This window comes from Bacillus pfraonensis, assembly GCF_050768835.1.
Taxonomy (GTDB): domain Bacteria; phylum Bacillota; class Bacilli; order Bacillales; family Bacillaceae_G; genus Bacillus_A; species Bacillus_A pfraonensis.
Window position 1 is genome coordinate 1 of sequence record NZ_JAHCDO010000036.1, and the last position, 57,671, is coordinate 57,671.

50 protein-coding genes and 17 pseudogenes are annotated in these 57,671 nt (G+C 34.4%); 29 read left to right on the forward strand and 38 right to left on the reverse strand.

Annotated features, from left to right (window positions below; all coding sequences use genetic code 11):
* Positions 1-14: 14 nt before the first annotated feature.
* Complete coding sequence (locus KFD70_RS24305; RefSeq protein ID WP_431613448.1) at positions 15-107, forward strand: IS3 family transposase; 93 nt, start codon at positions 15-17, stop codon at positions 105-107.
* Positions 108-231: 124 nt separating this feature from the next.
* On the opposite strand, the gene KFD70_RS24310 is transcribed toward KFD70_RS24305, so the two are convergent.
* From KFD70_RS24310 to KFD70_RS24325, 4 genes and pseudogenes are all read right to left on the reverse strand, one after another.
* On the reverse strand, positions 232-828 hold the full coding sequence (locus KFD70_RS24310) for a hypothetical protein (protein ID WP_336454334.1): 597 nt from the start codon (positions 826-828) through the stop codon (positions 232-234).
* 189 nt (positions 829-1,017) lie between these two features.
* Entirely contained in the window at positions 1,018-1,617 is a 600-nt protein-coding gene (locus KFD70_RS24315; RefSeq protein WP_336454333.1) for a hypothetical protein, read from the reverse strand.
* A 169-nt stretch (positions 1,618-1,786) separates the two neighbouring features.
* Positions 1,787-2,085: pseudogene (locus KFD70_RS24320) on the reverse strand (IS4 family transposase); the annotation flags it as partial.
* A gap of 363 nt (positions 2,086-2,448) precedes the next feature.
* A complete protein-coding gene (locus tag KFD70_RS24325; protein WP_336454332.1) occupies positions 2,449-3,609 on the reverse strand; it encodes a serine hydrolase domain-containing protein in 1,161 nt (386 codons plus the stop codon).
* A gap of 575 nt (positions 3,610-4,184) precedes the next feature.
* Here KFD70_RS24325 and KFD70_RS24330 point away from each other — a divergent pair.
* The gene (locus KFD70_RS24330) at positions 4,185-6,197 is read left to right on the forward strand and encodes a serine hydrolase domain-containing protein (RefSeq protein WP_336454331.1); all 2,013 of its coding nucleotides are present in this window, start codon (positions 4,185-4,187) and stop codon (positions 6,195-6,197) included.
* A 366-nt stretch (positions 6,198-6,563) separates the two neighbouring features.
* Here KFD70_RS24330 and KFD70_RS24335 read toward each other — a convergent pair whose 3' ends face one another.
* The 3 genes from KFD70_RS24335 to KFD70_RS24345 form a co-directional block, all read right to left on the reverse strand.
* Positions 6,564-7,541, reverse strand: a complete 978-nt coding sequence (locus KFD70_RS24335) for a DUF4179 domain-containing protein (protein WP_336454330.1) — start codon at positions 7,539-7,541, stop codon at positions 6,564-6,566.
* 3 nt (positions 7,542-7,544) lie between these two features.
* Entirely contained in the window at positions 7,545-8,075 is a 531-nt protein-coding gene (locus KFD70_RS24340; RefSeq protein ID WP_336454329.1) for an RNA polymerase sigma factor SigX, read from the reverse strand.
* A 462-nt stretch (positions 8,076-8,537) separates the two neighbouring features.
* A complete protein-coding gene (locus KFD70_RS24345) occupies positions 8,538-10,700 on the reverse strand; it encodes a serine hydrolase domain-containing protein (protein WP_336454328.1) in 2,163 nt (720 codons plus the stop codon).
* Positions 10,701-10,990: 290 nt separating this feature from the next.
* On the opposite strand from KFD70_RS24345, the gene KFD70_RS24350 reads away from it, so the two are divergent.
* Together KFD70_RS24350 and KFD70_RS24355 are read left to right on the forward strand one after the other, a co-directional pair.
* Entirely contained in the window at positions 10,991-12,784 is a 1,794-nt protein-coding gene (locus KFD70_RS24350; RefSeq protein ID WP_336454327.1) for a hybrid sensor histidine kinase/response regulator transcription factor, read from the forward strand.
* A 218-nt stretch (positions 12,785-13,002) separates the two neighbouring features.
* Positions 13,003-13,635 carry a type 1 glutamine amidotransferase family protein gene (locus KFD70_RS24355; RefSeq protein WP_336454326.1) on the forward strand — a complete coding sequence of 211 codons (633 nt, stop codon included), beginning with the start codon at positions 13,003-13,005 and terminating at the stop codon, positions 13,633-13,635.
* 154 nt (positions 13,636-13,789) lie between these two features.
* Here KFD70_RS24355 and KFD70_RS24360 read toward each other — a convergent pair whose 3' ends face one another.
* Complete coding sequence (locus tag KFD70_RS24360; protein WP_336454325.1) at positions 13,790-14,965, reverse strand: tyrosine-type recombinase/integrase; 1,176 nt, start codon at positions 14,963-14,965, stop codon at positions 13,790-13,792.
* Positions 14,966-15,368: 403 nt separating this feature from the next.
* On the opposite strand from KFD70_RS24360, the gene KFD70_RS24365 reads away from it, so the two are divergent.
* Together KFD70_RS24365 and KFD70_RS24370 are read left to right on the forward strand one after the other, a co-directional pair.
* Positions 15,369-16,367 (forward strand): helix-turn-helix domain-containing protein, encoded by a 999-nt coding sequence (locus KFD70_RS24365; RefSeq protein WP_336454324.1) that lies wholly within the window; start codon positions 15,369-15,371, stop codon positions 16,365-16,367.
* A gap of 288 nt (positions 16,368-16,655) precedes the next feature.
* Positions 16,656-17,216 carry an NAD(P)H-dependent oxidoreductase gene (locus KFD70_RS24370; RefSeq protein WP_336454323.1) on the forward strand — a complete coding sequence of 187 codons (561 nt, stop codon included), beginning with the start codon at positions 16,656-16,658 and terminating at the stop codon, positions 17,214-17,216.
* Positions 17,217-17,296: 80 nt separating this feature from the next.
* On the opposite strand, the gene KFD70_RS24375 is transcribed toward KFD70_RS24370, so the two are convergent.
* From KFD70_RS24375 to KFD70_RS24385, 3 genes are all read right to left on the reverse strand, one after another.
* A complete protein-coding gene (locus KFD70_RS24375; protein WP_336454322.1) occupies positions 17,297-17,656 on the reverse strand; it encodes a winged helix-turn-helix transcriptional regulator in 360 nt (119 codons plus the stop codon).
* A gap of 513 nt (positions 17,657-18,169) precedes the next feature.
* Entirely contained in the window at positions 18,170-18,685 is a 516-nt protein-coding gene (locus KFD70_RS24380) for a MerR family DNA-binding transcriptional regulator (protein WP_336454321.1), read from the reverse strand.
* A gap of 30 nt (positions 18,686-18,715) precedes the next feature.
* On the reverse strand, positions 18,716-18,865 hold the full coding sequence (locus tag KFD70_RS24385; RefSeq protein WP_420792386.1) for a MerR family DNA-binding transcriptional regulator: 150 nt from the start codon (positions 18,863-18,865) through the stop codon (positions 18,716-18,718).
* Positions 18,866-19,013: 148 nt separating this feature from the next.
* Between KFD70_RS24385 and KFD70_RS24390 the strand changes: the two genes are divergently transcribed.
* The 3 genes from KFD70_RS24390 (at position 19,014) to tnpB (ending at position 21,933) form a co-directional block, all read left to right on the forward strand.
* Positions 19,014-19,508 (forward strand): DUF6022 family protein, encoded by a 495-nt coding sequence (locus tag KFD70_RS24390; RefSeq protein WP_336454320.1) that lies wholly within the window; start codon positions 19,014-19,016, stop codon positions 19,506-19,508.
* Positions 19,509-19,705: 197 nt separating this feature from the next.
* A complete protein-coding gene (locus KFD70_RS24395; RefSeq protein ID WP_336454319.1) occupies positions 19,706-20,173 on the forward strand; it encodes a hypothetical protein in 468 nt (155 codons plus the stop codon).
* Between the two features lie 632 nt (positions 20,174-20,805).
* On the forward strand, positions 20,806-21,933 hold the full coding sequence (gene tnpB / locus KFD70_RS24400) for an IS200/IS605 family element RNA-guided endonuclease TnpB (RefSeq protein ID WP_431613440.1): 1,128 nt from the start codon (positions 20,806-20,808) through the stop codon (positions 21,931-21,933).
* A gap of 544 nt (positions 21,934-22,477) precedes the next feature.
* Here the strand turns inward: tnpB and KFD70_RS24405 are convergent.
* The 3 genes and pseudogenes from KFD70_RS24405 to KFD70_RS24415 form a co-directional block, all read right to left on the reverse strand.
* Positions 22,478-23,763 (reverse strand): annotated as a pseudogene (locus tag KFD70_RS24405) (IS4 family transposase).
* Positions 23,764-23,897: 134 nt separating this feature from the next.
* Complete coding sequence (locus KFD70_RS24410; RefSeq protein WP_336454508.1) at positions 23,898-24,062, reverse strand: DUF2197 domain-containing protein; 165 nt, start codon at positions 24,060-24,062, stop codon at positions 23,898-23,900.
* A 28-nt stretch (positions 24,063-24,090) separates the two neighbouring features.
* Positions 24,091-24,720 carry a TetR/AcrR family transcriptional regulator gene (locus KFD70_RS24415; RefSeq protein WP_336454507.1) on the reverse strand — a complete coding sequence of 210 codons (630 nt, stop codon included), beginning with the start codon at positions 24,718-24,720 and terminating at the stop codon, positions 24,091-24,093.
* 392 nt (positions 24,721-25,112) lie between these two features.
* Between KFD70_RS24415 and KFD70_RS24420 the strand changes: the two genes are divergently transcribed.
* Genes KFD70_RS24420 through KFD70_RS24430 form a run of 3 tightly spaced genes read left to right on the forward strand, consistent with a single transcriptional unit; the run spans position 25,113 to position 26,453 of the window.
* Positions 25,113-25,454, forward strand: a complete 342-nt coding sequence (locus KFD70_RS24420; RefSeq protein ID WP_336454506.1) for a PadR family transcriptional regulator — start codon at positions 25,113-25,115, stop codon at positions 25,452-25,454.
* Entirely contained in the window at positions 25,447-25,929 is a 483-nt protein-coding gene (locus tag KFD70_RS24425) for a hypothetical protein (RefSeq protein ID WP_336454505.1), read from the forward strand. The genes KFD70_RS24420 and KFD70_RS24425 overlap by 8 nt, the downstream gene beginning before the upstream one ends.
* Complete coding sequence (locus KFD70_RS24430) at positions 25,926-26,453, forward strand: permease (RefSeq protein WP_336454504.1); 528 nt, start codon at positions 25,926-25,928, stop codon at positions 26,451-26,453. The genes KFD70_RS24425 and KFD70_RS24430 overlap by 4 nt, the downstream gene beginning before the upstream one ends.
* A gap of 423 nt (positions 26,454-26,876) precedes the next feature.
* Here KFD70_RS24430 and KFD70_RS24435 read toward each other — a convergent pair whose 3' ends face one another.
* From KFD70_RS24435 to KFD70_RS24445, 3 genes and pseudogenes are all read right to left on the reverse strand, one after another.
* Positions 26,877-27,434, reverse strand: a complete 558-nt coding sequence (locus tag KFD70_RS24435; RefSeq protein ID WP_336454503.1) for a hypothetical protein — start codon at positions 27,432-27,434, stop codon at positions 26,877-26,879.
* A 79-nt stretch (positions 27,435-27,513) separates the two neighbouring features.
* Positions 27,514-27,939, reverse strand: coding sequence for a hypothetical protein (locus KFD70_RS24440; RefSeq protein ID WP_336454502.1), 426 nt, complete (start codon positions 27,937-27,939; stop codon positions 27,514-27,516).
* A 415-nt stretch (positions 27,940-28,354) separates the two neighbouring features.
* Positions 28,355-28,459, reverse strand: a pseudogene (locus KFD70_RS24445) (IS6 family transposase); the annotation flags it as partial.
* Between the two features lie 267 nt (positions 28,460-28,726).
* Here KFD70_RS24445 and KFD70_RS24450 point away from each other — a divergent pair.
* Positions 28,727-29,254, forward strand: coding sequence for an NAD(P)H-dependent oxidoreductase (locus KFD70_RS24450; RefSeq protein WP_336454501.1), 528 nt, complete (start codon positions 28,727-28,729; stop codon positions 29,252-29,254).
* 71 nt (positions 29,255-29,325) lie between these two features.
* Here the strand turns inward: KFD70_RS24450 and KFD70_RS24455 are convergent, their stop codons facing one another.
* Both KFD70_RS24455 and KFD70_RS24460 read right to left on the reverse strand, forming a co-directional pair.
* Positions 29,326-29,685, reverse strand: coding sequence for a winged helix-turn-helix transcriptional regulator (locus KFD70_RS24455; RefSeq protein WP_017154591.1), 360 nt, complete (start codon positions 29,683-29,685; stop codon positions 29,326-29,328).
* A 440-nt stretch (positions 29,686-30,125) separates the two neighbouring features.
* Positions 30,126-30,209: pseudogene (locus KFD70_RS24460) on the reverse strand (IS6 family transposase); the annotation flags it as partial.
* A gap of 103 nt (positions 30,210-30,312) precedes the next feature.
* On the opposite strand from KFD70_RS24460, the gene KFD70_RS24465 reads away from it, so the two are divergent.
* On the forward strand, positions 30,313-30,480 hold the full coding sequence (locus KFD70_RS24465) for a hypothetical protein (RefSeq protein ID WP_336454499.1): 168 nt from the start codon (positions 30,313-30,315) through the stop codon (positions 30,478-30,480).
* Between the two features lie 66 nt (positions 30,481-30,546).
* On the opposite strand, the gene KFD70_RS24470 is transcribed toward KFD70_RS24465, so the two are convergent.
* Positions 30,547-31,401, reverse strand: a complete 855-nt coding sequence (locus tag KFD70_RS24470) for an Rpn family recombination-promoting nuclease/putative transposase (RefSeq protein WP_431613441.1) — start codon at positions 31,399-31,401, stop codon at positions 30,547-30,549.
* 340 nt (positions 31,402-31,741) lie between these two features.
* On the opposite strand from KFD70_RS24470, the gene KFD70_RS24475 reads away from it, so the two are divergent.
* Positions 31,742-32,407, forward strand: coding sequence for an IS6 family transposase (locus KFD70_RS24475; RefSeq protein ID WP_431613442.1), 666 nt, complete (start codon positions 31,742-31,744; stop codon positions 32,405-32,407).
* Between the two features lie 203 nt (positions 32,408-32,610).
* Here the strand turns inward: KFD70_RS24475 and KFD70_RS24480 are convergent, their stop codons facing one another.
* The 4 genes from KFD70_RS24480 to mntA all read right to left on the reverse strand — a co-directional run bounded on the left by KFD70_RS24480 (position 32,611) and on the right by mntA (position 35,089).
* Positions 32,611-33,156 carry a GNAT family N-acetyltransferase gene (locus tag KFD70_RS24480; RefSeq protein ID WP_336454366.1) on the reverse strand — a complete coding sequence of 182 codons (546 nt, stop codon included), beginning with the start codon at positions 33,154-33,156 and terminating at the stop codon, positions 32,611-32,613.
* A 236-nt stretch (positions 33,157-33,392) separates the two neighbouring features.
* Positions 33,393-33,659, reverse strand: coding sequence for a hypothetical protein (locus KFD70_RS24485; RefSeq protein ID WP_336454365.1), 267 nt, complete (start codon positions 33,657-33,659; stop codon positions 33,393-33,395).
* Positions 33,660-34,278: 619 nt separating this feature from the next.
* The gene (gene hepT / locus KFD70_RS24490; protein ID WP_336454364.1) at positions 34,279-34,692 is read right to left on the reverse strand and encodes a type VII toxin-antitoxin system HepT family RNase toxin; all 414 of its coding nucleotides are present in this window, start codon (positions 34,690-34,692) and stop codon (positions 34,279-34,281) included.
* Positions 34,682-35,089 (reverse strand): type VII toxin-antitoxin system MntA family adenylyltransferase antitoxin, encoded by a 408-nt coding sequence (mntA, locus tag KFD70_RS24495; RefSeq protein WP_241818962.1) that lies wholly within the window; start codon positions 35,087-35,089, stop codon positions 34,682-34,684. Before mntA ends, hepT begins: the two co-directional genes overlap by 11 nt.
* A 262-nt stretch (positions 35,090-35,351) precedes the next feature.
* On the opposite strand from mntA, the gene KFD70_RS24500 reads away from it, so the two are divergent.
* On the forward strand, positions 35,352-35,510 hold the full coding sequence (locus KFD70_RS24500) for a hypothetical protein (protein WP_336454363.1): 159 nt from the start codon (positions 35,352-35,354) through the stop codon (positions 35,508-35,510).
* Between the two features lie 82 nt (positions 35,511-35,592).
* Entirely contained in the window at positions 35,593-36,231 is a 639-nt protein-coding gene (locus tag KFD70_RS24505; protein WP_336454362.1) for an IS6 family transposase, read from the forward strand.
* 76 nt (positions 36,232-36,307) lie between these two features.
* Here KFD70_RS24505 and KFD70_RS24510 read toward each other — a convergent pair.
* Positions 36,308-37,453 (reverse strand): annotated as a pseudogene (locus tag KFD70_RS24510) (IS3 family transposase).
* A 238-nt stretch (positions 37,454-37,691) separates the two neighbouring features.
* Here KFD70_RS24510 and KFD70_RS24515 point away from each other — a divergent pair.
* The 3 genes and pseudogenes from KFD70_RS24515 to KFD70_RS24525 all read left to right on the forward strand — a co-directional run.
* Positions 37,692-37,745 (forward strand): annotated as a pseudogene (locus KFD70_RS24515) (hypothetical protein); the annotation flags it as partial.
* Positions 37,746-37,784: 39 nt separating this feature from the next.
* Positions 37,785-37,958 (forward strand): GntR family transcriptional regulator, encoded by a 174-nt coding sequence (locus KFD70_RS24520; protein WP_431613443.1) that lies wholly within the window; start codon positions 37,785-37,787, stop codon positions 37,956-37,958.
* Positions 37,955-38,161, forward strand: a pseudogene (locus KFD70_RS24525) (ATP-binding cassette domain-containing protein); the annotation flags it as partial. The gene KFD70_RS24520 and the pseudogene KFD70_RS24525, both read left to right, overlap by 4 nt.
* Positions 38,162-38,790: 629 nt before the next feature.
* Here the strand turns inward: KFD70_RS24525 and KFD70_RS24530 are convergent.
* A complete protein-coding gene (locus tag KFD70_RS24530; protein ID WP_336454361.1) occupies positions 38,791-39,117 on the reverse strand; it encodes a hypothetical protein in 327 nt (108 codons plus the stop codon).
* A gap of 258 nt (positions 39,118-39,375) precedes the next feature.
* Positions 39,376-40,079 (reverse strand): annotated as a pseudogene (locus tag KFD70_RS24535) (IS6 family transposase).
* Between the two features lie 363 nt (positions 40,080-40,442).
* Between KFD70_RS24535 and tnpA (KFD70_RS24540) the strand changes: the two are divergent.
* From tnpA (KFD70_RS24540) to KFD70_RS24550, 3 genes and pseudogenes are all read left to right on the forward strand, one after another.
* Positions 40,443-40,810: pseudogene (tnpA, locus tag KFD70_RS24540) on the forward strand (IS200/IS605 family transposase).
* Positions 40,811-40,821: 11 nt separating this feature from the next.
* Positions 40,822-41,928: an RNA-guided endonuclease TnpB family protein gene (locus tag KFD70_RS24545; RefSeq protein ID WP_336454360.1), complete on the forward strand. Its 1,107-nt coding sequence runs from the start codon at positions 40,822-40,824 to the stop codon at positions 41,926-41,928.
* Positions 41,929-42,241: 313 nt separating this feature from the next.
* Positions 42,242-42,343, forward strand: a pseudogene (locus KFD70_RS24550) (GNAT family N-acetyltransferase); the annotation flags it as partial.
* A gap of 466 nt (positions 42,344-42,809) precedes the next feature.
* Here the strand turns inward: KFD70_RS24550 and KFD70_RS24555 are convergent.
* Genes KFD70_RS24555 through KFD70_RS24565 form a run of 3 tightly spaced genes read right to left on the reverse strand, consistent with a single transcriptional unit; the run spans position 42,810 to position 45,794 of the window.
* On the reverse strand, positions 42,810-43,718 hold the full coding sequence (locus tag KFD70_RS24555) for an iron-hydroxamate ABC transporter substrate-binding protein (protein ID WP_336454359.1): 909 nt from the start codon (positions 43,716-43,718) through the stop codon (positions 42,810-42,812).
* Between the two features lie 21 nt (positions 43,719-43,739).
* Entirely contained in the window at positions 43,740-44,756 is a 1,017-nt protein-coding gene (locus KFD70_RS24560) for a FecCD family ABC transporter permease (RefSeq protein WP_336454358.1), read from the reverse strand.
* Complete coding sequence (locus KFD70_RS24565; RefSeq protein ID WP_431613444.1) at positions 44,757-45,794, reverse strand: FecCD family ABC transporter permease; 1,038 nt, start codon at positions 45,792-45,794, stop codon at positions 44,757-44,759.
* Between the two features lie 220 nt (positions 45,795-46,014).
* Between KFD70_RS24565 and KFD70_RS24570 the strand changes: the two are divergent.
* From KFD70_RS24570 to KFD70_RS24590, 5 genes and pseudogenes are all read left to right on the forward strand, one after another.
* Positions 46,015-46,678 (forward strand): annotated as a pseudogene (locus KFD70_RS24570) (IS6 family transposase).
* A 348-nt stretch (positions 46,679-47,026) separates the two neighbouring features.
* Positions 47,027-47,390: pseudogene (tnpA, locus tag KFD70_RS24575) on the forward strand (IS200/IS605 family transposase).
* An 11-nt stretch (positions 47,391-47,401) separates the two neighbouring features.
* A pseudogene (locus KFD70_RS24580) lies at positions 47,402-48,508 on the forward strand (RNA-guided endonuclease TnpB family protein).
* Positions 48,509-48,664: 156 nt separating this feature from the next.
* A complete protein-coding gene (locus tag KFD70_RS24585) occupies positions 48,665-49,351 on the forward strand; it encodes an IS6 family transposase (protein WP_431613445.1) in 687 nt (228 codons plus the stop codon).
* Positions 49,352-49,408: 57 nt separating this feature from the next.
* Positions 49,409-49,639 (forward strand): annotated as a pseudogene (locus tag KFD70_RS24590) (NUDIX hydrolase); the annotation flags it as partial.
* 77 nt (positions 49,640-49,716) lie between these two features.
* Here the strand turns inward: KFD70_RS24590 and KFD70_RS24595 are convergent.
* The 8 genes and pseudogenes from KFD70_RS24595 to KFD70_RS24630 form a co-directional block, all read right to left on the reverse strand.
* Positions 49,717-49,869 (reverse strand): annotated as a pseudogene (locus KFD70_RS24595) (transposase); the annotation flags it as partial.
* A 181-nt stretch (positions 49,870-50,050) separates the two neighbouring features.
* The gene (locus KFD70_RS24600; protein WP_336454665.1) at positions 50,051-50,329 is read right to left on the reverse strand and encodes an AbrB/MazE/SpoVT family DNA-binding domain-containing protein; all 279 of its coding nucleotides are present in this window, start codon (positions 50,327-50,329) and stop codon (positions 50,051-50,053) included.
* Between the two features lie 184 nt (positions 50,330-50,513).
* Complete coding sequence (locus KFD70_RS24605; protein WP_431613449.1) at positions 50,514-51,266, reverse strand: MerR family transcriptional regulator; 753 nt, start codon at positions 51,264-51,266, stop codon at positions 50,514-50,516.
* Positions 51,267-51,829: 563 nt separating this feature from the next.
* Complete coding sequence (locus KFD70_RS24610) at positions 51,830-52,696, reverse strand: CPBP family glutamic-type intramembrane protease (protein ID WP_336454161.1); 867 nt, start codon at positions 52,694-52,696, stop codon at positions 51,830-51,832.
* 611 nt (positions 52,697-53,307) lie between these two features.
* The gene (locus tag KFD70_RS24615) at positions 53,308-54,486 is read right to left on the reverse strand and encodes a macrolide family glycosyltransferase (protein ID WP_336454160.1); all 1,179 of its coding nucleotides are present in this window, start codon (positions 54,484-54,486) and stop codon (positions 53,308-53,310) included.
* Between the two features lie 290 nt (positions 54,487-54,776).
* Positions 54,777-55,229 (reverse strand): annotated as a pseudogene (locus tag KFD70_RS24620) (NUDIX hydrolase).
* 547 nt (positions 55,230-55,776) lie between these two features.
* Positions 55,777-56,667, reverse strand: coding sequence for an Rpn family recombination-promoting nuclease/putative transposase (locus tag KFD70_RS24625; protein WP_336454159.1), 891 nt, complete (start codon positions 56,665-56,667; stop codon positions 55,777-55,779).
* 131 nt (positions 56,668-56,798) lie between these two features.
* Positions 56,799-56,882 (reverse strand): annotated as a pseudogene (locus tag KFD70_RS24630) (recombinase family protein); the annotation flags it as partial.
* 192 nt (positions 56,883-57,074) lie between these two features.
* On the opposite strand from KFD70_RS24630, the gene KFD70_RS24635 reads away from it, so the two are divergent.
* On the forward strand, positions 57,075-57,521 hold the full coding sequence (locus KFD70_RS24635; RefSeq protein ID WP_336454158.1) for a GNAT family N-acetyltransferase: 447 nt from the start codon (positions 57,075-57,077) through the stop codon (positions 57,519-57,521).
* Positions 57,522-57,671: the final 150 nt, after the last annotated feature.

Here is a 57,671-nt window from a genome sequence, read left to right on the forward strand (position 1 = left end):
GTATAATACAAACTGTGGAGGAATACATCCACTACTATAATAATGAACGGATTCAGAGAAAATTAGATAATATGTCACCTATAGCTTATAGGAAACATGTTGTCTAGGTGTTTTTTCTTTGTCTCACCAAATGGGGTCAGACCACTGTATATTTCTACAAAAAGAATAGCGTTTTTTGTTTATGTGGATACAAATTTAACCTAACTGGATAGAGATTAGTCTGTACCACTATTATTTGATTTCAATTGCTGAAGTTGTATCGTCAGCCAAATTTGCTGTTATACCATACCAATCAGAGTGTCTAAATACGACTCCTTTGCCATATCCTTGAGTTGAAGTATGTTCCCACAGTGTCGTTGAATAACTTGCAGAAGGTGAAGCTGTACTTACAGAAGAAAGTCTGTCATTCCAGCTAGAAGGTAAGTTTTTAAACCCATAACTCCAAGAAAAATACTGTCCACCTTTATTTTTATGCTCATAGAAATCGGTACTACCAGGTCCGCTACCTCCACTACCTAGGGGCTTTATTTCATTTTTTCGTCTTTGTTTATCTTTTGCAATAAAAGCATCCAAGCTTTCTCTACTCGTAAAACCATAAGCCAACCAATCTCCATTTGTATTTTGTTTAGGTAGAACCATAGTTACTTTTACGTCTTCGTTGGATTTGTTATTTAATTTGTCACGAGAATCCAAACTCTTTCCATCCACAGTTACATAGTCGAACGATTTAATCGTATAATCTTTTTCTGTACTTGCTGATACCGTTCCTATTCCTCCAGTTAATACAAAGCCAGTCGTTAACGCTCCTACAACTAACTTCTTGAACATACAAACATCTCCTTTGTACTAAAATTTTTTTGTACAACTAAAATGCATGTTACTTTTATATTTTCGTGAATATTCAGGAATAATCACTCTGTTTCTCTACATAAAAAAATCACTATTCTCCCATTTTTCTAAATCCATGAAAGAATAGTGATTTTAAAACTTCTTCACCTAATCAATTGAAGTTCTTCGTTACTTTTTGATTTCAATTGCTGAAGTTATATCATTCCAATCCGCAGCCAAATTAGCAGTTTTACCATACCAATCAGAGTGTCTAAATAAGACCCCTTTGCCATATCCTTGAGTTGAAGTATGTTGCCACAGTGTCGTCGAATAACTTGCAGAAGGTGAAGCTGTACTTACAGAAGAAATTCTGTCATTCCAGCTAGAAGGCAAGTTTTTAAAACCACTGCTCCAATAAATATACTGTCCACCTTTATTTTTATGCTCATAGAAATCGGTACTACCAGCACCACTACCCAGGGTCGTTACTGGGCTTTGAAATCTTTGTTTATCTTTTTTGATAAAAGCCTCTAAGCTTTCTCTACTCGTAAAACCATAAGCCAACCAATCTCCATTTGTATTTTGTTTAGGTAGAACCATAGTTATTTTTACGTCTTCGTTGGATTTGTTATTCAATTTTGCCAGAGAATCCACATTCTTTCCATCCACAGTTACATAGTCGAACGATTTAATCGTATAATCTTTTTCTGCACTTGCTGATATCGTTCCCAGTCCTCCAGTTAATACAAAACCAGTTGCTAACGCTCCTACAATTAATTTCTTGAACATACAAACATCCCCTTTTGTTAAGATTTTTTTGGTACAACTAAAATGTATGTTATTTTTATAATTGTGTAAATATTTATAAAATTTAGAAATAAAAAACAGAAAATTTGCTTTTTTTTGTAGCAATTAAGTTGCTTTTTATCGTTTGGGGTGGTTATTAAGACGAATCATTTAGTTTACTTTTGATTAAAAGAGAAAATACACGCTGCAGAAATAAAACAGAGCATCGGTTAAAACGTTGATTAAGACCTTCTGGACTCATGATTGTAGCTGTACTTGCATAAAGTTGACTACATAATTGAGTAAGAGAATCGCTTGCTACGTGTTGACTAATCCAGATACATAAAGCAACCAAATCTCATGCGCCATACTTGCTTTTACGTTTTACAAAACCTGTCTCTTGTGCAAGCTGTTGAAGAATATGTGGAGTTCAGCGAACAAATGAAACTCATCCTGAATCGATAGATTCATACAAAAACGTCATCCTTTCTAATGATCTAGTTTGTTTAGAAAGAGTAACGTTTTTTTACAATCAGGGGGTAATTGATACTCTTAAGTTGATGGGCATCTATGGTGACCCCATGTCCATCAACTTAAGAATTTTTTTAACCCCAAGTTTAAAAATACGCCATCCTTTTCTATGATTCTACAGAAAGAATAGCGTATTTTTTTTATTTTAGGGAGTATTTTGTTTTATTAGCTTAATAACATTGGCTTGCCTCCGTAATTCCAAAATCCCCCAAAATTATTTTTTAGAATAAGTTTTTTTGAACCAGAAAGGTTTATTTTTAACTATAAAAACTATGACAAAATTTATCCAGTTTTCCTTTTTGCCTACTTGCTAAATTCAGCAAGTAAAATATTTTTAAAAGGATTAGAACCATTATTTTTATGGCTATTTAAATTGATGGCTAATGTATGCTTACCTCCAAGTGTGCCTCCAGCAAGAGTAGAAAACCCTGGAACACCGCCTGCATGCCCCCATATAGAAACGTGATTTGGAAGCTTAATTTCATAGATTCCAAGACCATATCCATCCATTCCTTCTATTCCTGTAGGAACTGTAGTAAGCATTTGTTTTAGTTGCTGTTCCTTCAGTAATTTGCCACTGAGTAAGTAAGAGAAGAATTTGTTTAAGTCGTCAGCAGTAGAAATCATATCTCCATCCGAGCTACCTGGGTAAGAATAAGTAACGTCTTTTAGCTCACTTGCTCCGTCATATTCTTCATATCCACGGGCATGCTTGGTGCCTGGAATCACGCTTGAATTGCCAGGTAGAAATGTATTCGACAATTCAAGCGGTTCAATAATCCGATTTTCAACCTCTTCCGCATAGCTGTTTCCAGTTACTTTTTCAATAAGAATACCCAGTAATACGTATCCTGTGTTTGAATAAGACCAGCCCTTTCCAGGAGCAAAGTCTGGGGGAAGAGAAATCCCCATCTTAACTAATTCTTCAGCTGTATACGATTTTTTTGTATCTATAATATCAAAGTCTTTTGACTTTATGTAGTCAGCGATACCACTTGTATGATTCAATATCTGCCGGATAGTAATCTGTTTACTATCATATCCGTTTCCTTGAATGACACCAGGAAGCCACTTTTCGATGGAGTCGTCTAGATTCAAGCGTTTCTCTCCAGCTAATTGAAGTAGCACTGTTGCAATGAATGTCTTCGTCACACTGCCAATTCGAAAGCGAAAATCTGTTTTCATCGGTTTCTTGGTTCTCAGATCCGCTATCCCAGTGGCATAACTCCATGTTTTTCCATCCTTGTAAATTTTATAAAGTATCCCAGGATATCCAAGTTCTAGTGTATCCCGCATTGCTTGCTGAACAGAAGTACGATCTCGTTGGGTACTTGTATGTAACGAACTAGATACACTTTGATTGGGCTCTGCTTTTACAATTGAGGTTGGTGTTGTATATAGCAGGGAACTTCCAGCTATTAAAAGGGTTAAACTTGCACATGTAATTTGCCTACTTGTTTTCATAAGGTCATCCCTCTCCTCTATTCATATTGTGTAGATGGTTGACGGCTGTTTCATACTAACCACACAGCTATCATTTCTACCAAAAGTTCACTATTGAATTTGTAATTATCTTACTAATTATTTTTTCACAAACGCCATTGTATCCTAATAAACGGTAAATTCCTCTTTTTCCACATGTATGTTAATCCTAGAAATTACTTCTTTTCTTTGAAACACTCTTGTTACTGGTTTGTTTTTCATAAATAGGTCATATCTGTTTCTCCTTTCACACCTCTTTATATTTTTAACATACACAATGAAAATCTCCCCTCCTCATTTATTGTTAATGCGTTAAAAACTGCTCCTTGATTCTAAGTATTTTTCTGTCACATACGGTAGTGTCAAAATGTCATGATATTTATGACATAACTATCAATACAGCCTTATCCACTCAATTTTTGTTGTTCTTTATAAATATGACAGAAGTTCACTATCGACTATGACTCGCCGCTTGCTACACTCTGTTCATACGCTAACGAGCCGCTAACTCGTTGCGCTAACAAAAAAATTCCAACCAAATAAAGGAGCGTACAAAAATGAAACAAGCAATTAACAAACTGGGGATCGTTACAATTCTTCTTTCTTCTTCAACCATGATTTCTGCATGTTCCCAACAATCATTAGAAGCAGAAAAATCAAAACCATCGGCATCCACGACTAATATCCAAATGACGAAAGGACCCAATAATAAAAAAGAAATAGAATCTTTTGCTGATCCGTTATTTGAAGAAGAAATGAAGAAGCATAATGTGAATGGTTCTAGTTTTGTCGTCGTTCATGATGGAAAGGTCGTTGTCAATAAAGGGTATGGATATGCCGATAAGGAAAAGAAAATCCCCGTCACTAAGGACACGGTCTTTCAAATCGCTTCAGTCTCGAAAACTTTTACTGCTTTGGCTGTGATGCAACAAGTCGATAAAGGAAAGCTTAAACTAGATCAAGACGTACAAAAATATCTTGGTGGATTAAAAATACCTAATCAAACAGGAAAACCTCTTACCTTGTTTGATATGCTCACTTATACCAGCGGGGTAGATTTTCCCGATCTCCCAACGATAACTGGACCTAAATACGTTCATAATAGTATACCAATGAAGGAATTTTTCTCTAAACATATGCCAACGGTGGTACGACCACCAGGGGAAGTTTATACGTATGACAACGTCTCATTTGCGCTCGCAGGGTTAGCAGTAGAGAATGTTACTAACACCCCTTTCTCAAAATATATGGAAAAGAATATTTTTAAACCATTAGATATGAAATCTACAAGTATGAGCTTTACGTCTGATCTTCTTGAAAGAATGGCTACACCTTATGGTCCCACCGGCGATCCAATCCCAACAAGTGGGCACGGTCTAATGGATGCACCACAAGGAGGCATTTTATCTACTGCGGAAGACATGTCAAAATACATGATTATGCAACTACAGAAAGGAAAATTTAAAGACAAAGAAATTATAAGTAAAAAAAGCATGGATATGATGCATGCCTATCAAGTTTTTGATGATAAAACGATTCCTGTTGCGACAATTGGATTTGAAACGCCTTTCAATAAATTTGCTAACGGTCAACACGTTGTAATAAAAGGGGGAAGTATGCCTGGACATCAATCACTGATGATTTTAGTGCCTGAACAAAAAACAGCATTCTTCATGTCTTACAATAATGATTCAACTATGAGTATAGACATATATGAAGCTCTCATGGATCACTATTTCCCTGCTAAGAAGAATGCGGCAAAAACAAGTTATCTCCCATTAGAGGAAAAGGAAGCTCATAAATACCTGGGCTTATTCCAAAACACGCGTTTCGCTGCAATTCGCACCCACTTTACCTATGAAGATGGGAATTTGGTCATGGAAGGGGGATTATCCGGAAAACAAGTTCTCAAAATGATTCATCCGTTGTTATTTGAAGATTCGGAAGGCAACAAAGTTGCTTTCAAAAAAAATGCAGCTGGAGAAATCACATATTTTCACTATAGCTCTCCTAAAAGCCTAGATTTTATGGCTGATGCACAAAAAATTAACAACAAACCGTCCTTAGCGGATGTCCCGCAAATGAGTAACTATAGAAGCCATATCGATAATCTTTATGCTTTAAACATCATGGATGCTAAAAAAGGTAATTTATTCGATCCGATGGGTACTATGACACAAGGAGAATTTGCTGATTCCTTGTTACGTGCACATGGGTGGAGTAGTTTTCCAGATGAATCCAAAGAGGCTAAAGAGAAATTTATAATAGGTATTCCTGGATTTGACCGTACAGCTCCAATTACCCGACAGATCGCAGCAACCATGATTCAAAACTTAAAGCAGATTCAACCTGATCAAGCTAATAAAGTTAAATTGCTTGATGCGGCGGATGACTGGGCAGTCCAATCTATTCAAGCACTTGCCTCCCAAGGAATTCTAGACCCTGATACTTCCATCAATGCTGACGGATCCTTTATCTTCCGTCCGAAGGATTTGTTACTGCGTCAAGAAGCAAGTGCCTTGCTGGATTTAGCTTTTAACTATTATGCACTGCCTATCAAACGACAGTAGATATTCATCCTAAATTGAATCATAACAAAATTGGATGATGGTATCTCATCAGCATCAAGCTAAAATATAACAAGAAATTCAACTTTATAAGATTTTTATGGAAACGGAAACGATTCGAAGCATAACCCGATGCATTTGAAGTTTTTGCATTTAAAGAAGGAACCATGGGACACTCTGAAACACCATTATGCCAGACTTATAGAAGCATCCCAATAGAGTGCACTCTATTGGGATGTTTTTGTGATTATTTAATTAAAAGAGATAGAGTGAAAAGCAAGTATGAAATACATGTAAGTAACACCAGAAAGAATATAAGCTTAGTATTAAATACATATCGTTCTATTCTTTTTCTCATTTCAATTTGTTTTACTTTTTCAACTTGGAAGGGTCAATTTGAATTTGCCCCTTCCAAGATCCAGCTACCTTTCCAATTTTATTTATATTTACATCTAATGTAAGTGGTTGCTTGAAGGAATTTTCCCCTTCAGGACCTTCTACAAATGTAAGGACACTTTCTGGTCGATCTTTATCACGAATACCTACATGCTCTAATTCTTGCCCAGCTGCTTTTAGCTTGAGTGGTAAGCCATTTTCCCCTTGAACAAATGGTAATTGTGAGAAGCTTCCATCTTTCTCATAATACTCTGGATTCTCTTCTTGTTGTCCATTTTTCTTGCCTTCACTTTTAAGGTTTAACCCCGTTGTATCAAATTCATACGGTACTAAACTTCCATCCGCTTTCTCAATTCTATAATGAACAGATATACGTGAATCTGCAATATATAATTCTTTAAAATGTACCGTAATACCTTGATCTGTGATTTTCTCATCCATCGGAATGAATTGACCATCTTTCATTCTGTCTTGTGTCACGCCATTTTCATCTGTACTTCCTTCATTTACGACCTTATCATTTGAAATTTCATTTGAAAAATAGGAAGCAACATTTGTAGCTGCTACTCGTACTTGCGGAATCATAGCTGTTGTAAAAAGTCCTGCTACAGCTACCGCTGCATACATAAAGCGTTTTGATTTTTTATTCATATTTGTAAACAATCCCTTCTTCTGTTCAGTTTTTTGATTTATAGAAGAAACATTTTCTAATTTTGAGCGACTTTCAAATGTTTTCCACGCTTGATCAATATCAATGTTGATGTCTTGTGATGAGTTTATAGTTTCTTCCTCTAACATTACATGTTCCCATTGGTTTAATTTACTAATTTCTAGTAATGTATCTTGGCATACTTCACATGTATCTAGATGTTTTGTAAATTCTTTTCTTGTATTATGAGAAAGCTCCCCATCCATATACGCTTGAAAAAATCCCTTATCATAACAATTCATTTGTTATGCCTCCTCTACTTGTTGATAGATTTTACGAAATTTTTGTTTGGCTCGGACCAATATTGTTCCAATAGAAGATATGTCAATTTGAAGCACGTCAGCAATTTCTTTATATTGAAAACCAGAAAATTTCATGAACAAAATGGTTCGATCTCGTTCATTCATGTTACTAAGTACCTTTTGTACTTTTGAAATTTCTTCTTTTCTTATCCGATCATCTTCTAATGATGAAATAGGGTGTCCTTCATGATATTGTATGTTTTTATCAATTCTTGCCTGATGTCGTTTTTCAGATCGAAGATAGTTATACGCTACATAAGTAGAGGATTTTATAAGCCATCCAGGTATGTTTTCGATTTTTTTCCAATCGTTTCGATATAATTGCAAGAATACTTCTTGTGCTAATTCTTCAGCAATGGTTTGATTTTTGACAATCCATATAATCTGTTTCACAGCGGAAGCGTAATATTGTTTAAACAAATCTTCAAATGTCACATCCGAGACAGGCTTTTCTTTCTTTTTTATCGTTAGCATAGTAATAAAACCTCACTCTCATTTGATGCCTGTATTATATAGAAACCAGAAAAACAAGTTTTGTGACAAAAATTTTTATTTTTTTAATTATGTACGAAATAAAGCATTCATCTTTCAATCAGATGAATGCAAAAATTAGAATTGTTTTGGTTTTCTCTTCTTATCCTCATCAAAAGATACATGAGTACAAAAAATAAGTAATTCACCATATTTTTTTATAAAAATGTGAAAGAAGATATCTTCTGTAAATAGAAATAGATCAAATAGTATTATGATGTGCTTTATTCTATAGACGATTTGTTGGCTGACAAATTTTCCAACAACATTTTACATATGTCGGACAATCGAGATGGCTTAATGCCATCCCTTGTCCGAAGCCAATTCATCTCTCACCTACTCACTGGTTACGTCCTTCACGTTCCTTGAGGAAGAAGTCTCCTTGGCTCAATATCAGCTTTAAACTTAACGGCTAAACTCCTTATTGAAAATTTTATTCCGACCCTCGATGACTTCCGGACCGACTGCATTGATGGAAGTTACTAAAATATGCTCCCCTCCTAGAGAGCCACCAACTCTCGATTCAAACCCGAATGTACCACCGGCGTGCCCCCAATATGATTGCCCATCCAGTGTCTTTTCTTCATAAATTCCTAGTCCGACTTTACCAATAGGTGAATCTACTGTTGTGAGCATCTGGTCCATCATCTCTTGATTTAGAAGCTTTCCGCCCAACAGCGCACTAAAGAAGGTAGTTAAATCTTTGACAGATGAAACCATATTTCCCGCTGCATTTGCCCATGATTGATTTATTTCTGTCAAATCATACAAATGACCCGATCTGTCCATATTATATCCTGTAGCATGCTCACCTGGTATATGAGGATTTGCTTCCATTACGAATGTCTCCTTTAGCCCAAGTGGTTCGATGAAACGTTTTCTGATTTGCTCTGTATACGTATCTCCTGTTGCCTTTTGAATAATTTGACCAGCTAGCACAGTATTGGTGTTTGAATAGTTCCAACCCTCCCCTGGTGAAAATACAGGTGGCTTGGCAAGTCCCAGGCTGATAAGTTCATCAGCAGTATAGTAACGGTATGGATTTTGAGGCAAGGTAATATCTCGCATATCCAAATCTGTATAGGATGCAATCCCGCTCGTATGATTCAATAACTGACGAATCGTAATTTTGTTACCGTCATACCCATTACCCTGTACGATTCCTGGTAACCATTTTTCAACCGAATCATCAAGGTTTAATTGTTTCTCCTCGACCAACTGCAATATAACGGAAGCAGTGAACGTTTTCGTTATACTCCCGATACGGAATGAAAAGTTTGGCTCTACCGGGCGCGGTACCTCATAACTCGCTGTCCCTGTAGCGTAAGACCAACGCTTTCCGTCCTTTAATCCACCTGCTATGACACTTGGAATTTTTTTATTAGTTACCACCTGATCCATTACGTACTTGACTTCTTCTCGATGTTTACTTTTCTTTTCCTTGTCCGTGAGTTCCTTTTTTGATTTTGCTGCAAATTCTGAGGCTAAAATATTATTGATATGTTTTTCCGCTCCTAGTACATTGATATTTATCGAGATAACATGTTGACCATCTTCCGTTCCTCCTGCAAAGTTAGTAAATCCAGGAATACCACCGCCATGCCCCCATACTTCGGTACCGTCCGGCAATTTTGTTGCGTGTATGCCAAGCCCATACTTTCCTAACGGAGAATCAACTGTACTAGTCATCATTTCCTTCTGCATCTCCGGTGTCAACAACTTTCCACCTAATAAGGCACGGAAAAACGTCGTCAAGTCTTCTCCTGTCGAAATCATTTCACCGCCAGCGTTAGCAAACGATGGGTTAAGCACAGTAATGTCTACTAATTTATCTCCTGTATTCAAGTAGCCACGAGCATTTTTTTTCGGAATATCCATCGAGCTTCCGGGAAGGAACGTTTCTTTAAGTGCGAGTGGCTCAATAATTCGTTTCTTAATTTGTTCGGCATATGTCTCCCCAGTAACCTTCTGGATAATAAGCCCTACAATAACCGTATTTGTGCTCGAGTATGCCCAGCCTGTTACTGGCTCTAGCTCCAAAGCGCGAGCAATTAACTGTTCGGGTGTATAATTTCCACTTGGATTTTCAAGTAATTTAGTCTTAAACTCTGGAGTCAAGAAGTCTGGAATTCCGCTCGTATGATTTAACAATTGGCGAATTGTAATTTTGTTGCCATCATAGCCTTTACCCTTTACGAGCCCCGGCATCCATTTCTCTACCGTATCATCGAGACTTAGCTTCTTCTCTCCAACAAGCTGTAATGCAACTGTAGCCACAAACGTCTTCGTTGTACTTCCAATTCTGAAAGCAGAATCAGCATCCACCTTATGATTTCTCTCGATGTTTGCCTCACCAGAAGCATATGACCAGTTTACATCTCCATTTTTCACGGCAACAATAACACCTGGAATATTTTTAGTATTAGCAGCCTTATCAACAGCCTGTTGGGGGGGCGTCTTTTTATACATTGCGTTTACATTTCCATTAGTAGGTAATACTAGTGTCCCAGCCAGTATAGTCGCTGTTAAGGCAAGTGCAGTTCCTTTTTTAATGATGAATGATTTCATAACACATCTCTCCTATTATTTTGAAATTTTCTGTTTCCTCACTCCCTCACCTTAACTTCGAAATTGTTAAATAGCATAGTGACGAAGCGACCAAATGTTTCATGACAGCGTGCGTAAATCTGTCACAAAAACCGTATGATAAACTGTCACCTATCTTATATGACATACTTTACAGCCAGTCTCTGACCGTCCTTCCACTATCTATTGACGAATTGGAAGATATACCGCATGATAAATCTGGATCATTAGAAAGTTAATTCCAAAAAAATACGAGTAGGTGTGCATAATCTATGTTCTCAGTAATGAAAAAGTGGTTTTGGTATGATTGGATATTTGTATCCGTACGAACGTTTTGGCTGTTCGTTATTATAAGTGCTGATTTTATACATCCATCATTAATCAATACGTCAATTTGGATTGTAATTTCTCTTGCAATCGTCGTTTACTTTGTTCCATTAATCGTCCGATATAAGAAAGAAGACTGGTATCTTGCAGTCGATGTCACGGCATCAGGCCTATATTATCTTTATTTAGCCTACGTAGCGCCGGGATTGCTTTGGTCTTTCATTTTACTCGTAATGATTATTGGTTTAGCAAACATTCAAAAAAGCTATGTGTGGACAGGTATCCTCTGTGGAATCGTATTCCCAGCATTGAACAGCTGGATCGCTAATCATCTCCCATATGAGTCTATCTTTAGCTGCAGCCTTGGTTTTGTCATTGGGATGGCATTTAATATATTAATTCAGTACCATAAGCAAGCCCAAATTATACAAGAGCAGAAGCTGTTGCTGGAGCAACATATTAAGCGGATTGAGGAGCTTACGCTGATAGAAGAACGCAACCGGCTGTCACATGAGCTGCATGACACAATTGGCCATACTCTTACCTCTCTCATTGTAGGGGTCGAATCACTGAGAACGTCAGTGCCAGATTCGCAGTTTGAGAGAATTGATTCTCTTGTCGGTATTGCCCAAAACAGTCTGGATGATATCCGAAAGCATCTTCATCAGCTCTCTCATAATTCATTAAATCATTCGTTAAGTGAATCGTTAAGACAATTAACCGAAGAATTTATGAAGTCGACAGGTACAACGGTTACATTCCGTGTGATTGGCAATGAGACTCTAGTCATGCAAAAAATAAACTTTTGCCTATATCGTTGCCTTCAAGAATCCCTAACAAACGCGGTTCGGCACGGCAAGGCGAGTGCGATAGCCGTTCAACTGCATTTCGATAAGAAACAGCTTCGGTTACAGATTGAAGATAACGGCGTCGGAATGAAAGAAATTCAATTCGGATTTGGTTTCAATGGGATGAAGGAACGGCTTGAACAATATCACGGCACATTGTCGGTTCATTCTGGAGCTGAGCAAGGAACATTTGTCATATGTAATATTCCATTGCAGACAGAACTTGTACATGACACGATCCGCCTGTTGATCGTTGATGATCAGGCACTTATTACCGACAGTTTAGAGCAAGTTTTAAATCAGCATACTGATTTTACCATCGTTGGTAAGGCGAAGGATGGGCGCGAAGCATTAGAACATTGTGAGCAATTCCATCCTGATATCGTATTAATGGATATTCGTATGCCGGTAATGGACGGACTTGAGGCTTTACTTGAGGTGAAACAGCGATGGCCTGATATTAAGATTGTGCTCATGACAACGTTTGAGGATTCCTTGCAAGCAGCAACTGCATTGGAACACGGAGCGGAAGGCTACTTACTGAAGTCAATTCATCCACGAGAGATGATGGAAGCTCTGAAACTTATTTATAACGGAGGAACCTGGATCGATCAATCGGTCGCTACGCGAGTCTTCGAAGAGATGAAGCGTCAACGTGAGCAACTAGAAAAGATTCACTCAAGTAAGGAAAGCTACCCGTACGGACTTACAAAACGCGAGATGGAAATTCTGGAGCATCTGTCGAACGGGCTTCGCTACAAATCAATTGCCTCTAAGCTGTTTTTATCGGAGGGAACGATACGCAATTACTGCTCGAACCTTTACTCCAAGCTCGGCGTCAATAATCGCGAGGAAGCAATCAAAATAGCACGAACAGAGAATATCTTATAGACGCTGTAGAACTTTCCGATAGTACTCAAATTATAGATTCTTTTGATACATTTACGTCTGCTGCGCCAAATAATGAGCCTATCTTGCGAAGAAAAGACTTATTGAAGTTCTGTCGGAAAACGATAAATTTTTATCAAGTATGATAACTCCCCTGACATTATCTGTAAGGGGAGTTATACTATAATAGGCTATATCAATAGTGATTGGAGTGTTATTAGATGCAAACAAAAAATGTTTATCTTTATGTATTTAATACAATGTCAGACTGGGAATATGGGTATTTAATTGCTGAATTAAACTCGGGAAGATATTTTAAAAAAGATTTAGCTCCGTTAAAGGTATTTACAGTAGGAGCTAATAAGGAAATTATTACTACGATGGGAGGACTGAGCATACAACCAGATATTTCCCTAGATGAATGTACTCTTGAGAGTAAAGATCTTTTAATCTTACCTGGAGGGAATACTTGGGGAGAAGATATTCATCAACCCATCTTGAAAAAAATTGGCGAAGCTTTAAAGCTTGGCACTATTGTTGCTGCAATTTGTGGTGCAACTAAGGGCCTCGCGAATATGGGATACTTAGATTCTAGAAAGCATACAAGCAATGACTTAGAGTATATTAAAATGGTCTGTCCTAATTATAAAGGAGAAAAATTTTATGAGATGAGACCTGCGGTATCTGGTAAGAATTTAGTTACTGCATCAGGGGTAGCTCCTCTGGAATTTACGATGGAAGTACTGAAAAAATTAGATGTATTTGCACCCGATACATTACATGCATGGTATAACCTAAATAAGACTCATAAACCTGAATACTTTTTCCAGTTAATGAATTCAATAAATAGATGAACTAAAAAAATCAATTTAGCAGTTTTATATTATTTGAAATCAAGGGGTAATTCCTGCTATCTTCCTAGATAAAAGTTAATATATTTGGAGTTAATATATAATTTTTACATATTAACTCCTTGCTCAAAACGTTAATTTGAATATCATAACAATACTAATCATTAAGCATATCTGCAAAGATAACCCCAACATTATTTTTACGCTTCATATGTTTTTCTAAATATATCTTAGTGGTTTGAATATTTTCATGTCCTAAGGTCTGCATCAAATGATACAAATCAGCATTCCCCTGTTCTACTGCCATAATTGCAAAGGCATGTCGGAATGTATGTGCTGTGACTGGATTTTCACGATATTTTAAGAAATCCAAATTTGTTTTTTTAATCATATCTGTTACCTGGTTAGATAACGTTTTTGACTTATAAAAATCACCTCTTCGGTTTACAAATAATGGGCTTTCATCCCCTTGGTCTAATTCTGTTTTAAACCCTCTTCTTCTTCTCATTTCACAAATACACTGATACAAATGTTCCGAAACGAAAAGTTCACGTACCTTATCCCCTTTTCCAATCACTTTTAACCAATACTTCCCGTCATAGTGTAAATCTTTTACTCTTGTTGTACACAATTCCTGAATCCTTGCACCTGTACTAGCTAACGCCAGTAAGATTGTATAGTTTACTAAATGCCCTTTCTCTTTATAAAACCCTAATATCTTCATGACTTCCTCATAGGATAAATCACGATTTGGCCGATCTTGTTCGTTTACATTTGCCCGCTGTAGTTCATCATGTAGTGGTTTTTCAATATAACCAAACCCATGAAGATGTTTTAAAAATGAACGAATTAATATCGTTTTCTTTGCTAATGTTGCGATCGCATAAGTATCACCATTACGACCATTCTGTACTTCTTTTAACCAGGTATTATATTTTCGAATGTGCCAAGGTCTCAATGTTTTTAATAAAGAAGCGTTTTGTTGTACCTCTTCCCCGTTAATTTCAAATTCTTCTGCATGCTCTACCATGCATTGGCAAAATGATAGGATTTCAGATACATAGCTCTTCTTTGTATCTTTTTTTCGGTTCTTCTTCTCATCCATGTCTTTTTGTAAATGTACAAAATGGTAAATGACTTCTAGATCACTTAAAAAATCATATTTTCCCTTTCCCTCTTTTTCTGCGGCCTCCATTTTTCGTTCCACATCATTCATATGACGGTTATTATTCAGAAAAGGGCTAACATCTTTAATATGTTCTCTATATGTATCTATAAATTCTTTTTTATTGTTTACAACAGGTAATAATTGTTTTCCATTTCTAGAATCCATAAAACTGCTTCACCTCTTCTTTTGTAAATTGTAAGTCTATATCTATTTATTAATTATACTATGAATTTGATTGTACTTACATCAATTGCACAAAGTAAATTTCATGCTCTTTCTGTAAGAATCCTACATTCTTCTCTATTTAAATATACATTTATTTTTTTATAAATTATTATTAATTGTTTATTTTTTAAAAACCAATTCGTTAATTTAAAATTTATTTTTATGTTTAAAAATAGTTTTATTTTACTTTAAATATAGAAATTTATTTAAAATTACATTAATTTTCATAAATGAATTAATACTTTTAATATATTAAGAACTATTTTCATATATATAGCGGACTCTGTTATAATATATCTATAATTTAAGAATTACGGAAATTAAGTAAGGAGGCATTACTTTCATGACACAGGATTTATTGTTTATTACAAAGCCAACAGTAACTACAAAAGAAGCAGCAGATTTAATGGGAGTTACCGTACAGACTATCTTAAAGAAAGAAAAAGATGGTTTAATTGAATGTGTATATAAGGATAATTGGAAACAGTTCGGTAGCAAAATCTTTTATTTAGAAGATATCGAACGATTAATGAATAAAGAAGAAATCAAAGGATTAAGTACAAAAGAAGCAGCAGAACTTTTAAATGTAGCACCTTCTACCATATTTACTTATATTAAATCAGGAAAGCTACCAGCAAAAATGGTGGAAAAGCGAGGAAAGCAAGTATATGTAATTGATGAAGAAGATTTAGAGATTTTTCAGCTCGATTATGAAAAAACAACTACGAAAGAGCGTAAAACTTTTATCACCAAGATTCAGGATACTGAATTTTATTTATATCAATTACTTACGCATCAAGATACAGGGGAAAAAGCTCGTGTGATAGAAATGAATGGGGCTAATGGGAAAGTTATCACGCAAAATGAAGAAATCTTTTCTTTATCCGAATACAAAGATCATGACTACACAGTTGAACATTTTGACAAACATGCAGTAATTACAAAACGAGGATATCTATCTTTTACTTTTAAAAAGCCTCAGCTATTTAATTCAATTACTTATAATCTAATAAACTTATTTTATAAACACCTTGGTGTAGCAAATATGCGTCTAAACGTTATACAGGACACAATTCAAGTTGAAATTAAACCTTTTGTCTTAAAGGTAGAGCCATTACAATTTCAAGAGGAAATTAAATACTTACATTCTCATATGAAGACAGGCTCAATACTGCCACATGTTGACGGTATATACTTTAAAAGCAATGTAGAGCCGTTAACTTTTCATGCGGATCATAAATTCAAACAAAAAGTAATTCAAATGGCTTCAGAATCTGGCTTGGGTCAGGAAGAGTTCTTACTTCATGCAGTAAAAACTTATATTAAAGCGTTAGAAGAATAAGATAAAAAGCAAAACCTTTAGAATTTAAAAAAATAAAATTATATAGTATTCCATTACATTGATTTATAAATAAACGACCTTTTCGTACAACATACGGTGACCCCGAGAATGCAGCTATTCTACTTTACGTGTAATAGATTCGCTGGTTCTCCCTTATAGAAAAAATATTTTTATGACTGATTTAACACTCACCTTTATGTAAGTACCTGTACTAAAAGTGCATACTTACATATTTGTAGTGTGCTCTTTATAATAAAGTCATAAAAAATACTTAAGGAGGAAAAATCTTTGAATACTCTTGTTATTGTAACACATCCCAGCATAGAAACATCCGTCATTAATAAGCGATGGGTAGAAGAACTGAAAAAATATCCGGAAAAGTATACTGTTCACGAATTGTCTAAGGTTTACCCTGATGGAAACATAAACGTGGAAAAAGAACAAAAATTGGTTGAATCACATGGTAATCTTGTTTTGCAGTTCCCTATATATTGGTTTAATTGTCCACCTCTCCTTAAAAAATGGTTTGACGATGTTTTAACTTATGGATGGGCTTATGGTTCAAATGGAGGTGATAAATTAAAGAATCGTAGAGTTGCTTTAGGTGTATCTGCAGGAATCAAAGAAGAAGATTATAGTGAAAGCGGAAGATATCAGTATACACTTGAACAAATATTAGTTCCATTTGAAACGACATTCCTGTATTGCAATGCAGATTATCGTTCGTTCTTTGCGTTTTACGGCAAAGAAAGTGATCCGGGTGGAAACGAAGAAGAAGAAAGTGAGCTGGGTACAAGCGAATTGGAAAAAAGCACTCAGGAATATTTGAATTTTATTGACAACCTGTAATAGGAAGCTTTATTAAAGCTACAAAAAAGAAGTTTTTTATTGGGGAGATACTTCTTTTGATTTAAACAAAATAGCTATACCTACTTGTGTACATCCTTAAGAGATGGAAAACGATTCTTCTCTCCCCACTCACACATCATATTTAACAAAGGAACGAGAGAAAGACCACGGTCAGATAATGAATATTCAACTTTTGGAGGTATTTGGGGAAATTCCTTACGTATGATAAGGCCCTCTGCCTCTAGCTCTTTTAACATGATGCTTAGCGTTTTAAATGAAATGGTACCGATACTTCGCTTCAGCTCATTATGCCGCATAACGTTATTTTCAGATAGCCAATATATAATGATCATTTTATATTTACCGGCTATTAAGGACAACGTATATCCAAATCCAGTGTCTTTTAGTTCAACTCCAGTCGGAACACAGCTTTTGCGCATAAGTTACACTCTCCCTTAGGTAAGTAATGAAATAGGCATCCTTTACAATAGATCATTATGCAATCTTATTGCAAAGGATGTATTGTAAAATCGCTAAAAAATTTTGCTATATCTTTAATTCGAATAAATTTCAACTAAACACCCCTTAAATCAACTTTTAAAAAACTTCTTCTTTATTCAATTAAATGGCCCGATTGTTAAATAACATGACTGACGTTTTTTAAACAACTTCTCAATAACAACATCAAAATCTTTTTTATTGGTTCTGTTGCAAAAACCATTTGATAGAGACATAGAACCTGCATGGACTGTTCAATGACAGTTTATGCTGCAATTCCAAACAATTTATGTATAAATCTAACTTCAATTACTTGCAAGAGCTTTAGAGTTTTTGCACCAGAACCAATTTTTTTGTTTTGAGGCTTTATAAAATTCTTAAATCGATGGGTATGGGCAGTACTCTTTATTCCCCTTTTTCGGCGGACGTGTGAAAAATCCCATATTAATTCTTAGTTATTTTAATCCTAACTTTTCACATAATCGATGCAAAAAATATAACCCATGTAACTGTTCTTGATTCCGTTTATTTAAATGCTGTTGGCACTCCTCGACAATGCTTTTTGCCCCTTCAATATTGTATTCCTCCAAATTTCTAATAGATTTTTTTAATTGAACAATTTCGTTTGAATACACAGCGTTTTGCGTAAGCTTCATTAATAAAATTTTAATAAGTTGATATGAATTAAAGTAGCGATAATTATTTTCACCTCTCTTTGAATTAACATACTCCTCCTTTTCCCAATATCGTATAGTAGAAGTAAAGATTTTTGCTTTGTTTGCTACCTCTCCAATTGTCATTAAGTTATTTGCTACCGATTGGGAATCAACGATATCGTTTAGGTCTTTTATTATTCTAGTAGCTAACTCGTTTTCTTGATAGTTGGCTGCTTGTATCTCGTTGATTATCCAGAGTGCAGAATTCAGCTTTTTTTGTTGCAGTTTTTTTAGTACAGCTGTTGTTATCTCCATTCCAACCCCCGGTGACATGGCTACTATACATTATGCTAAATGTTCCTCCGTATAGATTCGATATCCTGTACCCAACCTTTCTGTGGCTGGGATAATCCCCCTTGTTTCGTAACTTCTTAAAGTGCGAGTACTCACATTTAACCTTTTTGCAATATCAATAGGTCTTATATTATTCTTCATTCTTTTTCATCCCCACCAACATTAAACTCATTATAAAGTTTATCATTTAATACCCTCTAAAATAAGTATATGCAATTAAAAACCTTATAATTGACTTTAATGTTATAAGATTAAGGAGTAAGTAATAAAAAATGGCGGAGGGATCTCAGTGTCAAAATTAAACATTCAACCCGAAATGTCAATTGAAGAGTTAGGACAAAAAGTATCTGGTTATTTAAAGGACCATTGGGAAGAAGTTCTTGCAGATACCATTGAGAAATTCCAAAAATTGTTTCCTGAGTACGAAGATGCCACATATGGTATGTACTTAGATAAACTACTTCCTCCAGCATGGAAAGAGCTTGAGAAAGCAGGTTTTCAGTCTGCTGAAAAAACAAAAGAAGATGACTTTATTATTGCTGGGTGCTTAAATTTTAGAAATTCTATTGAAAAAGCAAAATGGGGAACGCCTGATCATGAAAAGCGTGTCTTTTGGATTGTCATTGAAAACCAAAATAAACAATTAATTGGTACTTTTCTTTTTGAATTATCTCATTCTCATGTAAATTTCAACCTCCCTTCAGCTCCAAAACTAATGACTTTTACAAGTACTGAAAGAAATGAAATTACCAAAAAAATTCTAAGCCTAAACGAAAATTCTTGATTAATGTAACAAGAGGCTGTCTAAAAAGGGCTTGACTCATCCAACTGAACAGCCTTCTTTAGTCCTTGCACATTGTGTGGGAATTTTTTAATAAATAAAAAGGGTGCTTATTTTTAGGCAGCCCTTTTTATTTTGTCCTTTAAGTCCGTCGATGGTTACATGTCATATTTTGTATTAACTTAAAGGGGGTAATGTTAATGTATTATTATGATAGTTATTATAATTATGTACCTGTTCAATATTCAACTGGACAACAGTCTACTGAATTTGAGAATCCACAAGAAATTTTTTTTCGGCCACCAGTATCTAATGGATCGCGAGTAAAAGATCCTATAAGGCCCGAGGTTTATCTCGTAGATCATGGAAGAATTCGTTTAATTGTTAGTACGGCTGTTTATCATGGCATTTTTAGAGATTGGAAAGGGTTAATTCCAGTGGGCCTACAAAATTATCCTACAGGACCACCTCTTCGCGAAGGAACTTTTCTATTCAAATATAAAGATAATCCTACTGTATATTTGCGTGATTGGGAAAATGGTCGTACACAAGTAAAGCGACGGATTGTAAGTGCTAATGCTTTTAATCGTTGGCATTTTGATTGGAATAAAATAAAAGAAATGCCTCGTACTACTTTTTATCTTCCAGATGGTACAGATATAAGGTGACTAGGTAAAAGACCAAAAAGGGAGATAAGTATAATTATAAAAATAGTTATCTTTAGTTTAATTTAATAATAATTTTGATTTTAATATAAAGATGGTACTTAAACTCTACACATTGTGTGAGTTTTTTTCATAAAGAAAAAGCACCTTTAGGTGCCTTTTCTCTGTTTGTTCTCGCGTATTGAGATGACTATTCAAACCTTGTATTAGGGGACATGGTTCAAACAGATATACATTACACTTAAATCTTAACATTGACAGAATATACAGTAAATTGATAATCTTTATGCGGAATATTCCCAAAGTTTAGTATAGATATTTTTCACTATTACTATATTAAAAATAGAATTTATGCACAATTGCATAACAATATAGTACGCGATTAGCAGTATAATTTAAATGTGTACAATAAAGCTGAAGAGGCAGAGACCATCTACGGAAATAGGTGGTCTTTTGCTATTGGATAATAAATGTATTATTTTGATGGTGTTTATCGTTTTCCGACAGAAGACTCCTTCCTCAAAAATGTGAAGGTGTGAAAACACCAATTTTAGGTGGGAGATGAATGTCGGTAGGCGTAAGCCTACTTTTTTAGTATACTGTAGGTATCCTACGAAAAAAGTGAGGTGCAACCCATGTTAGTAAATCAGGCATATAAATTTCGTATCTATCCAAATAAGGTACAAGAAATATTAATTGCTAAAACCATTGGGTGCAGTCGCTTTGTATTTAACCATTTTCTTGCTCTCTGGAATGACACCTATAAAGAAACAGGAAAAGGATTAACCTATCCTTCTTGCTCTGCCGAGCTTACTCAATTAAAAAAGCAACAGGATACACTTTGGTTAAAAGAAGTAGATAGTATTGCTCTTCAATCCACATTAAAAAACCTCGCAGATGCTTTTTCGCGTTTTTACAAGAAACAAAATGATATTCCACGATTCAAATCTAAAAACAATAAGGTTCAATCCTACACAACCAAGCAAACGAACGGCAATATTGCGATTGTAGGTAACAAAATGAAATTACCGAAACTTGGCTTTGTTCGCTTTGCCAAAAGTCGTGAAGTAGAAGGTCGTATTCTAAATGCAACGATTCGACGTAACCCAAGTGGTACATACTTTGTATCTATCCTTGTCGAAACAGAGATACAAGAAATGCTTAAAACGGAATCCACTTGTGGAATGGACGTTGGGTTAAAAGATTTTGCTATTCTTTCTGATGGAACAACATACAAGAACCCTAAATTCTTCCGTATATTAGAAGAAAAGTTAGCAAAAGCACAGCGTACCCTTTCCAGAAGAACGAAAGGTTCTTCGAACTGGAACAAGCAGCGTGTGAAAGTTGCAAGAATCCATGAACATATTGCCAATGCGAGAGCTGATTACTTACATAAACTCTCTACTGAAATCATCAAAAGCCACGATGTCATCGGTATAGAAGACTTGCAAGTCAGTAACCTGCTCAAAAATGGAAAGCTTGCAAAAGCAATTAGTGAAGTATCTTGGTCACAATTTCGAACGATGTTGGAATATAAAGCAAAATGGTATGGCAAACAAGTTGTTGTGGTATCTAAAACATTTGCTTCCAGTCAGTTATGTTCCAATTGTGGATACAAGAATAAAAACGTTAAAAATCTAATAATTCGTGAGTGGAATTGCCCTTCTTGTGGCACACATCACGATAGAGATAGGAATGCAGCGATCAACCTGAGAAACGAAGCAATTCATCTCTTAAGCGTAGGAACTACGGGGATAGCCTAATCCATTAGAGTTCGATAGAACTCTGTACTTAGGAATCTCCCACTTCAAACAGTCCGTAAGGACGTTAAGTGGTGAATAGTTCAACTAAGGTATTGTTTTACACTTGGTCCCTGCACGTTGTGTGGGGATTTTTTATAAAGAAAAGACACTCTTTCGAGTGCCTATCTTTAGTTGACTATTCATTTTTTTATAGGGTTTCGACATAATACATGAAATACTAGCGCTGATCTATTAGATAATATCATTATATTATTAAGTGTTTTCATGCAATTTTACATATATGGGTAGCGTCTCGAAAATGCGGATTTACAACGGTAAGTTGTTTATATCATTAAAAATGAATAACTTAACAGCGATAAGGATTTTGAGACAAGTCATAAGAGACACTCGTAAGCCTTATTTTGGGTACCGCCACATGCCCATCAAGCTAAGGGTGGGTCTTTCATGAACTTCCGTTCTTGTTGCCTACATGCTTGATAATTTGTTTATTTGTTCTTAAAAATACGCATACCAAATAAACCTTGATAAGGTGTATTTTTAAATATTATGCAGTTTTCTGCTTTAGATTGGATACAGTACACTGATAAACGACACCTAAAATATCAAAGACTGTCTTTTTCTCATATCGATGCGATTTCCGTCCGCTTTTCTGTAAGAGGTCAAACAGATGAAGGAAAATTTTTGATACTTCTTGGGTGTCTTTTTGTATAGATTCATACACTAGTTGCAGATAATCTTGAATCATATAAATTGCTTTATATTCACTTAATTCTTTTTGTTTTTTCTGTAGTAACAGCTGTCGCATTTTGAACATAGTGGAAGAACAAAGAAAAATAGCGATTAACTGTCCATAAAGATGACATTCTAGACGCTCTCGCTTAATATTGTGACAATGATTGATACCAAAAAGAGATTTCCATGTTTTAAATACAATCTCTTTTTGCCAACGTAGAGAGTAAATCTCGTGAACATGTTCCATCGGAACAATTTCCCATGGGATGTTGGTAATATAAACATTGATTTCTGTTAAACGTTTACTTTTTTCAGAGTATGTAACCCCTTTTTTCTTTTCAACATAAGTTTGCTGTTTCCTACGTTTATGAACTTGAGCTGATGTGAGTCTGTATATTACAACTCGTGAGGGTAATTTTTGTTGTCCAACATAGGCATTTCGAATTTCATAAGTATCTCCTGGTTTTATCTGATGCATGATATGTTCAAGGTCAAGTAAAGCATATAAAGATTGCTTTTTTACTGACCCATCCCGAAAGAATTCTGGAGATTCATTTTTAACATATACTCTATTATTTAATTTCAACCGCGAAACATAGAATACCCCTCGCTGATCCATCTGGTCTAAATCTTTTAGAGAAAAGTATCCTAAATCTCGAATACATAAATCTCCTGGTCGTAAGATATCCAAACATTCTGTACCAAAGGTTTTATCATTATTTTTACCTGGTTCCATTTGAAAATTGAGGAATTTCCCACTATGTAAATCATACTCTAGTTGAATCTTAATACCAGCTGTCTGTGCACATCCTCCTGAACCAGGATAAATAGAAGCTAAATGGTTGGGTACTTGAAAAATAGTAGCATCTAAAATACGTATACGTTGAAAATAAGAAATGTATTGGTTTGAGATTTGAGAAGAATCATTTAGTTTATTTTGGATTAAAAGGGAAAAGCAGTCAAATCTTGTGCACCATACTTGCTTTTACGTTTTACAAAACCTGCCTCTTGTGCAAGTTGTTGAAGAATATGTGGGGATAGATATCGCTGTAGTTCTTCAGCGAATAAATGAAACTCATCCTGAATCGATAGATTCATACAAAAATGCCATCCTTTCTGTATATTTCTACAAAAAGAATAGCTTTTTTTGTTTATATGGATACAAATTTATTTTAGCTTGATAGCGATGTATGGTGACCCCTACTAGCAAAAGTGAGTAGTAAATAGTAACACTATCTAAAAAAATGTTTTATTGCTTCAAGTCTTATTTTATGACCACATTCGTCACAGCAATATTTCCCTTTCTTATTTTTCTTAAATTGCTTATATTTTTCAGTTCCTTCATATACTCGAAATACATTTTTACAACAAAAACAAATAACCTCATAAAATATCATATACTTCCTCCCTCATTAGGGTAATATGTTACTTTTGAGTTGCCCGATCAAAGATTGTGATAAGTTCGTTAGTGTAATCTTTAACGTTAAGATCGGGATTTCTCATTAGCTCTAGGCTAAATCCATCTATGGCATGCCTGATTGTTAACGTCATCACCCTTAAAGACGTTTTAGAAAAATCTCGAAACACTCCTTCTTGCATCCCTAAACGTAGAATATTTTCAATGGGAAGAAAAATAGTTTCATCATAGTCTGCTGCAAACCGAAGTTTCCCTTCATCTGTTCTTTCATTTGAAACAATTTCTATAACAGCGAATACATGCTTACGATGTTCATCTGTAAATTTCAGATTAGATTTAATATACGTTTGGAGCATTCCTTTTGGAGTCGTTTGAGCTTCAATTTGCGAACAAATAAAGGACTGGCATGCTATATAATAATCAGTTATAACTTGCTCCAGAAGTTTCTCTTTGTTTGTAAAGTGATAAGAAATAACCCCCTTACTTATTTTTGCGCGTTTAGCGATTTGTCCTAAAGAGGCTTGCGCATAACCCACTTCAGCAAGTGTATCAATCGCACATTCCACAATCTGAGCTCTACGGGCTTTTTCAATAAATGACATTTCTTTTTGGTTGTTTGTTTTATTTTTTATACTCATGGTTATATTTTAGCACGAATGTTCAAAAATATACAATAAAAACCATTTTAGGGGTTCAGCTGCATGCCTATCAAGCTAAAAGAGCTAGTTACCTCAAAACAATAAAAAAGAGAAAAATACACAAAATTTCCGTTTTTGGGGTATTAAAACCTCTTAAGTTGATGGGCATGGGGTACCGCCACATCACTATCAAGCTAAGAAAATACAATTCCCCCAGAACGAAAAAGATAAAAGACATGTTGCATATTTTAGAATTGACATGACATTATATTGAATTTATACTGTTAGTAACACATTACTGTTAACGACAGTATAATGTTACTAACAGTAATATTGTTAATGTTATGATGACAAAATTTTTTTTACATTTAATCTAGGAGGTTAGATATTTTATGAAACATACAGGGAGACATACAGGTGCATTTCTTTTACTGTTTTTAACAGAGGGAGATAGTTATGGAGGAAAACTTCTGCAGAAATGTGAGGAAGAACTTCCCATCAATCCAATTGATAGTGCCATCATATATCGTACACTCAAAAAATTAGAAAAAGAAGGTGCTGTTGAATCTTATTTGGACACATCTGATCAAGATAAGCCGAGAAAGATGTACAAAATTACTACAGTGGGAAAAGAACAATTAGAAGAGTTTCAAATAGATATTGAAGAAAAAATTAAAAACTTATCATTTTTCTTAAATAAATACAAAAAATGGAAGGGGTATAATCATGATTAATAGTACTATCCTTTACACTATAGCTATTATTCTTACCAGTATTTCTTTTATAAAAGATCGAAATAAAACAAAAGATGCTCTATTAAAGTCATGGAAAATGTTTCGTAATCTTATACCTTCCATGCTATCAATTATGCTTTTTGTTGGACTATCACTATCTATATTAACGCCTTCCTTCATTTCTTCCATCATTGGGGAAAAATCTGGATTCATGGGTATTGTTTATTCTGCAATAATTGGCTCTGTTGCACTCATTCCAAGCTTTGTTGTGTTTCCTCTTGGAAATACATTAGTCCAAAATGGTGCGGGCCTCCCTCAAGTTGCGGTATTAATGTCTACATTAATGTCCGTAGGAATCACAACTTTACCGATGGAACAAAAGATATTTGGACGAGGTTTTGCTTATGCTCGTAATGCATCTGCATTGTTAATGTCTCTCATATTCTCGTATATTATTTGGGTGGTGATGGTATGAATGAATTAAAAAGGTATCGTTTCTTTTTCATTTTACTATTGGGACTCATTATATTGACTTTTATAAATCAATCGTTAGGATGGAATGCATTTCAATTAACAGGAAAAAGTATTTTAGATATGCTGTTTCTACTTCCTCCTGTCTTAATATTCGTAGGGTTGCTTGACCAGTGGGTAAAGAAAGAAACATTAATTAAATATATGGGGGGAAAATCTGGAATCTATGGCATCTTATTCTCCCTATTATTAGGAGGAATTGCAGCCGGACCCCTCTACGTAGCTTTTCCCATTGCGTCACTTTTATTAAAAAAAGGAGCGAGCATACGATACATTGTATTTTTTTTAGGAGTTTGGACAACCGCAAAATTACCGGTTATTGTATATGAATTTGCCTCATTTGGAGTTAAATTTACACTCATTCACATTTGTTTTGGTTTATTCTTTTTCTATTTAATGGGTCTTATTTTTGAGAAATTTTATGACCATCGACAATTATTAAAGTATGATATAACTAAAGAAATTTAGATTTAGATCAATAAATCTTTAAGCTCCTCAATCGCAGATTCTTTTGTAACTGTAAATTTTAAATAGCATTTAATCAAAAATTCTTTATAAACCAGCAATTTAAGAAAAGTAAACACCCTAAAAAGAAAGAATGTGCTTTTTTGTTACAAGTGAACACAAAATTTCATTCTATGGGCACTATAAATTTTTAGGTTGATGGATGTGGGGCGGGACCCCTAGTTGTTCGTAGGAATTTAGTTCATTTTTTTCGTTTTGGGGAAGAATGTATTTCTAAACTTGAAAGCGCTGGCGTGCTACCTCATTAAACAAAAAAAGTAATTCCGTTTTGAAAAAAAGATTAATCAAAACGAATTACTTTTTGTTTAAATGTGCTAATTTATATTAATAACCGTTGAAATTTATTTTGAGCCTACATTAATTATTTCAGTTAACCCACCAATTAGGCATAACCTTAACAAATTCTTGTTTTGGTGTAAAAGGAAATAAAGCATCAAAGCCTGTATGCTTACTTTGATGTAACGTAGTAAAGTATCGATAACTTAGCATTTGTCCTGAGTGCATAAATTTATAAAATTCATGTGATGGAGCTAAATCATGATATCCACTTTCAGCATAAATCCTTGCAAATCCATTTAAATTAGGCACTTCAACCTCATTAATCCAATCACTTGCCCAATCGTCACCTTCCTCCAACAACGCCGTGTAATCATTACAGATAAAAAATACACTTTGCCAATCATTATCCATATCATATTCAAAATAAATAGCTGCTGCTGAATGTTTATCAGCTGTATGTATTGAGGTGTAGAGGGTATCGTTCAGTTTATTTTGGAATGCGTCTAAATCTATGTTTCGAATTCGTTTTGCTTGTTCTTCTCCTGCCAGTTTAGAACACAGATCATAGTATTTCACTTCAATCTCCTGCCATGAATGATCCAATAACTCAGTTTGTATTTGATCTAAATACTCATATATCCCCATGTTGTTTATTCCCCCCTTTTTACATAACGCACGTTAGCGGAAGTTAATATATGTAATTTACCTACAAAAATTATCCCTGTCAGACTGGAATTATGCCTTCCAACTCAGTAATTTCCTCACTAATTAATTGTTCTATTTTTTTTATAAAATCATCAATTTGATTAAGTTCCGTAAGAATAAACAGATTTGAACGCATCCAATAAGGCTTTGATTGCTTATTGTCAATTACTACCTCTATACCTACAATGCCTCTTTTATCATGTAAGAAGAATCTCATGGATAAGAAATGAGTTACATTGTCTATATCCTCACCTGAAACCCATTGAAACTCATGTAGTTTAAAAGTGGAAAACTTGATTATTCCCTCTTTTAAATCTTCGAGTTCTTCATTGGTGGTATATAGGTTAATGCTCGCAGTGCCATAAAATCCAGTAAAGTCAAAATTCAATTCAAAAAAATTGGTATCTTCCCATATCTTTTTTATTTTTATATTTGGTTCAGGCATTGTGGTCTATCCTCCCATAAATTGCACTTTCCACTTGAGAATATTATAACAAGTTTTCCTTAACAAAAGGCCTTTATTAGATACGTTAAAACCAATGTATATCCTATACATGTGAGATTAACATAACGTCTCATTATCAATAGTCAACGATGTGTAAAATTTATTTTTGTGAATACACCTCACTTTTTTCGTTTTCGGGTATTTGCTTATATTAGCTTGATGGTGATGTATGGTGACTCCTAAATAAGGATGTTAGAATATAGATGAACAAATGAGAAAAAACTAGATCTACGCTAGCTTTTTTACATAATCCCCTTAGCGAAAGTTATAATGTTTTATAAAACTCATGAATCGTATTTATGAATCTCTCTTGTTCTTCTAAGAATGGATAATGATTGCTATTTTCAAAGGGAATTAGAGTTGAATTAGCAACTGAAACACCACGCTCTTTCAAGATTTCAGATACATCACGATAGCTTAAAGAAAAACGACAATAGTAGCCGACGGCTACCAAAATAATATCCTTTTTAAACTATTTTCCTTTACAATACCGCATATATCATTCTCCTGCTCACACTTTTTCTACAGGTTATCTCAGTTTAGAAATCTTTGCAACAGAACCCTTCTTTCCCTTGCATCAGTTTATGGGTCATTTGGCACGATAAAAAAAGACTGCAAATTACAGGTACTTACCTTTATGTAAGTACCTGTACTAAAAGTGCGTACTTACATATTTTTAGCTTGAACTTTACAATAAAAATGAAATCAGCCTAAGGAGGAAGAAACATTGAAAACTCTTGTTATCGTAACACACCCAAGTTTAGAAACATCTGTTGTTAATAAGCGATGGGTAGAAGAATTAAAAAAATATCCAGAAAAATATACTGTGCACGAATTGCATAAGGTTTATCCTGATGAGAACATAGATGTGGAAAAAGAACAAAAATTGGTTGAAACTCATGGGAACCTTGTTTTCCAATTTCCTGTATATTGGTTCAACTGTCCTCCTCTCTTAAAAAAGTGGCTGGATGATGTTTTCCTTTATGAATGGGCTTATGGTTCAAAAGGAGATAGATTAAAGAATCGTAAAATTGCTTTAGGTGTATCTGCCGGGATCAAAAATGTGGATTATAGTGAAGCTGGAAGATACTATTATACCCTTGAACAAGTGTTGTGTCCGTTTGAGATGACAGCCATCTATTGTAAGGCAGACTATCGTTCGTTCTTTGCGTTTTATGGAGCAGAATTTGAGCCATCTGTAAGTGAAATAGAAAAAAGTACCCAAGATTATCTAAATTTCATTGATAATATGTAATAGGTAACTTTTATAAAAATTAAAATAAGAAGTACCTTCTAAAGAAGAAGGTACTTCCTTTTACACTATGCCTATTTTTTTACATCTTCTAGAGCTTGAAAACTATTTTTCTCTCCCCACTCGCACATCATATCTAACAATGGAATAAGTGAACAACCACGTTTAGATAATGAATATTCAACTTTTGGAGGTATTTGGGGAAATTCTTTACGTATAATAAGACCATCTTCCTCAAGTTCTTTTAACATAACACTTAGTGTTTTAAAGGAAATAGTCCCAATACATCGCTTCAGCTCATTGAACCTCATAACCTTATTTTCAGACAACCAATACAAAATAATCATTTTATATTTACCACCTATTAAGGATAACGTATATCCAAAACCAGTGTTTTTTAGTTCTACGCCAGTCGGAACACAAGTTTCTCTCACAATCCCCACTCTCCTTCTGATAAGAATATCCTATCAATATGAATACTTTATAGTAAATTACTATGCAATCTTATCATAAGAATGTAAAGTAATACGTTTATATTTTCTTTAATGTTTTTAATATCCCATATTGTTTCATTCTCATGCAAAGAATCTAATTTAACTAAGAAAGAAATTTTAAAAACAATTAGCATAACAACACTTATCAGTAGTCCATGTATTTAAAAATCTCAAAAAGTCCCTCCAGATCTTCTGAAGAAACTTTTTATTTATAAAACTATTAGAAAAGTTACTTAAAAGATTTTTTCCAATTTGAATAATAATAAATGAACTGAATTAATAAAGTTATTACTGCAATGCCAGTAAAGGTTACAAAAGGTTCTGGTGCAAAGGTTATATCCATTTGAAAGAGGTATATAGATTCCTAATGGAATCTGTTCTTATGCAGCTATCCCAAAGAGTTGATGAATGAACTTCACTTGATTTTGGACAGACTTGTCTCGTAAAGCAAGTTGTCCTTTTTTAGAGTACTAGTATCAGTATGTCCAAGATTTAGAGATTACTTGCAATTATTTTGAAGTTTTTGCACCAGAACCCTTTTTACTGTATATGATGGAGGAATGTATTATGGAGGAAAAGAAACATCAGGTATCGTATTTTATCAGAGTGTATACATTAAGAAATCATAGTACAAAGACCATTAAAGTTGAACCATCTCGAACATTTAAAGAAGAAATGAAGATGTTAGGTATAACGGAATCAGATATTTTTCAAATACAGCTTATAAAAAAGTAATAACAGAAAGAGGATGTAATTAAAAAGCTTTGCGAAAAATCACGCAAAGCTTTTTAATTACATGTATTATAATAATAATTTTCGTATTTCTTCCGTAGTTAGACCTGTGAATTTTGCAATGTCTTCTAATGGCATACCATTCTTATGCATACCACGGATTAATTGGATTTTTCCTTCTTCACGAGCGTGTGCCAACTTGGCTTGCTCATCTAGAAGTAACTTTTCACGAGCTTCATAAGCTGTTCTGAAAGAAGAGTCATGGCTCATATTTTCCCACTTACTCATTGCCTTTTGTAAGATTGGATCTTGATTCATTGCAATCTCCTCCAATGTTTGAGTTAAATGTTCATCTTCATGTGCTGGTAGTAATAACATCCAGCGAACCAATGCATTTTCCCATGGATTTACTTTTTCTTCACGCCATTGTTTGACCAACTTTGGAATTTCTACAAAATGAATTTCAATATCATCACTTAGTATCTGTTGCTTTTTAGGATTCCATAATTGTCCTATGGTGTGAAATGAATCATCTTGGGAGAATAATATAAAATCTAATAAATTAATGGTAATTGTTTTCCGAAGTGAACGATACGGCATACCTTCTTGCATTTGGGATGTATAGAGTTTACTCCAGTAATATAAAGATCGTTTTACCATATCATGTGTGTTCCGTAATTGAATTTCGATATTAACTTGTGTTCCATTATCTAGTGTTGCTAATAAGTCTAATATGGATAACTTATCATCTTCATAAGATTTATGAAGATGTGGATCTTCTAGTTGTAGAGATACAATAGGTGCATCTAAAGATTCCTCTAGGATGGCGTTTAGAAATCCAGTTAAAATCTCTTCATTTCCCTTCGTTCCAAATAACTGTTTAAAAGCGAAATCAATCCGTAAATTTACTAATTTTGTGGACATGGGTTTCCTCTCCCTGTCTTTCTGTTCTTAACTATATTTTATAAGATAGTCCTCTACACATGCAAATGCTACTATTATAATTGTAGGTTTAATTTATTGTAGCTTCTTTATTCGGTTTTGGTGCAAAAAAAAGAATAAAATGCATATACTCCTAACAGAATTGTATCTTATACTACAAGTTCAAACAATTGATGGATAAATTCGGTTCTGTTGCAAAGATATATATAATTTTAAAGATTTTAGTCTATCAAAAGTGTTCGAAAATCCTTATATGGGTTCTGTTGCAAAGATTTCTAAACTGAGATAACCTGTAGAAAAAGTGTGAGCAGGAGAATGATATATGCGGTATTGTAAAGGAAAACAGTTTAAAAAGGATATTATTTTGGTAGCCGTGGGCTACTATTGTCGTTTTTCTTTAAGCTATCGTGATGTATCTGAAATCCTAAGAGAACGTGGTGTCTCCGTTCATCCTACAACCATTATGCGCTGGGTTCATGAATATGGAAATCTTATCTATCAAATTTGGAAGAAGAAAAATAAAAACGTTCCATTATCTTGGAAACTAGATGAAACCTATATAAAAGTCAAAGGAAAATGGTGTTATTTATATCGTGCAATTGATAAAGACGGGCACACATTGGATATTCAACTTCGTAAAAAACGGGATCATCAGGCTGCCTATGCCTTTATGAAAAGATTAGTCAAAACGTTTAGAGAACCAGCGGTTCTCACTACAGACAAAGCACCAGCATTACTTTGCGCATTTAACAAATTAAGAGAACAAGGCTTTTATATAAATACAACTCATTGTACAATCAAGCATTTGAACAATCTCATTGAACAGGACCATAGGCATGTGAAGCGATGTTTTTCCAAATCCGCAGGATTTCAAAATCTTCGCCACGCTTCCCGTACCTTGAAAGGCATCGAAACCATTCATGCTTTATATAAACGAAACCGAAGTCTTGGATCAGACTTCGGTTTTTCGACATACAATGAATTATAGGAGCTACTAACAATCGCATAAAATATACAACTTTTTGTTGGCACCACTTAACCTTAACAAAACTTCGCAACAGAACCAAAAGAAGCATAAGATGGCCGTTTTGGTTAACTTATGCTTCTAATATGTATACAACAAAAAAAGATATCTCAACAGGCCATTATTAGTAGGTTACTTAAATTCCCGTTATCGGAAGTGAAATGAGCTTATACATCCAAGTTGTTGATGATAGCTAATATTTGATGATCTGTCCATTTGCCATTAATCTTTACATTTTCTTTAGCTATCCCTTCTTTTTTAAACCCTACTTTTTCTAATATACAAATAGATGCTATATTGTCAGGCATAGCTCCTGCTTCAATTCTATGTAGTTTTAATTCTCTAAAAGCAAAGTCTACAACAAGTTGAAGAGCTTCTGTTGTATAGCCCTTTGCATTATACTCCTTATCTAAAGTAAATCCCGTATAACAGCTTTGGAGGTCTCCCCTAGCAATTTGAGTTAATGAAATGTCTCCGATAAGTTTATCAGTTGCTTTTAAAAAGATTCCAAAAGCATATAATTGCCCTTCATCTGTCTTTTTTAATGCCTGTTCAATGCGTATTTTTTGATGTTCTTCTGTATAAAAGGCTTCTGGGAGTAATGGGCAAACTCGTTGAAAAAATTCGCGATTTCTAGTATGTAATTTAGCTAACTCACTGGCGTCAGAAGTTTTGTAAAGTCGAAGATAAATTTGTTGCCCTACTAGCTTCATAAAACCCCTCCAATATCTTTTTACTACCATTTTATTCTAATCAGGAAAAAGTATGATGTATATCCTATTCAAGTCTTGTTCACATAACGCAACATTATTGGAATTCAATGTATTTAGAAATCTAGAAAAATCCTCGTTAGCGGAAGTTACTCTAAGGGTTCTACTTGTTTTTCTTCAATTATCATCTCAGTATTAATTGGTTCCAGATTTAGTACTATGTATCCAAGCCAACTAATTTATAAATAAGTGGGTATTGAAAATAGAATTGGCAACCAAGTTTTTTGTTTTTTTAATGCTGTTGCTGCACATGCGTAAAGTAATGGGAAGATTAAAGCCCATATAAAAAATGGGGGTAGAACAGCAAGGTATAATGATGAAGGCACCATTAATACTGCCGAAATGATTAGGAAGTATGGCTTTTTTACATATATTCCAATCAATGAAAATACGATAGCTGCAATCATAAAAGGCCAAAACATAAATTGTATCCAGTCAAAACTCATTTCTTTCCCCCCTTCTCAATGTTTATATTTATACTATCATTTTTAAGCGCTAGTACTTATTTTGATTTAAACTTTGTTGATACCTCAAAATGAATAGTATTCTTGTGTTTTGATACATCAGAGAAAAATACTAATTTAGGTGTCTCCCTTAACGTCTAAAAAGGAGAAGTAGCGCCTCTTATTCCCTTAATTTGTTCTGTAGACATACGATATCCAAAACAGAATCCGGAATCCGCAATACTAACAGCTCGCTTGAACCTCTTGATGAAACTGGATGTGATTCTTTTGCTCCTATTTTCGATTGTAGATACTAAACTTGTATTAACGCTTATTCGGTCTGCTAATTCTGATTGATTAATTTCCAGAAACCCCCGTACAACTTTAACTGTTGTTGCTGTAACAACAGAATTTTAAAGAATTGTTGAGAGATTCCGTACTACAGATAACCAAAACGTAACAACCAAAAAAAGATACTCCAAAGGGAGTATCTTTCTACGGTATAGCCATATCTAAAACAAGTAGGTAAAAAACTACACAGTTATGTTCTTCCCCCTAAAATTAGAAAAAAGCATACCAATTTCTCCTCACCTATATAATGATGATTCTAAAACGTGTACCTCTATAATTCCAATATTCCCATAACTTCTTTCGTAAATAGTTTAAAATCTTTTAAATGTTTTTCGATAATTTGACGAACAATATCTAAATTTACACTTTGATAATCATGAACAGCAATATTTCGAAATCCAACCATCGCCTTTAACTTATTTGCTAGCTCTTTGCTAAGTAATCCTGCTGTAACCAATAAATCAAAAGCCTCTCGACTAGATTGTGGTAATCCTAACTTTTTTCCTGCAACAATATGCATTGCTAAATCAATACTTGCTTCACAAGCTCTTTGTATGTTCAATATTATGGAATCTTGCTTTGTATAATCCTCTAAATTCTGAGGGTCATTTCCATACACATCTTGGATTCTTTTTATACAACGCTCTATTGTAGAAATTTTATTTAAAATAACTTCATTCTTCATATATAGAACCTCTTTTCTTTATATCATCAAATACTATCTGGCGTTCCTCATTCAATTTTGAATACATTTTTAAAGTTTTCATTTCAAAAATGACCTTTCGTTCTTCATCAGAACAAAATATTGTCTTTCCTGTATGTATAATCTGAGCTTGAAAAACTGTAGAAGCCTCGGATAAATCAACTAAGTCCACATCTTTATGAACGATGTTGGCTAACTCCTGTGCTAATAAAAAACGCTCATAATTCCCTAAAGTTATGTCACTTAAATAGGCTATATCAATATCACTATCTTCTCGTTCTCTGTTCTCCGCCGTTGATCCAAACACAATTATCCAATAGGGATTCACCGTCTCTTGTAATTTTTCTATAATAGCTGTAATCATGCTTTGAAAAATCATGTAATTAATCCCCCTTATTATACTTGAATTTTATTATATCATAACCATTACAGATTTAGTGAAACGGGAAAGCCTATGCAGGACTTCAGTCTGCCTTTAGGCACAGGGTGAAAGTATCACTTTTTCGTAGAAAAACACTTGTTTTTTTAGGTATATTAAAATCCCTTTTACTTTACGTGAAATTCGCTCAACTAACCGGGATATACCGAGTGTATTTTTGTAAATAATAAGATTGTTAAACAATAAATTGAGGAGGACTTGTATGCTACATCATAACAAAGCTAAAGAGAATTTGGGTTCTATTATAAAACCAGATTTTGTTAGAACTGATGCAAACAAAGTAAAACAAGAAATTCAAAAAGATGTAAGTGAAGGACAAGGGACAATAACTTCCCGAGAAGCAGGGGCAATGCGAGATTAAGAAAACACCTTGAGTGGGGTTCTGTTGCAAAGTTTCCTACATGAAGTTACACTCTAGAAAACAGGATCTAGGGGAATTAGGCATGAGATATTTTAAAGGAAAACAATTCAAGAAAGATATTATTTTAATAGCCGTCGGCTACTACTGCCGTTTTTCTTTAAGTTATCGCGATGTCTCTGAAATCCTGAAAGAACGTGGTATTTCAGTTCACCCTACAACAATCATGCGATGGGTTCATGAATATGGCAATCTCATCTATCAAATTTGGACAGTGAAAAATAAATCTGCACGACTATCTTGGTATTTGGATGAGACTTATATCAAAGTTAAGGGAGAGTGGCGTTATCTCTATCGTGCAATTGATAAAGATGGACACACATTGGATATTCAACTTCGTAAAAAACGGGACCATCAGGCTGCCTATGCCTTCATGAAAAGATTAGTAAAACATTTTGGAGAACCAACGATTCTCACTACAGACAAAGCGCCGGCATTACTTTGTGCATTTAACAAATTAAGAAAACAAGGATTTTATCAAACTACAATCCATTGTACAATCAAATATTTAAACAACCTTATTGAACAGGATCATAGGCATGTAAAGAGACGTTTTGCCAAATCTGCAGGATTTCAAAATCTTCGTCATGCTTCACGTACGATAAAAGGTATTGAGACCATTCATGCTCTATATAAACAAAGGCGAAGTCTTCAAATGAAGTGACCCCAAAAAGTTAGACATATTATTTTATTAGGCAGTGGACTTGTCAACATTTACTGGACACTAAGTTAGGTGAATATTATGAATAGGCTTTCTCAAATTCGATAGGAGAAAGATAATCCAAAGAAGAATGCATTCTTTTTGTATTGTAACAACTCTATATATTTAAATATTTCTGTCCGAGCTTGTTCAGGTGTTTTAAATTTGGCACCTTGAATAAGCTCTCTTTTTATGGTTTTGTAAAAGGATTCCATCAATGCATTGTCATAAGGGTTTCCTTTTCTACTGACACTCGAAACAGCACCATACTTTTTGAGTGTGGCTTGAAAATTACTGCTTGTATACTGAGACCCTTGGTCTGTATGAATAATTAATCCTATTTTCGGATGTTCTTTCTTATATCCTTGTAAAAAAGCGTCTATCACGAGAGAATCTTTCATACGTGTACTCATGGACCAACCAATCACTTTTCTGGAGTACATATCCACAAATACCGCAAGGTATAAAGTGCCTTTTTGGGTAGGAATATAGGTAATATCACCAACCCATATTTTATTTCGTTGATCTGTCTGAAAAACTTGATTTAAGAGGTTTGGTCTTTCTATGGAAGGTGATTTCTTATTATAATGTTTATAACGATAGCGACTGCCTTTCGCATACAGTTTCATTTGACGCATCAGTTTTCCTACTCGTTTTCGGTTTACCTTGATGCCTTTCTTTTCAAGGACTTTTGTAATTCTTAAAGATCCATACCGTCCCTTATGCTCCTCAAATATTTGTTGTATTTCCTCACTTAACACTTCGTTCTCTAAAGCTCTTTTAGAAGGTTTTCTCTGTAAATATTCATAGTAACCTGACCGCGAGATGTTTAACGTTTTACAAGCCTTCTTGATGTTATATTTGTGTTTATTTTCTTTTAAATATTGAAACCTTACACATTCTTTTTCTTCAAGAAGACCTGGAACTTTTTTAGTAAATCAAGTTCTTTTCTCAGTTCTTCATTCTCACGCTTGAGCTTTTTCATTTCATACTGAGAATGATAAAGTGCGCTTCCACGACCTGGAAACGCACTTTCCCCATATTCTTCATATTCATTTATCCAACGATATAGAGTATTAGAATGAATCGATAACTCTTTAGCAACCTCTTTTACAAACATATTTTCTTCCAGTACCAGCTGAACTGCAGCCATTTTAAATTGACGATCATAGACTTTTCTACTCATAAACTGAATCACCTTTCTCTCTTAACTTAGTGTCCAGTTTAGTGTACCATCTCCACCTCCAATTGTTAGTTAGTGTCCAACAATTGGGGTGCAGTTCACAAAGAGACTCCGCCTTTTCAACGTACAATGAACTTCAACAATTACTAGCTACTTCCTAAACATTGTTCCTCATCTACCAACCTGTTTATGCTTTTTCAAACTTTGCAACAGAACCAATGAAGGTGATCCTCTCCCATCTATTCGAAATTTTGCCCATGACTTAAAGGTAAGTGTTCTTACTATTCGTCGCGTTTACGATGAATTAGAAGAAGAAAGGTTTATTACAAGTCAAGTGGGCATTGGTACTTTTGTCTCTATCGGCAATCTTGAGCTGATTCGAGACTCTAAACGCCATCTTGTTGAGCAAATCATGCAAGAGTTAATTCAAACCGCAAAGACATTGAAAATTACTAAAGAAGAGTTAAATGAAATGATGAATATTCTATATGAGGAGGATGGACAGTGAGTAGCATTTTAGAAGTAACAGGGCTAAATAAATCTTATGGAGATTTTTCTCTTTCTGATGTTAGCTTTTCCTTAGAGGAGGATGCCATTACAGGGTTTATTGGTATCAATGGAGCAGGGAAAACAACCACAATACGGACAATACTTGGACTTGTAACAAGAACATCAGGTACTATTAAATTATTTGGAAAGGATATGAACAAATATTTCATATGTTATGTCGAAACCCTATAGAAAAATGAATAGCCAACTAAAGATAGGCACTCGAAAGAGTGTCTTTTCTTTATAAAAAATCCCCACACAACGTGCAGGGACCAAGTGTAAAACAATACCTTAGATGAACACCAGCAAAATAATACATTTATTATCCAATAGCAAAAGACCACCTATTTCCGTAGATGGTCTCTGCCTCTTCAGCTTTATTGTACACATTTAAATTATACTGCTAATCGCATGCTATTTTATTATGCAATTGTGCATTAATTCTATTTTTAATATAGTAATAGTGAAAAATATCTATACTAAACTTTGGAAATATTCCGCATAAATATTATCAATTTACTGTATATTCTATCAATGTTAAACTTTAGGTGTAATATATCTGTTTGAACCATGTCCCCTAGTACAAGGTTTGAATAGTCATCTCAATACGCGAGAACAATCAGAGAAAAGGCACCTAAAGGTGCTTTTTCTTTATGAAAGAAACCCCCATACAATGTGTAGAGTTTAAGTACCATCTTTTTGTTAAAATCAAAGTTATTATTAAATCAAACTAAAGATAACTATGTTTATAATTACACTTATCTCCCTTTCTGGTCTTTTACTTAGTCACCTTATATCTGTACCATCTGGGAGATAAAAAGTAGCACGAGGCATTTTTTTATTTTTTTCCAATCAAAATGCCAACGATTAAAGGCATTAGTACTTACAATCCGTCGCTTTACTTGTGTACGACCATTTTCCCAATCACGCAAATATACAGTAGGACTACCTCTATATTTAAATAGAAAAGTTCCTTCACGAAGAGGTGGTCCTTTAGGGTAATTTTGTAAACCAACAGGAATTAACCCTTCCCAATCTCTGAAAATTCCATGATAAACAGCCGTACTAACAATTAAACGAATTCTTCCATCGTTATTAATAAAACGGTTCTGTTGCAAAGTTTCCGAAGATATAAAGAGATGAAGAATGTTGTAGACCAGTTTTATGAAACTATTAATAATTCATGTAATACGTTATAGGATTCACCATATCGAAAAAGAAAATTGTACGTTATCAAGACCTAAATTTATAAATGCTTAAAATTAAAAGGTCTACACATATTAGATATGACGAATATGTGTAGACCAGCATTGTTTTAGGTTCTGGCACAAAAATAAAAGATAATAAAGCACATAGATTCCTAACAGAATCGTATTTTATGCTGCAAGTCCAAACAATTGATGGATGGATTCTTTCTGAGTTTGGACGGACTGATTCCGTAAATCAATCTGTTCTTTTGTAATCATATGCATGGCTTCTACTCCAAAAAGAATGGATGTAGCTGTTTCAAAAGATTTGAGCCCTAGCATAGAACGGATACGCTTCTTTATAAAACGATGATCTTGTTCTACTATGTTATTCAAGTGCTTTTGTTTTCTAAGTTGCATACCATCAGGTATGCTTTTTTCTTTTTTCAACTGTTCAATTGCTATAGGATAAGCTGGATTCTTATCGACTGTTATAACACGAGGTTTTGAAACATGAAAAGACCGCAACGCTTTCTTGAAAAAGCGCTTTTCAGCCTTCTGATCTCTTGTTTTGCTTAGGCAAAAATCGATTGTGCTTCCTTTCGAATCAATATCACGATACAGGTACATCCATTGGCCTTTTACTTTGATATATGTTTCATCGACTCTCCAAGAGTCATTTATTTGAGGTAACGACGGATCCGTTTATCCAATTCAGAACCATACTGATGAACCCAACGCATAATCGTTGTATGAGAAATGGATAAACCCACCTCCTCCATCATTTCCACTAAATCACGAAAACTGAGATTGTACCGTAGGTACCATCTTACCGTTAATAAGATAATATCAGGCTGATAGTGCTTCCATTTGAACAAATTTTTCTTTTCCATACCGATCACGCACCCTTTCTAGAGTAATAGTATCAATATGTCCAAGTTTTATAGATTTATTGTAATTATCCTGAAGTTTTTGCACCAGAACCGAATAAATTCCATTAGGAATCTATATACCTCTTTCAAATAAATGCAGTCTTTGCAACAGGACCTTATTAATACTTAAATTTTTTTGTGAAATCTTGTATTTTTTTGATTAGATTCTGTAGTATTGATTATAAATTAAAGATGTGCTGCTATTATAACGCCTTAACTTCTATCCGAAAGTAGTCTTCCACTTTTAAACGTGAAGGTGCGACAGCGCCAGTGAAAGTGGAAGATGAATTTCGGTTAGGCATAGCCTAAAGTTGTCTCTTTTTCATGCTATTATATTATCACCTTGTTCTGGTCGTAAAATATCGCAGAAAAGTGATTAATGCTCCCATATCTAACTATATGAAAGATGCGTTTGTTCGATTGGGTGAGAATTACAATATTACCTTAGTCGAATGGAATCATGATACTGACCATGTGCATATTTTCCTCAAAATATATAACGACAACGGAATATTAAAGTTTATAAACGTTAATAAAAGCGCAAGTTCTCGACTTATAAAAAAGTATTTTCCATCAGTAAAAGAAGAACTTTAGAAAGAGTATTTTGGGTCAAAAAACGTTTACTTACTTACAACAGATGGCGCGCCCATTGAAATGATAAAAAATACATAGAAAATCAAAGCATGAGGTGAGGAATTTTGATATGGTAAACAAAGCATATAAGTTCCGTCTATATCCAACACAAGACCAAGAGCAACTTCTTATGAAAACTTTCGGTTGCGTTCGTTTCGTCTACAATCAAATGTTGGTTGAACGAAAGGAAACGTATAAGCAATTCAAGGATAACAAAGAAGCATTAAAGAAGCAAAAGTTCCCTACTCCTGCTAAATACAAAAAGGAATTTGTATGGCTCAAAGAAGTAGATAGCCTTGCATTGGCAAACGTGGGGCTCAATTTGCAGAAAGCATACAAAAACTTCTTTTCAGGTCGTGCTGAATTTCCAAAGTTTAAAAGCCGTAAAGCGAGACAATCTTACACAACTAATGTGGTCAACGGAAACATTATGCTTTTGGAGGGCTATATCAAATTACCGAAATTGAAACTTGTAAAAATGAAACTGCATCGAGAGATTCCGTCACATCATATCATCAAGTCTTGTACGGTTTCTCGAACTAAAACAGGAAAATATTATGTTTCTATTCTCACCGAATACGAACATGAGCCTATACTAAAAGAAGTACAAGCTGTTGCTGGTTTGGATTTTTCTATGAATGGCTTATTTGTTGATAGTGAAGAGGGCAAGATAACCAATTACCCTCGTTTCTATTATCAAGCCTTGGAAAAATTAGCGAAGGAACAGCGTATTCTATCACGTAGAAAGAAAAGCTCTAATCGTTGGCATAAGCAGCGTCTGAAAGTAGCAAAGCTATATGAAAGAATTGCGAACCAACGAAAGGACTTTCTACATAAAGAATCGCACAAATTGGCGAAACTATATGATTGCGTGGTTATCGAAGACCTCAACATGAAGGGAATGTTACAAGCCCTCAATTTCAGTAAAAGTGTTGCTGACAATGCATGGGGCATGTTCACGACATTTCTCCAATACAAGTTAGAAGAGCAGGGAAAAAAGTTTATCAAAATAGATAAGTGGTTTTTATCATCCCAAACTTGTTCTTGTTGTGGTCAAGTAAAGGAGTCTCTATCTCTTTCGGAGCGCACATTCTACTGTGAGTGTGGTTTTATGGCAGACAGGGACTGGAATACTTCTATCAATATCAAGCATGAAGGGTTACGATTGTTATCATAAGCATATATAGAGCAAGGAACAGGCTCGATAGCTAAGTAAATTTCGTACCATTAGGTACGATTACCTTAGAAGCCCCCACCTTTAGGCAAAGTGTAGGTGGGAGGAGTTCACATGATGGTTTTTTGAATTTTACTTACAGGCTATTTATATAGATTATTAGTGAAAAGGGGATAAAGGTTCTGTTGCAAAGTTTTATACGCCCCCAAAAATATAGAATGAAAATACAATTGTTTTGAATAAACATTATAAAATATACAAGAACATGTATAGTATACTCATTATTTTTGGTTATTTTTCAACTTTGCAACAGAACCATCCTGAAAATCTTACAGCAAAATTCGCATATAAAAAGGTAGGATTTATTGAGACTGAATTATCATCTTGGGGTGAACAATTAGCTAAATATTCCATGTAAGCACTTGAATTTACCGCAATGACTTTTAGACTTATTAAAGTAAAGGGCCCTATTGTGGAGCAATATAGATAGGAAATGAGCAAACTTTTTTATAAAAAAATGAACCAACTGAAAATATTAAGAGCGTGTTTTGATCAATCTTTTTTTCAAAACACGCTCTTTTCTATGATCGTTTATCAAGGTTATTAGTATCAATTGCCTACTTTTATAAAATCTATAAAAGATAATAAAAAACTATATGGAAAGACCGCATTTTGTATAAAAATATACCTTAAGTTAATGGATGTGGGGTGGAACCCCATGTAGGTCTTTTTAATCAAAGTATCCTAAATCCCGTATACATACATCGTTTGGTTGAAGAGACGTTAAACAAGTAGAACCATAAGTTTTATCGTTGTGCTTTCCTGATCCTACTACAAAAAAGATCCTCTAAATTTAGAGGGCCTTTCCTATCAACAAAACTATATTAATTCATAAACATTTTCTCAGCTTCATCCATCGCCATTTTGTTTCCTAATGCTGAATAATCAAGCCATGGTTGATCGTGAATAATATATACGTGCTTATCTTTAACAGCTTTTAAATCTTTCCAAATTGCTGTTTCTTGAAGTTGTTTAAATGCTGCTTTTGCTTTGTCATCTCTATTTACGACAACAAAAATTGCATCCGCATCAAAATCAGGTAACGCTTCTTGTGAAATCACTTCGAACGGACGGTTTCCATCAATTTTCTCTACACCGTTTGCAGGTTGTAATCCTAAATCTTGGAATAAAATTGGCCCCATCGGTCTTTTCGTACTAAATACACGTAATTCTTTTGCAGTAACGCGAATGGCCATTACTTTTTCGTTATTTCCTAACTCTTTATCTATTAAGCCTTTTACTCGTTTTGTCTGTTCTTCATAGTTTTGAATATATTTTTCTGCTTCTTTCTCGTGATTTACAAGTTTACCTACTTGCTTTAAATGATCTTTCCACGTACCTTCATCTAAGTTGAAAGAATGTGTCTTTGCAATTTTTTCATACTTCGCTAAATCTTCCCCAGCATATTTTTCATCAACATAAATTTCAGATGGTTTTAATTGAAGTAATGCTTCCATGTTCGGGTCTGTTACAACACCGAGCTTCTTCGTATCTCTCAGTTGATCTTTTGCGTGTGGTAAGAAATCTTTTAAATCTCCACCAACAACAGAACCTACTGGTATAATTCCTAGTGCTAGTAAATTATTCGTTAAATGGATAGACATAGAAGCAATTTGGGGCTCATTACTTTTCGTCATTTTTTCAGCTGTCCCTTCATTTGATTTTGTTTGACCGCAAGCTGATATTATTAAAATACACATGATACTAAATAAAATAGTAAATTGCTTTTTCATACATTCTCCTCTTTGAAGTATTTATTTTGTTTTTATAAGTAAATAAAGAAAATAAGGTGCTCCTAAAGCCGCTACTACGACTCCAGCTGGGATTGAGTTTGGCTCAAATAAAGAGCGACCAGTTGTATCGGCTAGTACTAAAATAATCATCCCAATAATACCGGTTAACGGTAAAGAATGCTCGTACGTTGAGCCTACTAATTTTCTTGCAATATGTGGAGATATTAGACCGATAAAGCCAATTCCTCCTGCCATCGATACACTGGCGCAAGATAATCCAACCGCTGTAGCTAAAAGTAAAAAGCGCTCTTTTTGTACAGATACGCCAAGTCCTGCTGCTACACTATCACCTAGTGATAAAGCATTTAACGTTTTTGATTTTAGCCACGCATATGGGGCAAGTATAACAATCCAAGGTAATAAAGCTATCACGTGAATCCAATCTCTTCCCCATACGTTACCTACTAACCATCTGGAAGCAAACGTATAAGTCTCGTCATTTAGTTTTAGAGAGAAAAATAATGAAATCGCACTAAAACCAGCTGAAACTGCAATACCAACGAGAATTAATCGAATCGGTAACAACCCCTTCGTACGGTCATTTGCAAGTAAAATAATAAGCAGCGCAGCAAGCACTCCCCCGCCAAACGTAAAAAGCGGTATTAAAATCGATGCCTTTTCATTAATAGAATGAAAGAGTGTAACAAAACTAATGAGCCCAAAAGACGCCCCTGAGTGCAATCCGAGAATACCAGGATCTGCGAGTGAATTACGAGATAACCCTTGTAATATTGCACCAGAAACGCCAAGTCCAATACCCGCTAACATTGTGATAATAATTCTTGGCATACGATAATCGTATAATACTGTTACACTTTCAAAATCACCATAACCCAAAAGCGTTTGAATCACTTTCAGTGGCGCAATTCGAAGCGTACCTGTATTTAAACTAATTAAAATAACCGCGATACTTATACATCCGAAAATTGTAGTTATCATAGTAGCTCTCTTCTTATCGGTGTTAAAGATATCTTTCACTTATAACTCCCTCCCAGCTTTACTTGCTATATAGAGGAAAAACGGAACACCAATAAGCGCTACCATAATTCCGACCGCAAGTTCTTTTGGAGGATTTACTGTTCTTGCTCCTAAATCAGCTAAAACTAATAATATAGCTCCTAATAATGCTGACATAGGAATAATAAACCTATAATAATTCACACCTACTAATTTTCTAGCTATATGTGGAATGACAAGTCCTACAAATCCAATTGAACCAACAGCCGAAACCGAAACACCTGCAAGAATAACTACTGTAACCATTCCCAATATTCTCGTTCGAATCGTCTTCACTCCTAAATTTGTAGCAACATCATCCCCCATCGATATAAGTGAGATAGACCGTCCTAATGCTATTGCAAAAATAATTGTTACGAAAATAATAGGCACTAAAAACTGCAAGTGGTCCCACTTCACCCCTGCAACACCACCAGCGTACCAAAACGCTAAATCTTGGCTTAAATCATAATAAATTGCTATACCTGAGCTAAGCGAGTGTAAAAACGCTGCCATAATAGCTCCGGCAATCGTTAATCGCATCGGTGTTAATCCGCCTGATGTTGCCGATCCAATAATAAAAATTAGTATTGTACTTAAAACTGCCCCTATGAAAGAAACAATCATTAAATAGGAATACGGCATATGCGGGAAAAAGGCAAAGCTAAGCGCCACGACAAACATTGCCCCAGCATTTATTCCGAGCACGCCTGCATCAGCTAAAGGATTTCTTGTTACTCCCTGCATAACAGCTCCCGCCACTGCAAAAGCAGCACCTATAACTGCTGCACCAATTACTCGCGGAAGTCTTAATTCATAAATAATTTGATGCTGCGTTAATTTCGGATTGTAATCAAAAATCGCTGCCCATACAGTTTGCAAATGAATATCCTTTGCACCGAATGCAATTGCTACAACTATAGACACGATTAGGCATAAAATTGTTAAGCTCATAAGACATATGAACTTAGCGTGCATCCAGCGATTTTTATCCGCATATACAGTGGACTTGTGTAACATATTTCATTTCATCCTTTATATTTCATTTGTTTTTTACAATAACTTTAAAATCATAATTATTTTATGTAATGATTATCATTTTCATTTAGATATTATATCCCCACTTTTTTTAGATAGCAAACTATTTTTTTAATTTGATAAAATATAAAAATAGTTATCGAAATTTCGGTTCTGGTCCAAAAACTTTAATATACATGTAGGTAATCTCTAAAACTTAGGTATACTGATTCTATTAACAGTAAGATGGTACCAACGGTGCAATCTTAGTTTTCGCGATTTAGTCGAAATGATGGAGGAACGAGGCTTATCCATTACTCATACAACGATTATGCGTTGGGTTCACTAATATGGTTCTGAGCTAGATGAAAGAGTTCGTCGCCATCTTAAGAAAACGAACGATTCTTGGTGAGTAGACGATACGTATATAAGTTCAAAGGAAAGTGGATGTATTTATATCGTGCAGTTGATTTAGAAGGAAACACCATTGATTTCTACCTCAGCAAAACAAGAAATCATAAGACTGCAAAGCGTTTTCTCAAGAAAAATTTGTAGTCTTGTCATGTTTCACAGCCTCGTGTGATAATCATCGATAGGAATCCCGCCTATCCTTTAGCAATTGAAGAGTTGAAGAATGAAAAAAGATGCCTGTAGGCATCCAAATAAGGCGAGTGAAATACCTCAATAACATCGTGGAACAAGATCATCGATTTATTAAAAAGCGAGTGCGTTCGATGTTAGGACTTAAATCATTTCGTACAGCTACTTACATACTGAGTGGCATAGAAGCGATGCATATGATGAAAAAGAAGCAACTTCATCAAGGGGTACAGTCTACTCAAAATCAAAAAGATTTCATTGATAAATTGTTTGGTATCGCATCATAATCTGTAATTTCGTAGGAAATTCAGATCCTACTTTTTTTAAAATTTATTTTTGCACCAGAACCATCACTGATAGTTGAACCGAACCTCAATATTCATTGCAATTATCTTGAAGCTGCTACATCAAAATGCATTTTCTAATCTAAATTTTTTTTGTAAAATCATGTATTTTTTGATTAGATTCTGTAGTATTGATTATATATTAAAGATGTGCTGCTATTATAAGAAGTTTGAAAAAGCCTCAACTTCTGTCCGAAAGTAGTCTTCCACTTTTAAACGTGAAGGTGCGACAGCGCCAGTGAAAGTGGAAGATGAATTTTGGTTAGAGATATCCTAAAGTTGTCTCTTTTCATGCTATTATATTATCACTTTGTCCTGGTCGTAAAATAAGAAAAGTGATTAATGCTCCCGTGCCTGACTATATGAAAGATATATTTGTTCGATTGGATGAAAATTACAATATTATCTTAGTCGAATGGAATCATGATACTGAACATGTGCATATTTTGTTCAAAATACATCTAAATACTGAAATGTTAAAGTTTATCAATGTTCATAAAAGCGCAAGTTCTTGATTTATAAAAAACATTTTCCATCAATAAAAGAAGAACTTTAGAAAGAGTATTTTGAGGCAAAAAACGTTTGCTTGCTTACAACGGATGGTATGCCCATTGAAAAGATGAAAAAATACATAAAAAATCAAAGCATGAGGTGAGGGATTTTGATATGGCAAACAAAGCATATAAGTTCCGTCTATATCCAACACCAGATCAAGAGCAACTTCTTATGAAAACTTTCGGTTGCGTTCGTTTCGTCTACAATCAAATGTTGGCCGAATGAAAGGAAACGTATAAGCAATTCAAGGATAACAAAGAAGCATTAAAGAAGCAAAAGTTCCCTACTCCTGCTAAATACAAAAAGGAGTTTGTATGGCTCAAAGAAGTAGATAGCCTTGCATTGGCAAATGCGGGGCTTAATTTGCAGAAAGCGTACAAAAACTTTTTTTCAGGTCGTGCTGAATTTCCAAAGTTCAAAAGCCGTAAGACGAGACAATCTTACACAACCAATGTGGTCAACGGAAACATTATGCTTTTGAAGGGCTATATCAAATTACCAAAATTGAAACTTGTAAAAATGAAACAACATCGGGAGATTCCGTCACATCATATCATCAAGTCTTGTACGGTTTCTCGAACTAAAACTGGAAAATATTATGTTTCTATTCTCGCTGAATACCAACATGAGCCTATACTAAAAGAAGTACAAGCTGTTGTTGGTTTGGATTTTTCTATGAATGGCTTATTTGTTGATAGTGAAGATGGAAAGATAGCCAATTATCCTCGTTTCTATCATCAAGCCTTGGAAAAATTAGTGAAGGAACAGCGTATTCTATCACGCAGAAAGAAAAGCTCTAATCGTTGGCATAAACAGCGCCTGAAAGTAGCGAAGCTATATGAAAGAATTGCGAACCAACGAAAGGACTTTCTACATAAAGAATCGTACAAATTGGCGAAACTATATGATTGCGTGGTTATCAAAGATCTTAACATTAAGGGAATGTCACAAGCCTTCAATTTCAGTAAAAGTGTTGCTGACAATGCATGGGGCATGTTCACGACATTTCTCCAATACAAGTTAGAAGAGCAGGGAAAAAAGTTTATCAAAATAGATAAGTGGTTTTTATCATCCCAAACTTGTTCTTGTTGTGGTCAAGTAAAGGAGTCTCTATCTCTTTCGGAGCGCACATTCTACTGTGAGTGTGGTTTTATGGCAAACAGGGATTGGAATACTTCTATCAATATCAAGCGTGAAGGGTTACGATTGTTAACATAAGCATATATAGAGCAAGGAACAGGCTCGATAGCTAAGTAAATTTCGTACCATTAGGTACGATTACCTTAGAAGCCCCCACCTTTAGGAAAAGGGTTCTGTTGCAAAGTTTTTAAAACTAAGCTAAACTTTTGCAAAACAGAGTGAGGAGAATCATAAATGGGATATTTTAAAGGAAAACAATTCAGGAAAGATATTATTTTAGTAGCCGTCGGCTACTACTGTCGTTTTTCTTTAAGTTATCGAGATATATCTGAAATTTTGAAAGAACGTGGTGTATCGGTCCATCCCACAACCATCATGCGATGGGTTCATGAATATGGAAATCTCATTTATCAGATTTGGAAGAAGAAAAATAAAAACACATTGTTATCTTGGCGTTTGGATGAAACCTATATCAAGGTGAAAGGGCAATGGTGTTATTTATATCGAGCAATTGATAAAGAGGGACAAACACTTGATATTCAACTTCGTCAAAAACGGGACACACAAGCAGCATATGCTTTTATGAAAAGACTTGTTCGAACTTTTGGAGAACCAACGATTCTGACAACAGATAAGGCCCCTTCTTTAGCTTCCGCATTCAAAAAATTAAAGGAGATAGGTCTTTACAAAAATACCTTTCATCGTACAATCAAGCACCTCAATAATATCATTGAGCAAGATCATCGACATGTGAAACGTCGATTCTCCCGTTCTTTAGGGTTTCAAAGTCTTCGCCATGCCTCACGTACTATTAAAGGTATAGAAACTGTTCATGCCATATACAAACAAAAACGAAGTCTTCAACCAAACTTCGTTTTTTCGACGTATAACGCATTACATGAATTATTAATAGTTTCATAAAACTGGTCCACAATATTCTCCATCTCTTTATGTCTTCGGAAACTTTGCAACAGAATCCTTATAGGTGTCTACTCTAAATATTCTGGTGAGTTTCTGAACGGAGATAAAGCTCAGACTATCACTCATTTTTTTCAATGCAAGCCAATTGATGGGGAACTTACCGCAGATGGTATTGAGACTTTAGATTTAAAATACTTCCCAATAGACCAAACACCGAAATTATTCATAAAACAACACGACGATGCCTTAGAAGATTGGCTTTCCAAAAGAAAAGGTGTATTTAAATAAAAACACCTTCAAATTAATTATCCATAATCTTTAACTAACGGGCGCGTTAGTTAAATAAATTAGGTCTTGATAAGATTTTAAGGGTTCTTCTTTTCTAGTGTTTTCTGCTCTTGATTATTGGATGTTTGTTCATCCCATTCTTTTTCTATTTTTCGAAACCATTTACCGTTTTTACTTAAATAATATCTCTTTACTTCCCCATACGGAATCCAAATTTCACATTCTTCTATTCAATCCATTACTTCACTAAGAATCATTACTGTCAAAATGAGAATATAGAACTCTCGTAGCACATCGACCTCAGAAGAGGGGAAGAATCCCTTTGTGAAAGTATGTATTTTGTCTATTAATAAATACGGTACATGAAATTATTTATATGCATCTTAAAAAAGCTCCTCTAAAAGGAGCCGATTATTTTACAAGTTGATTCTCTAATTCCTCTCTTATAATCTTTGTACCTGCTAAGCTTAGCGTAATCTTTCCATCTGCTAAAGTAATATTTTTATCAGATACTTCTCCTGTTATTGCAAAAACACCATGCGCTTCGTATTTTTTTAAGATGATCTTTTCACCTTTTACATAGATCTCTAATGGCGTCTTTTCTTCAATTTCCAGCGTGCGTCTTAACTCCATTGGTATAACGATACGTCCTAATGAATCTAATTTCCGAGTTACTCCTGTTGATTTCATGAAACCTCTCCCTTATGTAAAGCGATAATAAAGTTATTGAATTTTGTTATGAAATACATATGAGCCTTGCACATTTTATTGTAGCAAGGCCCTTTGAAATTAATTGAAAATTCATTCTCTATACCACGATCGCGCCCTTTTATGGAAGAAGGGAATATTTTAATTTATTTACTCGTTATTACCATTATTGTTGACTTGACAAATAGTTAGATGCCACTTTGTTTAGAAAATAAGTGTAACCTACTTGCCATTGTTCAAACATGTTTCTGTGAAAGTCGTCTACAATAAATAGCTCAGTTTGATTTAAGAAATCGTGTGGTGTAGATGGATGACCATCTTTTTCTAAAAAGGATAGATATTTTTTCACCCGTTCGAAAACCTTTGGGTCGTTTGCGGAGACACCTTCTTGTAAGAATTTAATCATATCTTCATTAAATGATTTTGCTTCAATGGCGGAATCATTCATTGATTCTACATCAATAGTTTGATTCGTCAAATCAAAATCATATTCTTTTTTCAAATGTTCGTTTTGACCCTTTAATGCTTCTTGCCATTCTTCTTCAGTTTTAAAACCCCTAAACATTGATGCCATATCTAAATCGACTCCTTCTTTAGTATTTTTGATGGAGAAATTGATCGTATCAATTAGTTCTTTAAATTGATTGATCTTTTGCTCTAGTAAATCCCTTTGCTTAATCAACGTATTCTCTCTGTCGATATTACCATCTAATAATTGTTTAATTTCCTTAAGAGGAAAATCCAGCGCTTTGTAAAAAAGAATATGCTGTAGTCGTTCTAAATCCTTTTTTCCGTATAAACGATATCCAGCTTCTGTCGTTTGCTCTGGAATCAAAAGACCTATCTTGTGATAATGGTGTAACGTCTTTACTGTTGTATGGGATAGTTTTGCAACTTCATTAACGGTATACAGTTCTATTTCCTTCTTTCCATGCTCTTTATACTAAAGTATCCTCTAAGGTAAGAGTCAACACTAAAAAAGGCTATATGTTTTTGTAGATCATATAGCCTTTTTAATTAAGTTTTCTTGCCTTGATTTTAAAAAAATATGGTCGTTTAATGGAATAAGATGATTTGCGTTTTTAAACATCTTTATTGTAAATGTAACGATTTTATTTATAATTAAACGACTTTATTGTTATTTAACACCTTATATATTTTAAGCTCTATAATTTCATACCCTATGCCGTTTTCTCATTGTAACAGGCTTTCTCCGTACATGAAAAACATTATGATCCAAAAACTTCCGACCAGAAACAAGATGTTTTTACACTTTTGCTTAAAGGAAATAAACCTACCTTCCATTCACATACTCTTTTCTTTTTAGATTTTATACCATCCCAAAAGGTCCACCTTTTGGAACTATATCGATTATGTACGATGTACACCCTATACATGTGGGATTAACATAAAATCTTATTACAGAAAGAAACACAACAACACCTATTTGATTAGGTGTTGTTGTGTATTATTTTATGAAAGCTAACCTTGGATTAAATTGGAACTCTTCCGTATAAATCGCTTCACGCCTAATATGATGAGTGATACAACGATGCCTCCAACAATAATCATACCGACAGCAACAAATAATCCACCAAGTCCGAGCACTGAGTCTTGGTAGGTTACAATTGGAGGAACATCATATCCATTTTGGAAGATAACAAATCTGGCAATTTCTAAGTATGTAAGGTGAAAACCAATTGCTGTCCAAAGACTCCCAGGCCAGAGCCGAAGCAACTGCAAACATATCCCAAAGCATAAAATTAATATGATATAAGAAAGGTCAATAGAGTTTCCAGGGGAAAGTCCAACGATAGCTTGAATCTGGTTAACTGCTATAGGGATAGATAAAAATAACAAAGTTTGAAATAATACTGCTAGCCAAGCAATGAAACGATGGCGTAATATATCATATATCATCCCTCGTAATGCCAATTCCTCTGGCAAAGCTTCATAAAAAAAGGCAATGACCATATTTATTAGTAGCGCTGTAAACCAATAATTGGGCGCATGCCATTTTTCAATGACGATCCACCCTTGGAAAGAAGCAATTATAAATCCTAACGAAGCGAGTAAAGTGGCCAAAAGGACTCCTGTTATAAAATGATAGGCATTTTCCCATGAATAAACCGGCTTTTTCGGTTTTATACCCGTGAGCCGGTAGACACGCTGATATAAATATAGAATAGTCGGAACCACCAATCCACTCATTACGATCCCCTGAATTAACAATTTAATATTTCTAGATAAGTTGAACTGTTGTTCAGCAATTGTACCAGAAAGAGAACCTAGGAACAGACCGGTAGTTAATGTTGTCCATCCTGCTATTAAAAGAAATATCCATCTCATATACTGTTTGCCTCCTATATAGTGATCTACCTTATGGACCTAATTAAGAATAACGCCCCTTCCTGATAATCATATATTCCTTCACAGTGCCCACCATTTTCATAGGGTGATCTTAGTTGATTGATTATTTAATATCTAATCTAGCTTATATTCACTCAAATTTCGTCTAATTTCTTTCTCGCTTTTGAGTATTAGTTTACATTCATCTCTCAATAACATTGAATATATTTCAATTATCATAATATCCTCAAAAACAAAAAGAAAAGTATACATTCAAAATACTGAAAATAATAGGATTACTGAAAATTTTCCAATATACTTAACCAAATAATTTACGTATGATTTTTATCCAACCTAAATTAAGAAAATCCTATAAGAATTGACCACAAAAATGCTAAACGGATACTTCTTGGAATTGATATTCATAATTTAAATATTTTCCAAGGTAAATCATCTTTTTCGCTTTTCATTATAGTTACCAATTTAATAAATTTTACTATAATTAGAATAATTTTCAATTATATTTGTTCAATTAAAATAATCTTTTTTATCGGAAGTCAAACTAAAAAAGCCTTATTCAACTCGCATTGAATAAGGCTTTGTGTTTCTCTTCATTTTTTGTTTTGCACAAAAACATCAATAGCTTCTATAGCTTTTTCTGTCCCGCCGCTTTTTTGAAAACTTTCATTAATTTTTTTGATACCCTCTTTATAGATTTCGTTGGTCAGCACTTCTTTAACGGCATCCTTTAACGTTTCAGGTTTCAAATTATCCTTTGATACTCTGTAGCCGGCATTAAGCTCAGTCAGACGCTGCGCCACTGTAGGCTGGTCCTTGTCATGCGGGATAACAACCATTGGGATATTGAAGTGGATCGATTCATTCACGCTGTTCATACCGCCATGGGTAATAAAGACATCCGTATGCTCGAGTACCTTTAATTGCGGTACATATGAAGAAATGATAAAGTTCTCGGGAGCTTCTTTAATTTTTGTCATATCTACTCTTTCACCGGCAGCGATGACAACTTTTCCTTTGAAATCAGAGAATGCATCAATACATGTATTAAAAAACTCCTCTGTACGGTCAAGAACCGTCCCCATCGAAATATAAAGGACTTGTTCATCCTCTAATGCTTCAAAGGGAAAGCTACCCGTATAAGCCCTCTTTGGGAATGTCGGTCCGATAAAGATATTTGAATCATCGAATTTTTCGCTATTAGGCTGAAAATACCGGCTCGTAAATACAATCGTTAATTCCGCCGCATTATTCATAAACTGAGCCGAGCTCTCCGGCTCTACGCCATAACATTCTTTCATTTGTACCATTAACTTTTCAGCTTCTTCATCAGGTTTAAATCCGGATTCTGGAGATAAAGGCATGTTTTTAAGAAATTCTTTGGGAAACAAAAAGGATGCTGAAGAGCAAACTCCCGGAATTTGCAAGTAATCTCTCACTAGTTGCCCTGCTCCAAATTTTTCATAAAATACAAAGTCAAAATCAATATCCTGAGATAACTGTTTTGTGATATCTAAAGCGTCAAATGAAGTTTGAATTTGAATTTTCAGAAAGGCATTTAAACCGGCATTCGAATACGGATCAATGGATGCTTTACTCAATAAATCAGGCTGAAGATGAACCGTTGCGCCAACTTTTTCTAAACGTTCTTTAAATTTTTCAGTTGTAATATAGTGAACACTGTCTCCTATTTCCGCAAAAGCTTTTACAATGCCCAAAGTAGGATTGACATGCCCTTCTGCTGGAAAATTAATCATTAAAATGTTTGCCATCCGAATAACACTCCTTGTCTCAATACTTGCAACATATTAACTCTCTTACTGCTTTCTCTTTGACTATTAAGGATACAAATAATCCCCCGCTGCTCTAGCCATTGATTCTACCTGCAAAACCCGTTCAGAAACCCCTTGAACCTTAAGCTTTATATTTCACCCCCCATTTGTTAAATATTAATTAAATGATAACAAAAAAAGGAATTTTCAAATCATACTTAATAATGAAACTGATTCATACTTTAGACCTATTTTATTTATATAAAACCCGAAATCGGAAGTAAATGTATCTAGAATTCTTTGAAATACTTTTCAATTATGATTTTAGCTCTACTCTCAAGTAAAATAGGGAGGTTTTTCAAAGAAAAATATTTCAAAGCAATACTTTCTCCATCTTCCATACTTAAATTACCTGAAATTCCTTTTGCTTTATACAGACCAATAATATTGTATACTTCATCCCCATGTGGATATTTGTAATAAAAATCTTCGCCAGAGAGAACATCTATTAGTTCAAAACTTTCAGCTAGCAAGCCTGTTTCTTCATAGAGTTCTCGTTTAGCTGCTTCTTCAAAGGATTCCCCTAATTCCATTGCCCCTCCTGGTAAACCCCAGTCGTTTGTATCCGAACGTTATTGAAGCAATAAATCTTGTTTTTCATTAAAGACAATTATTGTAGAACCAGCTACAATAATTGGTCTTGTACCTATAAATTCCCTTAATTCTTTTACATAATCAGCCATGTTTTTTCTCCCTCCCATAACAAAATATTACCATGTTTTAGGAGGGAAATTTTATGGGTTTTGGCTGACTTATTTATGTATATTTCATACATGCTCGGTTAACATAACGCATCATTAACGGAACCAAACCTAAATGAAACCCTTTGGGCACCTAAGAGTTTCAACTTATCGTCATTTTTCGTTTATTTTAGATTATTATACAGCGTTGATGAATTAACATTTTCGGCTTCTGAAGAAACATGGCAGCTGCATTAAAAAAGTGGGGTTTTATGAAACCCCTTACTCCACAAAATGGCCGGATTGTGGAATAGAATGACCCGCATTTTTTTAACAACTTTATTATTTTTTAAACGACTTTATTGTAAATTAAACAACTATTTTGTCACTTAACAAAATAGGTTATTCTTGCAGATAGTTTTATATTTATATTCACTTTTAATTAACTATAATAAAATGAATTTCATATTATAACGATTCTGATACAAAGCTTACATACATTAGCATTAGAACTGAAAAAAGCACCTAATTTTAATTAGGTGCAAAGTAACTATAGTAGTAATTTTTGTATTTCTTTTGTACTGAGACCAGTGAATTTTGCAATGTCTTCTAACGGCATACCATTTTTATACATACCACGAATTAATTGGATTTTTCCCTGTTCAATACCTTCTTCTCTACCTTTTTCTAATCCTTCTTCTCGCGCATGGGCTATTTTAGCTTGTTCATCTAAAAGTATTTTTTCACGAGCTTCATAAGCTGTTCGGAAAGAAGAATCATGGCTCATATTTTCCCATTTATTGATTGCTTTTTGTAAAATTGGATCTTGATTCATCGCAATCTCCTCCAATGTCTGAGTTAAGTGTTCATCTTCATGGGCTGGCAACAATAACATCCAACGGACAAACATATTTTCCCATGGGTTTACTTTTTCTTCACGCCATTGCTTCACTAATTTTGGAATCTCCACAAAATGGATTTCGATATCATCACTTAATATCTTTTTCGTTTTGGAATTCCATAATTGACCGATGGTGTGAAATGATTCGTCATAAGAAAATAATATGAAATCTAACAAGTTAATAGTGATTGTTTTTCGAAGTGAACGATATGGCATCCCTTCTTGCATTTGGGATGTATAGAGTTTACTCCAATAATATAAAGAGCGTTTTACCATATCATGTGTATTTCGAAGCTGAATTTCTATATTCACTTGTGTTCCGTTGTTTAGTGTTGCTAATAAATCTAAAATAGATAACTTATCATCTTCATAAGATTTATGAAGGTGTGGATCTTCAAGTTGTAATGATGAAATAGGGGTATCTAAAGATTCTTCTAAGATGGCGTTTAGGAATCCGATTAAAATTTCTTCGTTCCCCTTTGTTCCGAATAACTGTTTAAAAGCAAAATCAATTCGTAAATTTACTAATTTGGTCGACATGGGTTTCCTCTCCCTGTCTTTCTTTTCTTAACTATATTTTATAAGATAGCCCCCTACACATGCAAATGCTACTGTTATTATTATAGGTTTAATTCATTGTAGCTTCTTTATCCTGCAGCATCTGTTTATTTTTTTCGTGTGTATCTATACAGCATTGCTTGACTAATACCAGTCATATTCACAATTTCCTTTATGCTGTATTCTTTAGAATCATATCACTTCAATAAATTATAGAGGAAATATTATAATTATATTGAATATAATAATTTGTTTTTAATTGTATTTTTAAGGAGGCGTTGTCGATGAGAAGTTATTTATACTTAATTGGGCGAAAAAACAAGGGGATAACGTTTCAATAGCCCATAAAATACGTGGTTCCCATTCAATATTAAAGGGAGAGTACCAGATTGAAAAAAATTTATTTAAAGCCTATTGACAAAAGTAATTGGGAAGAAGCAATTAGATTATCTGTTAAAGAAGAACAACAAACATTTATTGCATCCAACCTTTATTCTATCGCAGAAGTTCAATTTCTAGATAATTTCTATGCAAAAGGTATTTATCTTGATAATAAAATGATAGGATTTACTATATTTGGGATAGACCCTGATGATAATAATTATTGGATTTATAGACTTATGATTGATGAAGAATTTCAAGGAAAAGGTATAGGTAAGCAAGCTATATATCTGGTTATTGAAGAGATAAGACGAAATAATAATGCAAACATTTCTTTAATAATGATTGGATATGATCCTGAAAATCTTACAGCAAAATTTGTATATAAAAAGGTAGGATTTATTGAGACTGAATTATCATCTTGGGGTGAACAATTAGCTAAGTATTCCTTGTAAGTACTTGAAAATGACTTTTAGACTTATTAAAGTAAAGGGCCCGATTGTGGAGCAACATAGATAGGAAATAATCAAACTTTTTTATAAAAGAATGAACCAACTGAAAATATTAAGAGCGTGTTTTGATCAATCTTTTTTTCAAAACACGCT

What these genes read in the sequence shown, in the direction of transcription:
- KFD70_RS24310 (WP_336454334.1), bottom strand. Translation starts at nt 828, where the DNA reads ATGTTCAAGAAGTTAGTTGTAGGAGCGTTAACGACTGGCTTTGTATTA.
- KFD70_RS24315 (WP_336454333.1), bottom strand. Translation starts at nt 1,617, where the DNA reads ATGTTCAAGAAATTAATTGTAGGAGCGTTAGCAACTGGTTTTGTATTA.
- KFD70_RS24325 (WP_336454332.1), bottom strand. Translation starts at nt 3,609, where the DNA reads ATGAAAACAAGTAGGCAAATTACATGTGCAAGTTTAACCCTTTTAATA.
- KFD70_RS24330 (WP_336454331.1), top strand. Translation starts at nt 4,185, where the DNA reads ATGAAACAAGCAATTAACAAACTGGGGATCGTTACAATTCTTCTTTCT.
- KFD70_RS24335 (WP_336454330.1), bottom strand. Translation starts at nt 7,541, where the DNA reads ATGAATTGTTATGATAAGGGATTTTTTCAAGCGTATATGGATGGGGAG.
- KFD70_RS24340 (WP_336454329.1), bottom strand. Translation starts at nt 8,075, where the DNA reads ATGCTAACGATAAAAAAGAAAGAAAAGCCTGTCTCGGATGTGACATTT.
- KFD70_RS24345 (WP_336454328.1), bottom strand. Translation starts at nt 10,700, where the DNA reads ATGAAATCATTCATCATTAAAAAAGGAACTGCACTTGCCTTAACAGCG.
- KFD70_RS24350 (WP_336454327.1), top strand. Translation starts at nt 10,991, where the DNA reads ATGTTCTCAGTAATGAAAAAGTGGTTTTGGTATGATTGGATATTTGTA.
- KFD70_RS24355 (WP_336454326.1), top strand. Translation starts at nt 13,003, where the DNA reads ATGCAAACAAAAAATGTTTATCTTTATGTATTTAATACAATGTCAGAC.
- KFD70_RS24360 (WP_336454325.1), bottom strand. Translation starts at nt 14,965, where the DNA reads ATGGATTCTAGAAATGGAAAACAATTATTACCTGTTGTAAACAATAAA.
- KFD70_RS24365 (WP_336454324.1), top strand. Translation starts at nt 15,369, where the DNA reads ATGACACAGGATTTATTGTTTATTACAAAGCCAACAGTAACTACAAAA.
- KFD70_RS24375 (WP_336454322.1), bottom strand. Translation starts at nt 17,656, where the DNA reads ATGCGCAAAAGCTGTGTTCCGACTGGAGTTGAACTAAAAGACACTGGA.
- KFD70_RS24380 (WP_336454321.1), bottom strand. Translation starts at nt 18,685, where the DNA reads ATGGAGATAACAACAGCTGTACTAAAAAAACTGCAACAAAAAAAGCTG.
- KFD70_RS24385 (WP_420792386.1), bottom strand. Translation starts at nt 18,865, where the DNA reads ATGAAGAATAATATAAGACCTATTGATATTGCAAAAAGGTTAAATGTG.
- KFD70_RS24395 (WP_336454319.1), top strand. Translation starts at nt 19,706, where the DNA reads ATGTATTATTATGATAGTTATTATAATTATGTACCTGTTCAATATTCA.
- tnpB (WP_431613440.1), top strand. Translation starts at nt 20,806, where the DNA reads ATGTTAGTAAATCAGGCATATAAATTTCGTATCTATCCAAATAAGGTA.
- KFD70_RS24410 (WP_336454508.1), bottom strand. Translation starts at nt 24,062, where the DNA reads ATGATATTTTATGAGGTTATTTGTTTTTGTTGTAAAAATGTATTTCGA.
- KFD70_RS24415 (WP_336454507.1), bottom strand. Translation starts at nt 24,720, where the DNA reads ATGAGTATAAAAAATAAAACAAACAACCAAAAAGAAATGTCATTTATT.
- KFD70_RS24420 (WP_336454506.1), top strand. Translation starts at nt 25,113, where the DNA reads ATGAAACATACAGGGAGACATACAGGTGCATTTCTTTTACTGTTTTTA.
- KFD70_RS24425 (WP_336454505.1), top strand. Translation starts at nt 25,447, where the DNA reads ATGATTAATAGTACTATCCTTTACACTATAGCTATTATTCTTACCAGT.
- KFD70_RS24430 (WP_336454504.1), top strand. Translation starts at nt 25,926, where the DNA reads ATGAATGAATTAAAAAGGTATCGTTTCTTTTTCATTTTACTATTGGGA.
- KFD70_RS24435 (WP_336454503.1), bottom strand. Translation starts at nt 27,434, where the DNA reads ATGGGGATATATGAGTATTTAGATCAAATACAAACTGAGTTATTGGAT.
- KFD70_RS24440 (WP_336454502.1), bottom strand. Translation starts at nt 27,939, where the DNA reads ATGCCTGAACCAAATATAAAAATAAAAAAGATATGGGAAGATACCAAT.
- KFD70_RS24465 (WP_336454499.1), top strand. Translation starts at nt 30,313, where the DNA reads ATGGAGGAAAAGAAACATCAGGTATCGTATTTTATCAGAGTGTATACA.
- KFD70_RS24470 (WP_431613441.1), bottom strand. Translation starts at nt 31,401, where the DNA reads ATGTCCACAAAATTAGTAAATTTACGGATTGATTTCGCTTTTAAACAG.
- KFD70_RS24475 (WP_431613442.1), top strand. Translation starts at nt 31,742, where the DNA reads ATGCGGTATTGTAAAGGAAAACAGTTTAAAAAGGATATTATTTTGGTA.
- KFD70_RS24480 (WP_336454366.1), bottom strand. Translation starts at nt 33,156, where the DNA reads ATGAAGCTAGTAGGGCAACAAATTTATCTTCGACTTTACAAAACTTCT.
- KFD70_RS24485 (WP_336454365.1), bottom strand. Translation starts at nt 33,659, where the DNA reads ATGAGTTTTGACTGGATACAATTTATGTTTTGGCCTTTTATGATTGCA.
- hepT (WP_336454364.1), bottom strand. Translation starts at nt 34,692, where the DNA reads ATGAAGAATGAAGTTATTTTAAATAAAATTTCTACAATAGAGCGTTGT.
- mntA (WP_241818962.1), bottom strand. Translation starts at nt 35,089, where the DNA reads ATGATTTTTCAAAGCATGATTACAGCTATTATAGAAAAATTACAAGAG.
- KFD70_RS24500 (WP_336454363.1), top strand. Translation starts at nt 35,352, where the DNA reads ATGCTACATCATAACAAAGCTAAAGAGAATTTGGGTTCTATTATAAAA.
- KFD70_RS24505 (WP_336454362.1), top strand. Translation starts at nt 35,593, where the DNA reads ATGAGATATTTTAAAGGAAAACAATTCAAGAAAGATATTATTTTAATA.
- KFD70_RS24545 (WP_336454360.1), top strand. Translation starts at nt 40,822, where the DNA reads ATGGTAAACAAAGCATATAAGTTCCGTCTATATCCAACACAAGACCAA.
- KFD70_RS24555 (WP_336454359.1), bottom strand. Translation starts at nt 43,718, where the DNA reads ATGAAAAAGCAATTTACTATTTTATTTAGTATCATGTGTATTTTAATA.
- KFD70_RS24565 (WP_431613444.1), bottom strand. Translation starts at nt 45,794, where the DNA reads ATGTTACACAAGTCCACTGTATATGCGGATAAAAATCGCTGGATGCAC.
- KFD70_RS24585 (WP_431613445.1), top strand. Translation starts at nt 48,665, where the DNA reads ATGGGATATTTTAAAGGAAAACAATTCAGGAAAGATATTATTTTAGTA.
- KFD70_RS24600 (WP_336454665.1), bottom strand. Translation starts at nt 50,329, where the DNA reads ATGAAATCAACAGGAGTAACTCGGAAATTAGATTCATTAGGACGTATC.
- KFD70_RS24610 (WP_336454161.1), bottom strand. Translation starts at nt 52,696, where the DNA reads ATGAGATGGATATTTCTTTTAATAGCAGGATGGACAACATTAACTACC.
- KFD70_RS24615 (WP_336454160.1), bottom strand. Translation starts at nt 54,486, where the DNA reads ATGGCAAACATTTTAATGATTAATTTTCCAGCAGAAGGGCATGTCAAT.
- KFD70_RS24625 (WP_336454159.1), bottom strand. Translation starts at nt 56,667, where the DNA reads ATGTCGACCAAATTAGTAAATTTACGAATTGATTTTGCTTTTAAACAG.